The following is a 57,671-nucleotide window of genomic DNA, read 5'->3' on the forward strand; positions in this document are numbered from 1 at the left end:
AAAAATTTAGACGGGATAGATGTCCGTGTGGCGTTTTGTTTTCCGGATGTCTAGGACACGATTTTTTTACTTACTCCCTTTTAAAATCACTTAGTTCTATTTGATGTTATTTCCTACCTTTTTATCTGTATCATTTTGTATTATTTTGTGTTATTTAAGCTTAAAAGGGATTTAATAACACAAAATAAGCCTTTGACAAAAGGCCATTTTTGACCACCTTTTGCAATCACTTTCCCGTTTCAGACTTCGTATCATGCCTCTTTTATGTGACAAAATTTGATATTTTTGTAAAAAACAAGTTTTTATGCAATCTATCAGTTATCTAATAATACTTCTTATGGTTACAGTTCGCTTTCCAGACGGCTATTGCTGGTATTTTCTATTGCATCTGTTCACTCATCATAAAAAGTATCTTGTAAAGGAATTCCATTAATGTTAAGATAGAATCAGATAAAAGTACTTTTACATTCATCAATCGAAAATGCCAGGAGGTGATTGCTGTAAATGGCTGATGAAAACACCCTATTGAACAGTGATTTAGAGTCACGCTACGAAAAATACAAAGGCATTATTAAGAATTTTACACTCATGAGTGATATATTTATGCGAAACGTGTTCAAGAAAAGAGAATGTCTGGAATATGTTTTGCAGGTCATTATGAAGAAAAAAGATTTACACGTGATTGATCAGATAATCCAAAAAGATTATAAAAATTTGCAGGGACACTCCGCAGTAATGGACTGCGTTGCCAGGGATTCCACAGGCAAACAATTTGATGTGGAAATCCAGCAGGATAATGAAGGAGCTTCCCCCAAAAGAGCCCGGTACCATAGTGGACTGATGGATATGAATACCTTAAATCCCGGACAGGATTTTGAGAAACTGCCGGAAAGCTATGTAATTTTTATTACCAGGGACGATATTCTTGGATATGGACTTCCCATTTACCACATTGACCGGCAGATCAAAGAACTGAACGAAGCTTTTCAAGATGAAGCACATATCATATATGTAAATTCCCGGAAACAGGATGACACAGAACTGGGAAGACTGATGCATGATCTACACTGTAAAAAGGCAGATGAGATGCACAGTCCGATTCTTGCAAAACGAATGTATGAATTGAAAGAGACACAGAAAGGGGTTGAGCTTATGTGCCATGAAATGGAGAAAATCTATAGTGAAGGAATGGAAAGCGGAGAGAAACGTGGCGAGCTAAAGGCAAAAAAAGAAACCGCTCTTTCTATGGCAGAAGAAGGCATGAATATCCAAAAGATCGCCCGTCTGGTTAAGGTAAGCGAAAAAGATGTCCAGAAATGGATTGATGAGAATTTGTGTGCAATGAAATAAGTAGGATAATATTGTTGATGGGCAGGTCTGTTTTGGGCTTGCCCATTTTTCAAAGAACTTATTAATCTTTCACAATATGAAGATTTTTATAATGTACCCTATAAGGTGGACACAACAAGCCAAAGGGATTACTTGAAATGTTAATTACCGCTAGGGAAAATAATATATGGGCGCCACGCCAGAAGAAAAAAAGAAGCGGTTACATGAAGATTTTGATATTGCCATGACAGAAGAATTTGAAAGTGAGGTGAGAGACATGTGTAATCTAAGTAGAGCTCTTGTAGACCAGGGAATTGAACAAGGAATGAAACAGGGAGTTGAAAAAGAAAAAATGTCCCTGGCCCAAATGATGATCAAGGAAAAGGAACCTGTCGATAAGATTTCAAAATATACAGGCTATGCTATCGACAAGTTAAAGGAAATTGCATCGGCAATGGGACAGACACTTGTGTAACATATGATTTTATAGGAAGGGGCTGTCCTGAAAACGTAGTTCAGCGATAACCTATAAACAAGCATTCTAAATAAGCTCGCCTTTTGGCGGGCTTATTTCCTTCTCTTAATTATACAGTTAAAGAGATTCATTTCGGCTGAATCATTACATTTACCCCTAACTTTTCTAATGTACGAATATTCCTATTGATTATCTTTTCTTGATTGATAACGGAGTAGTAGTCCGCTCCAAGGTCATGATAAGGAACTTTCTCTTTTAGTATATGATAAATCGCGATTAACATGGTATGGGCTACTGCAATTAAAGCCCTTTTCCCACCTCTGCGCGCGGCAATTCTTTGATAACGGGAGTAGAGATAACTTTGCTTGTTTCGTATTCCAGCACGAGCACATTCCACCAACGTTGCTTTCAAATATTTATTTCCTTTCCGTATTCGTGTACTCATCTTTTTTCCGGCGCTTTCCTTACACTCAGGCACAAGCCCCGCCCATGAGCTGAAACGGGATTCATTTTGAAAGTGCTCCATTTCCACACCAGTTTCCGCTAAAATTTGTTCTGCACTTTTTCTTCCAATCCCAGGCATATCATCCAAAGCTTCGATTGCCCAATTTATGGATTCTGTTTTTTTTAATATCTGCATCTAACTCCATAATTAAAGCGGTCAGGCTTTCAATATGCCCAAGTTGATGTTTCAACATTTTTTGCTGATGTTCTGATATCCGTCCTTGTAGGGATTTCTGCATTTCTGGAATTTTATCTCTGGCTCTTCCTTCGGCAAGTTCACTTAAAACAACCGGATCTGTTTCTCCAGATACAATTGCCTTTAAAATTGTCATACCGCTTTTTCCGCTGATATCGGTAATTACACTGCTCAATTTAACATTGCAGCCTTCTAACACAGCCTGGATTCGATTTAATTCACGAGCACGTTCTTCAATTACCTCCTGGCGGTAACGGGTTATTTCTCGCAGTTCTCTTTGATCCCTATTTGGTATGTAACTTGCTTTTACTAATCCATGGCGTACCAGATCGGCAATCCACTCTGCATCTTTTACATCCGTCTTACGTCCGGGAACTCCTTTGATATGCTGCGCATTCACAACCATGATCGGTATCTGTTCTTCTTCAAATATATTATATACAGGTTTCCAATAAGAGCCCGTACTTTCCATGGCAGCCATCTCACAATCTGTTTCTTTCAGCCACGAAACTAATTGGAGAATATCTTCCGTTATTGTTGAAAACTGACGGATTTCTTTTTTTCTGACACTCGTAAAAATACAGGCTACCATCATATTTTTATGAATGTCAATCCCACAACACCGCTTATACAATACTTCCATAAAGCAAACCTCCTTCGCATAAGCCGATGCAGCTCCTTGCTTAATTGTTGGCTGTCCTGCGTCCTCATCAAAAACCGATGGAAACAAAAAGTGGTACACCTAAGGAGCTGAAAATCAGTCTGTCGGACGGGCTTGTAAGCACCAATCCCCTTCCGATCTTATTCGGCACCTTAAGTATACCACTACATAACGTATAGCTAGTATCCAGTTTTCATTTATTGTGGTGAGATTTTCTCATGATTGTCTGTCGGGAAATAGACAGTTCTAAGAGAGGGAGGGTGTGACTCATATAAACACAATTAACAAAATGAAATCAAAAATGTAGTGGGATTTGAGGAATCAAAACGACTTCCAGATGGATCGTTCTTGATTCCTTTTTCTTTACAAATCGGTTACGTTCGCAGTACTGAAATTAGTGTATAATTGTAATAGTAAAAATCACGCACAATAAAGAAATAATCGGGTTTGTGTAAAATGAAAGGAACATTATTATGAAAGCAAGAATACTGGTGATAGAAGATGAAATGGCAATCAATGATCTGCTTTGTATGAATCTGGAAGCTGCTGGTTATGAAACAGTAGGTTATCTGGATGGAAATGATGCAAGTGAAGGCGTCGCACAGGGCCATGAATTTCAGTGCGCACTTGTGGATATTATGCTTCCGGGAAAGGATGGTTATACCCTTTTACCGGAATTAAAAAAGTTTGGTATTCCGGTTATATTTCTTACGGCAAAGGCTGATGTTACAAGTAAAGTAAAAGGGTTAAAAGACGGAGCCGAGGATTACATAGTAAAACCTTTTGAAATGCTGGAGGTAATGGTGCGTTTGGAAAAAGTATTAGATCGTTATGGAACGGCACCGAAACAGATTCAGATAGACGATGTCATAATTGATACCGTAAGTCACATAGTTACGAAAAATGGAGAAGAGATATATTTAAAACCTATGGAATATAACTGCCTTATGGTGTTCGTAAAAAACCCAAATAAAGCACTTACCAGAAGCCAGATCTTGCAGGAACTGTGGAAGGAGGAATTCTGCGGAGAAACAAGAACTGTGGATGCACACGTTGGACGCATCAGAAAAAAACTAGGCTGGCAGGATAAAATCAAAACCATTCCCAGAATTGGTTATCGACTTGAGGTGGATTTATGAAGCTATTTACAAAAATTTTTTTACAGGTAATCTGCGTGGTGCTTCTGCTGTCATCTGGAATTTTTTTCTATACAACTTACAGGTGGAAAAATCAGAGCATACAGAATATCAACAGTTATGAAAATAGCAGGTTTCAAACAAATATTTCTAAGTTTGAAAACATGCTAATGCGGATTAAAAGTAAAACACAGGACACTGATGATAAAATCCGGGAAAAAATGATTATTTATGCTTTTCGTCAGGTATTCCACGACAGCGCCGTTTTATATCAGGATGGAAAAGAACAATATAATGGGACAAAATATGAGTTTGATCTGCAAAATATCAGAAACCTAACAAAAAACAAACATGATGGATTCGAAAATGACATCTATTGTGATAAACCACTGATCAGCAAAACAAATGGCAACGTATTTTTGCTCTTTTATTTTTCCAGTTACAGTTCTACAGACATGAACTATCAGATTGTCACCTACAAAGATATTACCAGTGTACAAAAACAGAGTCAGACACTGTTTTATCAGGCAGGAGGGTTTACCCTGTTTCTGGTTCTGTTTGTTGGCTTTTTCCTGTTTTTGACTTTGCGGAAAATTATGGAACCGCTCACAAGGCTAAAAGAAGCGGCTGTTTCTGTGGCAAATGGAAATTATGAGATAAAAGTGCCATCAGAAGGAAAAACGGAACTGGCACAGGTTGGGAAAAGCTTTAATCTTATGACAGGTAAAGTGAGGGAGCAGATTGAAAAGCTTTCTTCCGTAAACCAGGCACAGAGACAGCTGCTTGGAAGTTTGGCCCATGAATTAAAGACACCGATGACTGCAATCATAGGATATGCAGATACACTTCTAACGGTACGCCTATCTCCCAAGAGGCAGGAGATAGCGCTTGATTATATTAGAAATGAATGCCAAAGGCTTTCCAGGCTTTCAGTGAAAATGCTGGAACTTACCGGATTATATGAAACAGGTGAAGCAGAATTTGTTCCAGTGGAAGTTCAGATGAATCAATTTCTGGAAGATGTAAAAAAACTTGTTACTTACAGGCTTCAGGAGAAAAAAATTTGTCTTGAAATACATTGTAATCCAGAGGAGCTTAGAAAAACTTTTGATCCGGACCTTATGATGAGTGCAGTGACAAATTTTATTGATAATGCAGTCAAGGCTTCCGATGAGAATTCAAAAATCGTACTGGAGGCAACCCAAAATCATTTATCTGTTCAGGATTATGGGAAGGGAATTCCAAAGGAGGATCTGAAAAGAGTAACAGAAGCTTTTTATATGGTCGATAAATCTCGTTCCAGAGTAAAGGGAAGTGTTGGGCTTGGTCTTGCGCTATGCCAGAAAATTGCAGATATACATGGATTCCAGCTGGAAATTACAAGTCATCTGGGAAAAGGAACGATCATATCTGTTTTATGGTAAATAATTTGAATTTACAGAACAGTTACAACTTGCGGAAGATTTGGTGTAATGAAAGATGCTATACTTGTGGACATAAACAGGAAGGAGAATTTATTCAACATGAGAAAAAACATAAATAAAATTGTAGGATTAACACTTTGTATAGGAATGCTCACTGGATGTGCCCATACCCCGGAATCTTCCCTTGTAAAACCAAAAGGAAGCAAGGCAGAAGATGCTTATACAGAAGCTGAAGGCGTAGATATGGTGAAGGAGGACTCTTCTGAAAATACAAAGGATAAGAACACAGCGGTAAGAACAACTATTCGAGACCTGCTCAATGCTCCGGAAACTTATAAAAGTCAGACTACAGATGACAGTGCAAAACTTGTAGTGAACACGGATGCCACCGTAGAAATACCGGATGTAGAAAAGATATCCGCAATTTCTGTCACGCCTGCAGAAGTTACACAGGATCTTCTTGACCGTATTACAGATGCCTTTTTCTCAGAGGCAAAGCTGTATACATCGGATAGCTATTATACCCAGACAAAGGATGAAATCAAAAAAACGTTGGATGAACTAAAAGAAGATGTAGCAAACGGAAATCTGGATCCCTATAACTATGGAACAGATGAAGATGGAAATTATATTTATGACATTTATGGAGAAATTGAGATGTATGAGCAGGAATATGAGTCTGCTCCGGAAACGAAGACTCTGGTAGAAGGAAGACCTGTTGCAGGCTCCCAGGAGACAGAAAATGGTACTGCGGAAAATGAATTCTCCGGTGTTGCACAGATGCCGGATGGATCGGAATATTTTTACAAGACATCTTCCTCCGGATCCGATACCTTATCTGTCAAAATCCGAAAAACGGCAAAATCTGGCGGGGAAAAGCTGCCTGCGGATACGACCTGGTCTGAGTATACTTCTTTCAGTGAAGGAGAAAAACCTACTGAGGAGTCCATTGGGATTTCATTAGATGAAGCAAAAAAAATGGTACAGGAAAAAGTAGATAAAATGGGGATTACAGATCTGCAGTTTTCAGACTGGAGTTATGCATTGTGCAATAATCTTGAAGAGGATAATAGTTTAAGTAATCTTGGAAGCGGATATGCGATTTATTACACACGTACTATAAACGGTGTTCCGATTACTCAGACAATGGCAGATGGCGGTGCTTTGGAAGATATGGACAGCACTATGGAAACCTGGTCTTATGAAAGTCTTTATTTCTTTGTCGATAAAGATGGAATTGAAAGCATGTCTTATTCAAACCCTTATACCATAGGAGAGACAAAAACAGAAAATTTAAACCTTCTTCCATTTTCTGAGATTATGAAAACATATGAAAAAATGATGGTAGTAACCAATGCAGATAATATGGAATATGAAAAATCAAGAGTTTATGACATTGACCGGATTGTTCTGGGCTATGCCAGAATTTATGAACCATCCACAGATCCGCATACAGGTCTTCTGGTTCCCGTTTGGGATTTCTTTGGAAGCAGAAAAGTGGAAGGTGACTATGATGGGAATAGTTACTCGGACATCACAGACTATCCAAGCTGGAGCTTCCTTACCATTAACGCCGTGGATGGCAGTATTATAGACAGGGATCTGGGCTACTGATATGAAGCAGGTACTTGGAATTGTACATTACAATTTCTTTGGCTATTTTCGAAATCCAAAAGTCATTTTTACCTTCCTTCTGGAATTTGTACTTAGCTTTCTTCTCACTGGAAGAATCATGGTTGTTATGGAAAACTATGATACACCGGTACAGGCCGTAGAGCCATTTCTTTGGACCTTTGGGGATGGAACAGCAGTACTGCTCAGTTCTCTTCTGTTGCTTCTGCTGTTCTCAGACCTTCCAAAGATGACACCAGTTACTCCATATCAGTTAATTCGAACAACAAAGAAAAAATGGCTTTTGGGACAGTTTATTTATATTATTCTTGTGACTGCTCTTTATACAGTATTGATGCTGCTATTTACATCTGTACTGTGTATGAAGGACAGTTATCCGGGCAACCTGTGGAGCGAGACTGCTGCCATGCTCGGATATTCTGAACTGGGGAAAAACTTGCAGGTCCCCTCTACAGTAAGAGTCATGGAGAGTATCTCTCCGTATGGCTGTATGCTGCAGGTTTTTCTCCTGTTATTCTGCTATTCCCTGACACTTGGTTTTGTGATCCTTGTTGGAAATCTTTATAAAGGAAAAACAAAAGGCATGGTGTTTGGACTACTTTATAGTGTATTTGGATTTTTACTGGAACCCAATGTGGTAGCCTCAATTTTGCATAAGGAAAAATATGAAATGTATCAGGTGAATGTACTGATCTGCTGGATCAGTCCTTTGAACCAGGCTGTATATGGAAAACATAACTTTGGCTATGATCCATTACTTCCGACCATCTGGCAGTCCTGTATGTTCTTCGCAGGTATTTTATTTGTTCTTATGGTTCTGGCACTTCGCAGGATGAAAAAATATCCCTTTGAATTTCTGGGAGAAAAAACATAATCAGAAGGGGAAATATCTATGCGGGTAGAAACAAAACGTATGCTTCTTGGCAGGAGTTTCCTGGCGGCATGGCTGATTGCCTGCTTTTCTATCGCAGCAGGTCAGACTTATCCAAGTTTGAAAAAAGCATTAACATGTGGAACTTTTATCAGCCTGCTGGATGGTTCATTGAAAAGTCAGATGGTATCTTTTGCCATCCCTGTAGCTGCGGTACTGCCGTGGAGTGATTCTTTTTTACAGGAGTATAAAAGTGGATTTTTAAAAGCTGCATTTCCCAGGACAAACCGCAGGCTATATGTGGAAGGAAAAGTCTTTTCTGTTATGACATCTGGATTTTTAGTCTGGATATTTGCTATAAGCATTATACTTCTTGTTAATTTTGTTATATTTTATCCTATGGAAATAAAAGGCAGCTTTCCAAAGGAACAGTTTCTGGAGCTGCTTATGAAAGCTCTTAGGATGGGACTGATCGGAAGTATTCTAAGCACTTTTGGTGGAATCTGTGGTACCTTATGGAATTCAGCTTATATGGCATATGGGATTCCTTTTGTCAGCTATTATTTTGGAATTATACTTCATGACCGCTATTTCAAAGACCAGATCTGGTTTTACCCAGTGGAATGGATTCTGGCAGATGGAAACTGGGGAACGGATAAAGCGGGATTGTGGTTATTTCTGCTATTATTTTTATTGGTGTTAATGGGAATTTTGGGAGGTGTTTTAAATGGAAAAGTGGAAGAAATCTGAATTTCAAAATACCTGTGTGAAAATAGAACACGTAACCAAAAGGTTCGGGGAAGATCTGGTATTAAAAGAAGTAAATCTTACCTTAAAGGTGGGACAGGTTTACGGCGTTGTAGGAAATAATGGCTCTGGCAAAACAGTACTTATGAAATGTATCTGCGGATTCCTTCCTGTTACCACAGGCACCATCCGTGTTTTCGGAAAAGAAATTGGTCGTGATGTAGATTTTCCAGAAAGCCTTGGTGTCATCATTGAGACGCCTGGATTTCTTACCCAGTATACCGGTGTAAAGAACCTGGAAATACTGGCAGATATGAAAAGAATGATTTCAAAGGCAGATATCCGCCTGATCCTAAAAAAAGTAGGACTGGATCCGGATATGAAAAAGCCGGTTGGAAAGTACTCTCTTGGAATGCGGCAACGCCTTGGGATTGCACAGGCCATTATGGAAGATCCTCGCTTCCTGATTCTGGATGAACCATTTAACGGTCTGGATAAACACGGCGTGGCAGAGATCAGGGAACTTTTGCTTGATTTAAAGGCAGCTGGAAAAACCATTTTATTGGCAAGCCATAATGATGAGGATATCCGGATTTTATGTGATCACGTATATGAGATGGATGGCGGAGTTTTAAGAGAAAGGACAGCCTGAAAATGGGAAAAAAATTTGTGAAAACCACATTCGCAATATTAAGTTTCATGATGCTTCTGCCGACATCTGTTTTTGCAGAAGATGCAGGGAATATGGAAGCTGCTTTTGTGGGAGAGTCTGTTCTGGAAGCAGATCAGTCAGCTTCTTATAGTGATGCAGACAGTACATTGCCTTTTGAAGAGGAAAAAAACAATCCTACAGATGAGAAGATTCCGGAAACTGAGGAACAGACTCCTGAAAAAACGGATTCGGAAAATCAAAATTCTGACCTGGATGGATTTATATCAGGAGACGCTTCTGCTGAGGACGAAAAGAAGACAATCCATGTCATAATAGAAAATGGAAATACTGATACAGATAATGGAACACAGATTACAGATCCTGTTATAGATAGTGGGGATTATTCTGCTGGAGAGTATAGTGGAGGCGGTTCTTCTGCCAGCTCGTCTGGTGAGAAAATACTACATAAACCGCAGGTTCTTTTAGAGGATAACAATCTTTCCGGACAAAATCTAAAAGCAGGCTCTGTCACAGAAATGTCACTGACATTCCGGAATAAAAGCCGTAGCCAGAATGTATTTGGTCTAAAGATTTCTATTTCTGCGGATACAAAGGGAATTGAATTTGAGAGAAACTCTTTTTATGTTCAGAGACTGACTCCAGGAGAAGCAATTACCCTGAAGCAAAAGGTCACAATAGCAGAGGACTGTACTCCAGGTCAGGCAACAGTTTCTTTTTCTCTGGATTACGAAGATTCAAAGGCGACGGGAGCGACAGGTACAGAAACGCTGTCCTTTCAGATCACTCAGCCGGCGCGTGCAAAACTGGAAGCTTCTGATATTCCTTCCGTTTTATATACCATGGATACGGTAGAAATTCCGGTGAAAGCAATGAATCTTGGAAGGGATAAGATATATAATGCAAGTGTCCGGCTGGAAGCAGACGGATTGAACCCAAAAGAGTCCGCTTTTTTAGGAACATTAGAAGCTGGAACCGCAGTACAGGGAAGTCTCCGTGTGTATGTAAAAGGAAAATCAGAAGAAGATGACGGTTCTTTTCCTGGCAGGATTACCGGAAAACTGATTCTTACTTATGAGGATGCAGCCGGCAATTCCTATGAGGAAAGTACAGAGTTTGAGTCTGAGATTAAAGAAGCTAAAATCCAGTCTTTAAAAATAGAGGATGACCAGGAAGAAACAAACAGCTGGTGGTATTCCGTTATTGCAGTTATTGCAGTACTGCTTGTTTCTGTGATTCTACTTCTTTTGGGTAAGCTTCATAAGAAAAACATACTTCTGGAAGAAACCAGAAAGGTGGATGCCCATTGAAAAAGAATAGAATAGATAGTTTTACCTGTTTTGTAGGTTTTCTTCTGATATTGGCATTATTTTTCTCTATAAAGCTTTTTGCAGGAATACAGGATGGGAAAAAACAATACTTGGCACTGGTTTCCCTTGGAGACCTTACTTATGATGATGATTTTTTGAAAAAGGCAAAAAAAATAGAAGGGATAAAAGAGATATGGCCCGTTGTGGAAATTCCAGTAACCATCAAGATTGAAGATTATACGGAAACAGCCACCTTTTTAGGAATAGATCTGAATGCGTTTGGAGAAAATCCAGAGCAGAATGATTTAGGAAATACACCGGTGTTGTTGCTTGGAAGTAAAGCATTGCAAAACATGAAAGACTCAAATAATCATTCCATTTCAAAAAAACAACAGGAAAAATTCCTGCAAATGGGAGAAAATCTAACCATTTCTTATGCACTTGCTGGAAATACAAAAGAGCTTTCTGGCGCGGCAGATCATCTGGTATCCTTGACTGGGCACGAAGAAAATGAACAGCAAACTGTTTATCTTCCATGTAAAATAACTGCCGTAACGGAAAATGAAGATATCTATATTCCTTTATCACAGGCGCAGGAGCTTTGCAGTGAGATGGGTGAGCCGCTTAAAATTACAAAAATTTATTTGAAAGTGAATGGAAAAATGAATCTGGAGAAGGCAAAAAAAATATTTGAATAAGGTATTTTTGGAAAATTAATTGTATCAATCTATGGTATTCATTTGACTAACTATTGTATTTTGTGCATGTTTTATGTAATTTTATCCATGTACTTATTTAAAAGAAAAGTATATACTTTATTCTTGTAAATAAAAGTATTTTATTCCCCTAAGGCTTGTTCCATTGTCTGCATGACAGGCAATGGAGGCCTTCTTCCAACGTATTAATCATAATAAATTGGTATTTTTGTAAATTGTACCATATAATGGAAAACTGTTAGATTGTGATCTTTTAGATACAATTTAGCAGTTTTTTATATGATGGAAATCCAATACAAAAAACCACTTTTTCATGCTATACTTCATTTATGAATTATAGCAAGATCAACACCAATAAAAAGGTCTGGGCAATCTTGCTTAATTTGATATTGTAGGGAAGTCAAATGCAATGCGGTACTTCCGTATTTGCCACTCTGAAAACCTTTGAGCCCTCGCTCCGTCATATAATTAAACAATTCGCCTTGCTGTATTTTCTGCAAAGTTCGTTGTAGGTAATGCGATTTTTTTATTCAAAAACAATACCCACTCTTGTTTCCGTTTTGGGAAAGAATGTAATTTATAGTAAATGAGTAGAAATTGCGATTGTTTTTTGGTACAATATATTGATTAGTAGTGAAATAGCTGGCGGGATTTATGCGTAAGAGTGAAACTTTTATCCTGCCTTAGCCGAAGATATCCCAGACTTTGTTCGGGAAAAGAGTGTGAATATATGGTAAAAATTATTTCAGACAGTACCTGCGACCTTTCACAGGAATTATTGCGAAAATATGAGATTGACATTCTTCCGCTTCATATTCTTCTGGGTGATAAAGAATATGAAGATGGAAAAAACATTACTCCGGATCAGATCTATGCCTGGTCTGATGCAAACAAGACAACACCTAAAACTTCTGCACCTGCCCTGGCAGATGCCATGGAGCTTTTTCGCCCCTATGCAGAGGCTGGAAGGGAAATTGTCTGCTTTTCTATTTCAGCAGGTATGTCCACTTCTGGAAATGTGATGCGCCTTGCTGCTGAAGAACTGGGGGCTTCTGACCGAATAAAAGTAATCGATTCTGCAAACCTTTCTACCGGTATCGGCCTTCTTGTAGTAGAAGCTGCAATTATGGCAAAGAATAACCGGACAGCTTCCCAGATTGTTTCTGAGATAGAGAAGTTAAAACCAAATGTGAGAGCAAGCTTTGTGGTAGATACCCTTACTTATTTATACCGTGGCGGACGCTGCAATGCAGTAGCGGCTATGGCCGGAGGTGTTTTAAAACTGCATCCCAGGATTGTAGTGGAAGATGGTGCAATGAATGCATCTAAGAAATACCGTGGAAAAATTGCTTCTGTTGTCATGAACTATGTAAAAGATATGGAAAAAGATTTAAAAAAGCGAGACCTGAACGCGTATTTATAACACATCCTGGCTGTGAACAGGAAACTGTAGAAAAAGTGAGGGCTTATCTGAAAGAACTTGACATTTTTGATGAGATACTGGAAACCAGGGCTGGCGGTGTTGTATCAAGTCATTGCGGACCTGGTACGCTAAGTGTTTTGTATATTGCAAAATAAAGAATGCATTGCGATATCTGCTATATGCTTCATTACTATAAACCCGCAGTAACACGAATATATTTCGTATTTACAGAAGCACTGGAAGAAAATGGTATTCTGACTCCGAAATAATAAAAAACAGGACAGCAAAGGAGAACAAGCCTATGCCAACATTAACAATCATTATATCACTCATTATTTTAGCCGTTTACATTTTCTTACTGGTTGCTAATAAAAGTAATCCAAAAACAAATGGAATGCTGATGGTTGTACAGGGAGCTTTATGGACTGTGATCGCAGTAAGCAACTGGGCTGAGAATACGGTTGTAAACCGGAGTTGTTACATTATAGTAATTGTTTTATCGTTTATCTGTGGAATCCGGGAGCTTATTAAGCAGCATTAAAAAATGAGAATGGCTAAAACTGTTCCTTTAGGTGGAGATGTTAAAAATGATTCATGATTTAATGTACATTGAACTTAAAACGGGATATTCAGATGATGGTCCGGCATGGATCGGATATGTGAAAACTTCAAAGAGTAAGAAAACAATCTATTTTAATAACCATGCTTTTCAAAAATATAATGGCAATTATTCCAATTATATAGATATTGAGAATGGCGACGAATATTGGATTTCCGGGTTGAAGAAGAAAGAGAGTAATCGTCATTGGGATGGGCATGGAAAAATCATGATCGACCGCAGAGCTGTTAAGGAATATCTTTCTCTGATTGGGGAAAAATCGCTACCGTTAAATTTATTTGAAGTGACTGATATTGAAGATAAATTCCCGATTGAAAGGGTAAATCGGATGTTGAACCCAAAGATTGATAATTTTCAATGTCCATAAAGCAACTTTTGATGTTGAAAGTATCTTTGAATATCGTAGACATACAATGTCTGGTTGAAAATTCGTGGATTCTCATTTTATGTCGTGGTAATTTTGTTACATATTGGTAAACTGTAAGTGGAAGAGAGGTAGAGACATGGACACAAAAAAGATCGGAGCCTTTTTAAAGCAATGTCGTAAGGAAAAAAATCTGACACAAGAGCAGCTTGCTGAGAAATTCAGAGTGTCTGCAAGAACAGTTTCCAGATGGGAAACAGGAACAAATATGCCAGATCTTAGCATACTTGTTGAGCTTGCTGAATATTACGATGTTGAAATGAGAGAACTCTTGGATGGAGAAAGGAGCCAGGCTATGAATAAAGAGATGAGAGAAACTTTGGACAAAGTTGCAATGTATGAAGAATGGACAAAACGAAAAGCACTACAGGCTGGAAATCTTGCCTTTGCATCAATGTTTGTGATTGGTGTAATGGCAATTATTATTCAAATGTTATTGACAATAAATATTCGTTTTATTTTAGGAGAGACAGTAAGTGTTTTAGCCGGAGGAATCCTGTATGCAGCTATTATGATATACAATGGAATATGGGATAAATGTTTGCCCCAAAATACTACTGTATGGAGGGATTTTCTTACCAGCGTATTATGTTCAGGAATTTTTGCTTTCCTCTATGGCGTATGCTTGTTAAGAATGGGAGCTACAGAAACACAGATAACACGATTAGCTTTTGAATTTTGGATTGGTATTACTATTGTCGCATTTATTATTCTTAGAATTCTGACATTTATCAATCGAAAAAAGAAACAAAATCCAACAAATACTCAAAATATAAAAGAAATTTCACCATTATCTAAGATGGAATATATCAAGATTTACAATGCACAAAATATGATAGAAACGGAACAACTCATGGAAATGTTAAGACAAAATGGAATAATGGCTTTTTCACAGGAGGCAAGTGCGAATGTTGCGATGCATGGGGCACCTGGCTTTGGAATATATGGAATGGATATATTCGTAAAAACTGATGATGCAGAAAATGCAGTAGAGCTGATTAAGGAGATTCGAAATCAAGAAAAGCAGTAGAAAATTGGTATTCTTGATAAAAAAAATTGGATTCAGATGACAAAAGGAGAATGGCTAAAGCTGTTCTCTTTTTTCTATGCTATAATTCAAAAAAAATATAAATTTTTTGAGACGCTCATCAAAAAAAGACGACTTTATAATTGAGAACATTTTTGAGGAGGGGAATATCATAGACGATAAAAAAATCATAGAACTCTATTTTGAAAGAAACGAGCAGGCAATTAAGGAAACAGATATAAAATATGGAAAACTTTGTCATAAAATTGCCTATAATATCCTAAATAACCTCCAGGATTCGGAAGAGTGTGTGAATGACACATATTTAGGAGTGTGGAACAAAATTCCACCTACAAGGCCGGATAACTTTAAGGCTTATATTTCCAAAATTGTCAGAAGTATTTCCATAGATAAATTTAGAAAACAAAAAGCTAAAAAACGATCCGCTGATATGGTTATGGCATTGGATGAACTTGCAGATATACTGCCAGATGAAAGGTATGCTCCGAGCAGGAATGACGAAGAGATTGGAAAATCAATCAGTATTTTTCTTAATAAACAAAAAGAAGTGGTCCGGAGAGTGTTTCATCTAAAATATTTTTATTTTGAATCTAACATAGCTATTGCAGAGAGATGTGGTTTTACTGAACGCAAAGTAACACATATGCTAGCTCACACCAGAGCCCAATTAAAAGAATATCTGATCAAGGAGGAAATCTATCTATGAACATACCCAAAATTGCAGATGCCATTGGTTATATTGATAATGAGCTTATCACTGCTACACTGGAAGCACCGCCAAAGAAAAGGCATAATCCTGTAATGAAATGGATGACGGCTGCGGCTTGTCTTACCCTATTTGTAATCGCAGGTATTTTGATTCCGCATCTTTTAAAGAATGACGCAACAGCTGAAAGCAAATATAAATATCATGTTTCTAAAACAGAACGAGCCATAGAATGGCCATGGAAATACAAGACTGCAGCTGAAAAGTATCCTGCTATTAAGTTTAATGGAAAACAGTTTACCGTAAAAAGCCAGAATCCAATCCACACAGATGCACTAGGGGATGAGATTGGCTCCTGTATAGCAGAAGGCCTTGATCCTGATACCGAAAAAAAATATACGGAAACATTTGAGGTGCGGAAGATTCATGGAATATCAGAAGAACTGATGATTGCTGCAGGGAATGAAGACGGATTTTATGTTTATGCAGCTGATGAAAGCACTGCTCCAGATACTTTAGGGAAGTTGCTGGAACTGTATGGTCTTTCTCAAAATATAGAATTAAACTACGTGACAAAATGTGAAAATTATGAGGAAAAAGAGGAACTTTTGCTGGATAATGATGATGAGATCTGGCAGATCCTTGCGGGCCGCAGTGATGCAAAACTTGATAATACAAGTGATTTCTTTGAAAGAGAGAACCGTATTTATCTCGCTTTCACTGCAACCTCGGAAACGCTGGGTGTTTATAACCGGGTGATCTACATTTCTGAAGACGGCTATTTCGCAACCAATATTTTAGACTATGAATACAGCTATTTCATTGGAAAAGAAGCAGCAGGACAAATCATCCGTTACGTACAAAAGCATTCCACGGAAACAAAATCCAGCAGCAGTGCGCCAACCATATCCGGAACTGTCACGGAAATTGGAAATGGATATATGATAGTTGATAATACAGCTTTATGTAGGAACCCCAAAGCCGGAAAAGAATATAAGGTATATACAGATGACATAAGGGTAAAAAGATGGAGTGAAAGTGGGGAGATCAAGACAGGAGATCTTGTAGCGGTTGAATATGAAGGGAAAATTTCCGACAGCTGCGAGATAACGGGAGCATATTCCATATTTACAGGAACGCTTGAAGAAAATGATATTCTAACTCAGTAATAATAAAAACAGGAAAAGGAAGGATACTGGCTTGAATGCGAAACGAATTTATTTGATAAAGATTGCCCCGGTTGTTTTATTGGCAGGCACTGCTTACTGGCTCCCGGGTTCTGATTTCTTTACATTTTTAACCTAGTGGGAGATGCTGTTTCTGTTGGGACTGGTATTTATGCCGGTAACATCCAGGATGTTTCGAGGATTTGATGATAATGGCTGGATGTTTTCCAAGGTACTGGCGGTTGCGGTATGCGGATATGCGCAATGGCTGCTGGCTTGTCTGAAGATCACTCCATTTACAGGAATCACCTGTGTGATTCTCACGGTTATCTGCTGCCTTGGAAGTCTTTTATATGGAATCAAATGTAAGAACAGGTTCCCGGATTCACTTCCCTGGAAACAGGCAGCTCTGGTCTACCGGAAAGAGATTCTTTTGATGAATACAAAAACAGAGGGGAACACATTTACAAAGAAAATCGGTCAGACGGTCTATGTTGTCCGTTATCATTTTAATGAAGATTCAAAGGAAACAATGCAGGAGAAGATTAACCGGATGCTGGTTACAGAAGTAAGCCGAATGGCAATGTATTAAAATTAGGTGGATGTAATTGAAGAAAAAATATGATATCCTATAAGTAACAAAACAGAATTTAAGGAGGAGTCTGTAAATGAAATTATCAGATTTAGCAACAGGTTCTGATTGGATAGTGTGGATTGTCTTTGTGATATTTGCCGTACTTTCTATTATTTTACTTTCTGGACACGGAAGCTGGTTCATTTCTGGATATAATACAGCTTCAAAAGAAGAAAAGGAAAAATATGATGAAAAGAAGTTATGCAGAACAATGGGAATTGGAATGTCTATTATAGCAATTCTTGCATTAACTATGGGCTTGTTTGAAAATATTTTACCTGCATTTTTTGTATATATTGCATTGGGAATTATTTTGGTTGATGTCGTGGTAATTATCATTTTAGGAAACACGCTATGTAGAAAGTAACAATTTCCAGCTTGTATGTAAAAAACAGAAAAAATCGAGAATATATGAATAAATTTTGGGGGGATTACCGAGAAAATAGTATGAAAAAATGCAAATATTGTGGCAAAAAACTAAATGACAATTTTGAATTTTGTAATAGTAATTGTGAAAATTGTTATGAAAAGATGGTGGATAAAGACAACCATAAAATTAAGTATTTTATATTAGGCATTATTTTGGGATTCTTAGTTATGTTTTATGGCATTATTTCTAACAATAATGTCTTCATAATAGGAATTGGAATTATAGTAATGGGTATAGATGTTGTTTTATTGCCATTTACAACTCCCGAAACAATATATTTTCTAGGATATCAAAAGTCAAAATTTGCAGGAAGAATATCAGATATATTGCTCATAGTAGTTGGAGTATGGATGTGTTTTATTCAATGATAGATTCCAGCCTGCAAAATTGAAAATAAATTGAAAGTCACGAAATCGGAGGAGTTAATGATTATGTGGAATGAATTAGGCATAAGCGGAGGAACTGCAATTGTTATTTTGATTGCGCTGTATTTCGTTATCAAATGGGCAGTGAAAAATGGAATCAAAGAAGCCTACAGTGCCATCACTGGAAAGAAAACGGATGAAGATGTCAGAAACGAAAAAGAACTGAAAGAACTCGGATTTGGTCAGAAGATAAATAAAAGTTTTCAGGAGATGTTTTATGAAGAAAAAAGTACTTGCAATTATGTTAGTTACGGTATCAATAATGTTGATTTCGGCGTGCGGAAAAAAAGAAAAATTGTACGAAATTCCTGACCTGTCGCAGTATAAGACAGATTATGTAGGAGATTCTTCGAACGTTATAAATATTGTAAGTGGGCAAGAGTATCCGGAGGGATACTCATATGACAGTATAGAGATACAGTCTGAAACAGAGCCTTATGGATTAACCGTTTTTCTAAAAGATGAACCGTCTGCATCCAGGATTGAAGATGAATTGCAGGTCAATGCAGATATGACATTTGACTTGATTGGTAATTTGGAAACACTTGATTATAGAATTGCAGACAGCAAAGAAATCATTGCATCGTATGAACGGTAGAGCTATTGCTCTTCAACTTCAGGTTTGTAGAATTCAAAAAATTTAATATGAAATGTGAGATAGAGCGTATGGAAATAATCTATACGTTCTATTTTTTTTGCCTTTTTGAAAAAAGTGATTAAAAAACTATTGACATTTTATTACTGGAGGTGCGAAATGGACTATATGACATTGAAAGAGACCGCCGAAAAGTGGGGCGTGGCACCTCGTAGGGTAAATTATTATTGTGCTGGTGAGCGTGTCCCCGGCGCTGTGAAAATGGCCGGTGTTTGGCTGATACCAAGAGAAGCACAAAAACCACTCGATAAGAGATACAAAGGAAACAAGAAATAGTTTCTTGTGAGGTTTCTGTGACATTTGAATGCTACACTAAGAATGAAGGAGTGTGATACAATGCGAATTTTAGTAGTCGAGGATGACCGACTTTTGAATAATACCTTGTGCTATAACTTGGATGCTGCGGGCTATGTCGTGGACTCTGCATTGACAAAATCAGCAGCCAGTAATTTTCTAACTAAGCAGGACTATGACCTGATCGTGCTGGATGTAAACCTGCCAGATGGGAATGGCTTTGATTTCTGCGGTGAGGTAAAAGAGCGCCGGTCAGATACAGCGGTGATCTTCCTGACCGCAAATGATATGGAGAGTGATATGCTCAAAGGATATGAGCTGGGAGCTGAGGACTATGTGACCAAGCCTTTTCCCATGAGCGTCTTTCAAAAAAAGCTGTCCGTGGTATTGGGGTGGCTGGCGAAACAGAGTGGCGGAGATTGCTATGAGGATGGCGCACTATCCATCAATTTCTCAGAGATGACTGCTTCCCTGTCCGGTAAGCCGCTGGTGTTCACTCCGTTGGAATATCGGATGTTGAAAATCCTGACCAAAAATCCGCAGATTGTTTTGACTAGGCAGATGCTACTTGAAAAACTGTGGGATGCCGATGGAAACTTTGTGGATGAACACGCCCTGACCGCAGCCATCAGCCGGGTGAGAAACAAAATTGAAACGGAAGGCCGCCAGTACATTAAGACGGTGTACGGCATGGGCTATATGTGGATTGGAGGGACGCTGAAATGAATATACGAAAATTCTCCATCAACAAAGCCTGTATCCTTTTGGGAATACTCTTGCTGCTGGCAGTTGGTGTGGTTTCTGCCGCTATTTATCTGCTGACCGAGAATATAACCGCTGTCGGGTATGTGTTCTTGTTCAGTGTCTTTGTGTTGCTTTGCGTCATCTGCTTTGTGACCCTGATCCGTCGGAAACTGGTCATGTTCTCCGATTCCTTTTGTGGTCAAATGGATGATATGCTCTCCGGGGATATTATGCAGCCGAAGCAGACGATTGAGGAAGAAAGCCTATTTTATAAAATCAACTACCGACTGGGGCGGTTGTACGAAGTCATGCAGGAAAATAAAAACAACATCGCAAAGGAACGAGCTGACCTGCAAGAGCTGATCTCTGATATTTCCCATCAAGTCAAGACCCCGATTGCCAACTTGAAGATAATCAACAACACGCTGCTTGAAAACGAGGTTCCTCCGCAGAAGCAAAAGGAATTTCTGACAGCCCAGGCTAGTCAGCTTGATAAGCTGGACTTTCTCATGCAGGCCATGATTAAAACTTCCCGCTTGGAAACGGGAGTCATTTCGTTGGATCAAAAACAGCAGCCGGTTTATGATACCCTTGCCACAGCCCTGGGCTGGATTTTGTTCAATGCTGAAAAGAAACAAATAGATGTACAGGTGGAATGTCCAGAGCATCTGGATGCGCGACACGATAGAAAATGGACAAGCGAAGCTCTGTTCAACATTCTGGATAACGCAGTGAAGTACACCCCGGCAGGCGGACAGATCCGTGTGTCTGTGGAAGGCTGGGAAATGTATGTAAAGATCAACATTGCCGACACCGGCATCGGCATCTCGGAGCAGCATCAGGGGACGATTTTCAAACGATTTTACCGGGAAGATGCGGTACATGATGTGGAGGGGATTGGGATTGGTCTGTATCTGGCCCGTGAGATCGTGACCTTGCAGGAAGGCTATATCCGGGTGGCATCAGAGATTGGGCAAGGCTCAACCTTTTCTGTTTTCCTGCTCCGAAAGTAGTACCGACATTCCCTCAAAATTGAAATGTCACAGACTTATGACATTTGGAACCGAATTTCTTATAAATTCTTTGTAGCTCGTGACATTTCTGTGAGGTTCGGTCTTTATGATAAAACCATCACAAAAAAAGGATGGTGTTCTATATGAGCATATTGCAGACAACAGATTTAAAAAAATATTACGGCACTGAGCCGAACATCACAAAAGCATTGGATGGCGTAACCCTCTCCATTGAGGAGGGAGAGTTTGTTGCCATCGTTGGTACTTCCGGCAGTGGTGATTATGTTAAAATAAGACTAAGTTAGCAGATTCCTTATAAAATAAGGGCTCACGCCAATTTAGTCTTTTTTCTATTATACCATAAAAGGTAGAAAATTCATAGACCGGGAATGAATTTTTCATAGTAAAAATCAAATGGCAGGGGCTCTTAAAGATAGAAACCTATTGCTACTGGTCCTGTCAAAATTATATCCATTCTCACAGGCGGTCAAGTTTGTGAAAAACCATTCGGTTACAATATATTGAAAAAAATATGTTAAGGACTAGGTTAGTTAAAAGATTCTGTTAGCTGGCTTAGTCCTTTTTTTCTTGGGAGGACAGAGCAATGATAAAGGTGATTATGATTGTTGGAATAATTTTTTTCCTCGTTTCGTTGTATGCGTGTCTGGTGGCAGGCAAAAGAGCAGATGAAGAAATAAGTGCTTTATTTGAAAAAGAAAAGAAGCAGGGGAGTGAGGAATAAACGTATGAATGGAGGTATTTATAGCACTGGAAATGAAATTGTAGATGAAAATGCAAAACTGAATATATCTGGAAATATCATTCCGCAGGTGTGGTATCGGACAATCATCAGAGAAAGTGGAAAGCCAAATCTAACAGCTATTATTATACTGGCAGATATTGTGTACTGGTATAAGCCTACAGAAATCAGAGATGAAGGAACCGGACAGGTCATTGGGGTAAGAAAGAAATTTAAGTCAGACCTTCTTCAGAGAAGTTACCAGCAGATCAGCGAACAGTTTGGGATTTCCAAAAAAGAAGCGACAAATGCAGTGGTATTTTTAGAGAAGCTGGGTGTGGTAAAACGGGTATTTAGAACCATTTCCATGAATGGGATTGTTGTAAATAATGTTCTGTATCTGGAATTGATCGTAGACCGGTTAAAAGAATTGACTTATCCAGAAGAAACAGGAGCAGATCCGGTTTCCTTTGAAAAAAGAAGAGAGAAATCCAAAGCAGAGAAAATCAGTTCCCATACAGCCATAGAGGAAGAGATACATTTTGTAGAAGAGAGGGCTGTCCCTTTCCAAAGGAAGAGGGTGTCACCATTCAAAGAGGGAGCATACCCCGACAGGGAAACAGAGCCCTGGATACCCAAAGAGGTACCTCAGACTGATAGCGGGCAGACAAATACAGAGATTACTACAAAGACTACAGCAGAAAGTACCCAAAAGAATACAACAGAAATAGGGAATGGGTATAGAGATAATCCTATCTTATCCTATCAGGCAGCAGAAGAACAGTTCAAAGATCAGATTGATTATGATGCGATATGGATAGACAGACCTTTTGACAGAAAACTGCTCAATGAGATTGTAGGGCTTGCAGTAGATGTTTTGACGTCCAATGCAAAGACCATAAGGGTAAATCAGGAAGAACGACCTCTTGGCATTGTACAGGGAATGTATAAAAAGCTGGATAAGTTTACCGTAGAGTATGTGATAGACTCAATTAAGCAGTGTACAAGGAAAGCCAATAATATCCGGGCAGTGCTGCTTACCGCTTTATACAATGCCACATTGACAGCAAACAGCTATATATCCAATCTGTTTGCTTATCAGGAAGCTATCCCTCAGACGTAAGGAGCGTGATAGAAAGTAACAAAATTAAGAAAATTCAGGACAGCTCATGGATATACACAGATAGAACTTGCGGCTGTCTTGGGTATCAGTCTTCGGACGTATCAGAGGATTGAATACGGACAGCAAAAGCCCAATGTCTATGTAGTTGTCCGACTTCAGCGGTTATTTCAAAAAGATATTAGTGAGATTATGGAGGAATATACAGAATGAGGGAAGAAAGGTTTCGTATTCAGTGCCCCAAACATTTTCTGGTTGGAGATTCAGGGCGTTTTGAAAAATCTCCACAGGGTAAGGATTCGGATTTTGTAGTAGATTATGCTCCACCGGAAATGTTTGAAGCCGGGATTGTCTTACAGGAGATGGGGACGGAGGGAGATACCTATTGCACAATGTATGTCTATTTTGCACCAGAGGAACACCTTCCGGTTTATATGGACAGCATGAAATACGACCTACAAAAAGTATCCATTCGGAAAATTTTTGTTGATACCGAGGAATACCTCATAAAAGTAAATGAGAAGACAAAAAAGTTTTATGCGGGTGAGGACGGTTGTTGGGGTTCCTATACGGAACTTTACCGGAAAGAGAATGGGGAACGTCTGACTGATGCAGTGATTGTTTTTCTGTGTATGCCAGATGAAATGAAGTTTCAGGAAATGGAAGCTGTGATGGGGGAACTGTTTGAAAAACTTCCTGTGATAGACAAAGAAAAGAAAGAAACAGGTCAAGAACCAAAGAGAACAAGATAAAATACAAACTATAACTTTCAGGAGGATAAGAACGTGGAAACTAAAATGATTATTGGAATTGATCATGGAAACCGTAACATGAAAACTGCAAATACGGTATTCTCAGCAGCAATCCAGCCTTTGCAGGCAAGGCCGGACAGCCTGGAGCACATTTTGGAATACCAGAACCAGTTTTATTATGTGGGAGGGAAAGTGCCGGAAAAGGAGTGTGTGGATAAGACAGAGAATGAAAATTATTATCTTCTTACCCTTGCAGCACTGGCGCAGGAAATGCGTTTCCGGGGATTGACAGACGCTTCCGTAAAAATGGGAGCTGCCCTGCCGCCCAGAAGATTTCAGCAGCAGAAAGAAAGTTTCAAGAAATATCTGTTAAAGACAAAGGAACTGCATTTCCGTTATGAAGGGGTACATTATCATGTGTCGTTGGAAAATGTGTTTGTTTTTATGCAGGGGCATGTGGTGATCCATACGCTTTTAGAAGCGGTTCCCGGTTACTGCCTTTTAGTAGATATTGGTGGAGGAACTACCGACCTGGTAGAGTTTGTTGACGGAATGCCGGACGGGAAGTATTCGATTTCAGATAAGGCAGCTTTGTACTGTATCGGAAAAGTCAATGAGGAAGCCATTGCCAAAACAGGGGCAGGGGTACCGGCATATATTACAGAAGCATTTATGAGGACAGGAAGCTATGACTGCCCGAAGCAGTATCAGGACGTCATAAAAAACTGTTTGAAGTCCTACGCAGAGGAAATTTATGGTATCATACAGGCAAACCATTATAATCTGGATCTGACCAAAATGGTGTTTATGGGCGGCGGTTCTTCCATTGTGGAGCATTTTGGAGCCAATGAGGGAAAAGATGTACAGTTTGTAACAGATATACATGCCAATGCAAGGGGCTGTGAAGAAGCAGTGAAAAGTATTATCCGGGCAAAACAGAGGAAAATGCGGACAGCATGATAGGAAGTGAAAACTTATGGATACGGAAAAAGTATATACAACTTCACTGCGGCTGTATAAAAGCAGACCGGTACATCATCAGGCTTATCGGTATCTGAAGGAGTATAACAAAGATATTTTCAAGACAAAAGACGACTTTATAGCAGAAGCAATCGTTTATTTTGCCAAGTATCTACAGCAGGAAGAAGAAGTACAGCAGATGAAACTATTAAATACCCTTCTGGAGAACCAGAAAGAACAATTTTGTAAAATCGTAAAAGAAGCGGTTTCAATGGCACAGGAAGAAGCCTTTGAGAAGCTAGGTGTGCTGGAAAAGGCAGTTCAGGGAGAACTTTCTGACGGTGGAGCGATAGCAGAGGACAGGGAAAAGGAAGAAGCCTGTATGGAAAAAGATTTACGGTTTGCGGAATTTTATGGGGCATTTGAAGAATAAGGAGGAAAAAGATATGGCAGTAGGAAGAAGTGTATGGGAAGTTGTAAAAGGGATTTTCATTGCAGTGGGGAAACTGCTGTATCTGACAGGGAAACTGGTAATATGTTTGTTTCTGCTGGTTCTGCAGCTTGTTTTGGCAGTGTTCCATGCAGGGAGCAGGGAATAGAAAGGGGATTGACAGGTGCATTGGATACGGGACAGACCGTATACAAATGATAGAAAAAAGAAGATAGAAAATGGAAAGCAGGCTTGTGTGGCCTGCTTTTTTTGACGAAAAAATGAAAAGGAGCAAAGCTATGATGAAAGGAAAAAAGAAAAGGCTGCTGGCTGGGACGCTGGCACTTCTTCTTAGTTGTTCTACGTTACTCAATACAGGGATCACCGCACTGGCTTCTGAACAGTCTGAGGAACATGCACAGATACAGGAAGTAAAACAGGAGGAGGCTGCTTCGGAAACATTACCGGAGTTGGAAGAGGTAAAGGAGCAACTGACAGAAGAAGAACTGGTGTATGCAGAGGACCTTACCATAAAAGCAGGAGAGCCCTTTGACCTGGAAACAGATTACAGGGGTTTTCAGAAAAATGATGAAAAAGTAAAGGTAACGTTTCTGAAAGCAGAAGGGGACTCCGGCAATTCTTTTGATTTCAATACCCCAGGTTCTTACCAGGCATTTTATTGTGTTGATCCGTTAAGCGGAAGCCCTTCCTATCAGATTATGAGAAGAATTGTGGTAGAAGCAAGGGAAAACAGCACACAGGAACCCCAGGGAGAAGTAAGCCAGCATACCGAAGATGACTCCGGTGAGGACGGTGAGGCGGACCCTGACCCGGAGATACCGGAGGTACTGACGGAAGAACCGGAAATGCCAGATGCAGGGGCAGAGTTGATTGATCTGACACCAAAAGAGGATAAGGGAATGTTCTTATCGGTTGTTCCGGCAGCAATGGAGCAGCAAAAAGGAAGCAATGTACATCTGGTACAGGGAGAAAAAATCCCATACCCTTCTAACGTGGGGAACTATTCTACTTCCTATTTCACTGTAAATGGCCATGTAGCATATTGTCTGGAGTCTATGAAGGCTTCCCCGCCGACCTCGGATTATGTAGCAAATGAATTTGAAAGCAACCCGGAATTGCAGAAAGTCCTTTATTATGGATATGGCGGTCCTGGGGACATTACCGGGGAGTATATGCCCTCTTTTGACTGGAAGACAAAGTATATTTTTACGCATTTAGCTGCCGCTTATTCTTATTGTGGCATGGACGGTTTTTATGGCTGTACCTTTGAAGATATTAAGGCAAGCGGTGTGTGGGGATATATCCAGCATATTTACAGCCTGGAAGCACCTCCGACAGCAGCAATCACGTTGTCCCCAAAGGAAGCAAAGGCTTATGAAAGTGGAAAGGAACAGCGTACCGGGGAGTTTACTTTAAAAGGTGACCATAGAAACTATATTACTTTAAAAATGCCAGAGAATGTGACTTATCACAGTGGAAGTACAAAACAGACAGGAACCGTAAAGATCAATGGGAATACCACATTCTATTTCAGCGCTCCCAAAACTGTAACGGGTACATGGAACAGCGGTAAGCTGAAAGGACAAATGGGAACCCAGTGGAAGACCTTAGTATTGTCTACGGGTTCTGGTTCCCAGGACATTGGGTATGGGGCATTTTTTGAAGAAGAAAGTGCTTCTGTGGAATTTACGGTGAAGTGGCTGGACCTGGCAAGGGTAAAGGTAACAAAAAAAGATAAGAACAGTAAAGTAAATCTGTCCGGCGCTGTTTTTGGTATTTATTCAGACAGTGCATGTAAAAATCTTCTTGTGCAGATGCCGGCCACAGACAGCAACGGTACTTCTGAGGTGGAGCTTCCGAAAACCCAGGATACGGTATATTTAAAAGAAATTTCTGTTCCAGAAGGATATAAGCTGAATACAGAGTCTTTTAATGTGAAGCTGGAAACAGGAAAAACAACTTCTGTTGCAGTGACGAATGAGGAACAGAAAGGAAAAATCACAATCCGTAAAAAAGGTGAGGTTCTGACTGGAGTAACCGGAGAAGAGGGGAACCTGACTTTTGTATATGGAAATGCGGACTTTGCAGGGGCAGAATATAACATTTATGCGGCAGAGGATATTTACAGCCAGGATAAAGTGACGAAGGTGCATAAAGCAGGGGATCTGGTAGAAAGTCTGACAACCGGGGAAGATGGAAGTGCTGTTTCCAAAGAATTGTATCTTGGAAAATATAAGGTTGTAGAACAGAAAGCACCGGAAAATCTGGTGATTGGAAAAACAGAACAGGAACGTACCCAGTTTGTAACCTTGTCCTATGCAGGACAGAATGTAGAGTTATCCCAGGGGGAAACCACTTTTACCAATGCAAGACCGGAGATTTCCGTAAATGTAGTGAAAAAATCGAAACATGATGACGTTACCCTGGAGGGTGCGACGTTTGGATTGTATGCAGAAGAAGACCTGACAGCGGCAGACGGAAAGGTTCTTGTAGAAAAGGGAAGCCTGGTGGAACGTGCTGTTTCCGACAGGGAAGGAATGGCTGTGTTCCATGCGGATATTCCTTTGAATTTCCATTACAGCGTAAAAGAAATCCAGGCACCGGATAAGTATTATATGACAGATGAGGTGTATCGTTTCTTCTATGAATATAAAGACGACAGCACCTACACATATACTTTTTCTCATGATTTTAAAAATGAGGAAGTACGGGGAGAAGTTCATGTAAGTAAGATTGATCAGGATTCCCAGGGATTTATTTCCCAGGGTGACGCAACCTTAGTAGGGGCAAAATACGGATTATATGCTGCAGAAGATATTGAACACCCCAATAAGAAAGATGGGATTGTCCATAAAAAAGGGGAACTTGTAGCGCAGGGTACGATTTCCAGTGAAGGAACTGTAGATTTCAAAAACCTGTATCTTGGAAATTATTTCGTGAAAGAAATAGAGCCGGCAGAAGGGTATCTGTTAGATGAAACAGAGTATCCCGTAGAGGTTTCGTATGAAGGACAGGAGGTACAGATTGTACACCGGGAAGTAACTGTAAAGGAAACTGTAAAGAAACAGGCCTTTCAGCTTATCAAGATCTCAGAAGACGGGGAGCAGACAGAAACAGAACTGGTAGAAGGAGCTGGATTTAAGGTATTCCTCATCAGTGAGCTGTCTGGTGTAAAAGATGGAAGTTTGAAGCCGGGAAATGGTTCTTATTATACCCCGGAAGATTTTATCACCTATGATTACAGCAAAGACGAAACCGCTTCTTATTGGGAGAATGGTAAAAAGATTACGGTACCAGAGCTGTTTACAGATAAGAAAGGATATTTAAAGAGTCCAGAACTTCCTTATGGAACCTATGTGGTGTTTGAGTCTACAGTTCCGGAAAATTTAAAAGGGATTCGTCCATTTATCGTACAGATTTCAGAAGACAGCCGGGAACCCCAGGTATGGCGTGTGTTTGATGACCGTCCTTTGCAGTATTACTTCAAGATTGTGAAAAAAGATGCCCAGACGCAGAAGCCGGTGCTGGATAACAGTGCAGCTTATAAGATTTATGATGTGGAAGCAGAAAAATATGTGGAAATGATCGTAAGATATCCGAAAAAAGAAGTGGTATCTGTGTTCAGGACCAACGAAGAGGGATACCTGATTACACCGGAGCAGTTAAAATGTGGCACTTACCGGATTGAAGAAGTGGAAGCGCCGGAAAATTATGTACAGGTAGGATTTGAAAATGCCCTCTTAAAAGACGGAAAGGAAGTTCCACTGAATGAAGTTGCAGACGGAGGCACATACCAGGAGGCAAAGAAAGCGCCGATCACTATTACCGTAAATTCTGATACTGTACACCAGGTAGAAGAGGAAACCGGTAAATTTATTGTTGTCATTGAACAGTATAATGATGAAGCAGTAGGAAGCCTTACAATCCATAAAAAGGGAGAAAAACTTTCTGGTGCTTCTAAAGTAGAAGAAAAGATCCTGACGAAGATGAAAAACGGTGTAGTAGGTTTCGTAAATCAGGTAAGCAGTTTCTTCACCGGGGAAGAAGTCATGGAAAAAGAGAAAGGTTATAAATTTGACTATGAAGAAGGGAATATGGAAGGTGCAGAATTTGCCATTCATGCAAAGAAAACCATTTATACCCCGGACGGACAGAAAGACGAAGCAGGAAACCGCATTGTAAAATATGAAAAAGATGCCCTGGTAGCCCGTATGGTAACAGATAAAGAAGGAAAGGCAGTCCTGAATAATCTTCCTATCGGAAAATACTATGTAGTGGAAGAAAAGGCAGGTCAGAACTGTGTGCTTGACCCGGAAGCAAAAGAATTTGAAATTGCATATAAGGGACAGGAAGTAGCAGTGGATTATGTAACAATGGAACTTACCAATCAGCGACAGAAAGTTTCCCTGAGTCTTCTGAAGAAAGACGCAGAAACCGGAAAACCGCTGGAAGGAGTGGTATTCGGGTTGTATGCGCAGGAGGATATCAAAAATGCTGCCGGGGAAGTAGTTGTAGAAAAAGATGCCTTGATTGAACTGGGAACAACAGATGAAGAGGGCAAGCTGGTATTTCAGGCAGATCTTCCTCATGGAAAATACTATATTCAGGAAGTAGAGCATAAGCCGGGATACCTGCCAAATGATGAGGTGTGTTCCTTTGATGCGTCTTATACAGACCAGACCCTTGAACTGCTCGCTTTTTCAGAAGAAATTTCTAATCAGCCTACTATTACGGAGTTTACGAAAGTAGATTTAACCGGTGGACAGGAAATTGAAGGGGCCAAAATGCAGATCCTGGATCAGGAAGGAAAAGTGGTAGAAGAGTGGGTGTCAAAAAAAGAAGCTCATGTAGTCTACGCACTGGCACCAGGGGAATATATACTGCATGAAGAGCAGGCGCCTACGGAACAGGGATATGTCCGGGCAGAAGATGTGAAATTTGTTGTGGAAGAAACAGGGGACGTACAAAAAGTGAAAATGGAGGACGACCATACAAAGGTTTCTATCTCTAAAACAGATATTACAGATGGTAAGGAGATTGAAGGGGCGAAGCTGCAGATCCTGGATCAGGACGGGGAAGTGGTAGAGTCCTGGACCACAGGAGAAGAACACCTGATTGAGTATCTTCCGGTAGGCACTTATACCCTGCACGAAGAGGCGGCAGTTGACGGATATATTGTGGCCAATGACGTGGAGTTTACAGTAGAAGAAACGGGAGAAATTCAGAAAGTGAAGATGGAAGATGAGCGTGCTATGGGACAACTGGTTATCGTAAAAACGGATACAGACAGTAAAGCAGCTTTAGAGGGAGTAGAATTTGTTCTGCTGGAAAAGGAAACCGGAAAAGAAGTAGGACGTTTGAAGACTGGAAAAGATGGAAAAGCAGTTTCAGAACTACTTCCAATTGGAACTTATGAAAATGGTGTTTTCAAAGAACCGATCACCTATGTGCTGAAAGAAACTGCCACCTTAAAGGGATATGAGAAGACGGAAGAAGAGTGGGAAATCGTATTTACCTATCAGAATGATAAAACACCAGTCATTGAAGTGGTAAAAGAGATCCAGAATAAAAAAATACCAGAAACACCAGGTACCGTAAAACCAGGACCAAAAACGGGTGATGATACAAACTGGTTCCTGCCTTTGCTGGCTCTTGGTGTAAGTGCAGGTATGGTAGCAGGCCTACTTTATTACAGAAAAAGACATAAAAAGGCATAGAAAATAAAAATCAGTTTTTAAACTTGGGAAAGGGCGGCTGCGGCTGTCCTTTCTTTGGCAATATGAGGTGAGAAGCATGGAAGAGAAAAAAAGAATACGGTTTATTGACAGCCATTATCATACCCTGTTCAGCATAGCAGACGGGGACTCCATAGAGATTGTATATCCAGATGGAAAAAGGGAAGAACGGGTTTGTACCTATATTGATGAATACCACACACAGGTAGGGGCAAGGGTGTTCCATATTTGTGAATTTGCAGAAATCATGGAAGCAAATGGAAAATCATATTGCCCGGCAGAATGCAAGGAAAAGGAAGAAAGAAAAGAGGCAGTCAAAGGGGAGAAGAAAACCGGAACTACCCGTATGGAAAGGAGCAGGCGTTGAGGATAGGGATTATAGATGCAGATCTTTTATACCGGAAAAGACACCGGTTTCCTAACTTGGCATGTATGAAACTTTCCGCTTATTGGAAGGAGCAGGGATTTGAAACAGAGCTTCTTTTGGATTATAGCCAGGCAGGGGAATATGACTGGCTCTATGTATCAAAAGTGTTTACGGATACCTTTGTGCCGGAACATATTTTGACGAGGGAAACAACCGTTTATGGAGGGACTGGATTTTTTTACGATAAAGCACCGGTACTTCCAGAAGCGATTGAACACCATACACCGGACTATCATTTGTATGACCAGATGGTAAAAGAACATAGCGAAGGAGAGAAAAAGAAGAAAGAGTTCCAATTTTATACGGAGTATTCCATTGGTTTCCTCACCAGGGGGTGTTTTCGGAAGTGCAGTTTCTGTGTAAACAAAAACAGCACCGGTGCAGCACCAGCAAGCCCATTGGAAGAATTTTATGACCCGTCCAGAAAGAAGTTATGCTTTTTGGACGATAACTTTTTTGCCTGTGCAGGGTGGGAAAAAATCTTTTCCAGTGTCCTGGAAACAGGCAGGCGGTTTCAATTCCGGCAGGGGCTGGATCTGAGGATTATGCAGAAAAGGCAGATGGAACTTCTGGCATCTGGAAAATTGGATAACGGTATGATTTTTGCCTTTGACCATATCAAAGATCAGGAACTTATTGTAAGAAAATTGGAACTTTTGCGGGAAGTGATCCCAGTTCCTTATCAGAAAATTAAGCTGTATGTACTGTGCGGCTATGACTGGGAAGGGACCTGGAAAGCAGATTTTTGGGCAAAGGATATTCGGGACGTTTTCATACGGATTGAGATTTTGATGCGGTATAAGTGTCTGACTTATTTGATGCGCTATGCCGCATGGGAACGGGCACCGGAAATTTATAAGGGAATGTATATCAACCTAAGTCGTTGGTGCAATCAGCCCGCCCAGTATTCAAAAAAGAGCCTGCGGGAATTTTGTACCGGACAGGGAGAGTATAGTTCCTGTTTCCGCTACCTGACTGCTTTTGAAGCTCTGCACCCGGAAATGGCACATTATCTGGATATGAAATATGAAGAGGTGCAGTATGGGAAAATTTACGGCTGAAGAAATTCAGATTGCAAAGGCAGTGGATTTAGTGGATTTGGCGGAGCAGATAGGGATTCCATTGAAAAGGAAAGGCAGGTTCTATCAGGCAGTGGGTATGGACTCTGTGATGATCTTCAACCGGTCTTCTTGGTGCCGGTTTAGCCAGGGGGTAGGTGGCAGCACCATTGACTTTCTGGAATATTTCAGAAACATGGATTTTGTGGAGGCAGTCAAATATCTGCTGGAGTTTGCCGGATATATCCGTACTGAAACCATGCAAAAATTTCAACCGGAAAGACAGACTGAAAAAATAGAAGAAACAAAACAGAGAAAAGACATACCGAAAGACCCTTTTGTACTTCCTTCAAAATCAGAAACCAGCCGCCGGTTATATGGCTATCTGATAAAACAGCGGAAGCTGTCAAAGCAGATGATTGATTTTTGGGTAAAAAAGGGGATTTTGTATGAGAGCGGAACGTACCATAACCTGGTTTTTGTGGGAAAAGATACGGAAGGTATCCCACGTTTTGCCAGCCAGAGGGGAACCCTGGATAAATATGGAAAACCCTTTAAAGGAGATGTTACGGGGAATGACAAAACTTATGGGGTTAATCTGGTAGACCAAAACAGTGATACGCTCTATGTATATGAGGCGGCCATTGATGCCATGTCCGATATGGAACTGCGGGAAGATTATCAGAACAATATCCTGGTACTTGGAATGCTTTCCGATGGTCCTTTGGAAAAGTTCTTAAAAGATTATCCTCATATCAGGAAGATACAGTTCTGTTTGGATAATGACCTGCCGGGAAGACAAGCGGCAAAAAAATTGGCAAGAAAATATACCCTTATGGAGTATGAGGTTTTTGTACGTCTTCCACCTATGGGAAAAGACTATAATGCTTTTTTGCAGTATAAAAAGGAAAACCAAGAGCTTTCCAGCCTGGTAGAAAAGGAAAGGTCGCTTTTTACTGAAACAAAAGGGACAAACATACAAAAGATAGAAAAAATGGTAGGACACAGGAACATAGTACCATACCAGATAGCACAGGCAAGATAGGAGGGTATTCTTTTGGAAAATAGCTATGATGAGGAATGTTTCAAAAAATGGGAGATCGACGAATGCGAAGCGGAGATGGAAAAAGTAGTGCAGTGGATAGGAAAGAGGAAACTGCATGGACGTGTACGGGTTGCGTTTATCGAAGAGAGCTATGAGCGGCAGGGATACCGCATGGGGATACCCAAGCAGGCGTATGTGTCCAGGGTGCTGGCAAACATCAGGAAAGAAGAGCGGTGAGAAAGAAATAACCAATCCGAAAGTGGGAGTGTTAGGAAAGGAGGTGGTGCAGACCAACAGAATTTTTGACAGAAGGATAAACTCTGGATACGGGAAGGGGTGATTCTATGATTGTAAGGTAATGCCAGATGGATATTTCGTTTGTAGCTGTGGATTTCTCATGAAGACTATAAAAAATTTAGGAGACAGGAGGAAATAAGTGAGTAATCCTAGGTAAAATGTGTAGCTACACCTCATGAAATATGAGGAATGAAATATAGTTTGGTGAATTTTTGTGAGTTTGATAAATATGCAGCAAAGAGTTATTGTGCGATTCATGGTACAAGTGAAACATTGAATCTGGGAGATATTACAAAAGTGGACGAAAGGGAGATTGAACCGTTTAACATGATCTGTGGCGGAAGCCCCTGTCAGGATTTTTCCCTGGCAGGCAAGCAGGCAGGCGCAGTTTGGAAATGCCGAAGCTGCGGGTATGAGTATAACCCTCTGCAGGTACATTATTCCAAAAGGGACGCCTGCGGCATGTGTGGTTCCCATGATATTGATAAAACACGTTCTTCCCTTCTGGTGGAGTGGCTCCGTATGATACGGGGTGTCAAACCAGTATGGGGAATTTATGAAAATGTAAAAAATATTGTAGGAAAAAAATTCCGGGATACCACATTCCGGTTGTTTGAAGAAGAACTGCATGAATACGGATACCACACCTATTGGAGTGTTCTTAATGCAAAGCATTATGGAATACCACAGAACAGGGAACGGGTATATCTGATTTTGATACAGAAGGAAATGGATAATGGAACATTCCAGTTTCCGGAACCGCTGGAGTCCTTCCAGTGCCTTATGGATATTCTGGAGGATACGGTAGAGGAAAAATACTACTTATCCCAGGAAAAAGTACGCCGCTTGATTGAAGATATGAAAGAGAGAAAAGCGCTTTTGTTTGAGCCGGACGAAAAAAGCCTGAAGGCTTTTCGGGAAAACCGGGTAAAACGGGCCGGAAATATCAAAGGGGTGTTTGAACAGACTGGACGGGTTTATCTGCCAGACGGGTGCTGCCCTACGGTAACTGCCTGTGGTGGTGGCGGACAGCAGCCCAAAATTCTTCAAGTGGGAGATATTCATACCGGCTATGGTTCAAGCGGGGTTATTTATTCCCCTTTAGGAAGCAGCGGTGCGGTTTTAGCAGGGCATGACCAGCCAAAGATTGTAGAAAAATATCCAGGAGCAATCCGGGGCAGGTATGATCGGGAAGGCCGGATTGTGCAGACTTTGGAACTGGGAGAAAAAGAAGTCTGCCATACCCTTACTTCTGTGCAAAAAGATAATATCATTCTGGTACGTCAAAAGACACAGAAAGGTTATGAGGAATGTTTGGAAAATGGTGTTGTAAATCTTAGTTATCCGTCTGTGGAAAAACGGGGAAGGGTACAGGAGCATGGGGAACTCTGCCCTACGCTTACGACATCAAATGGAATACACCGCTTAGAGTCTTTGTTCCGTATCCGGAGGCTGACACCTTTAGAATGCTTCCGGCTTATGGGCTTTTCCGATGCGGATTTTTGGAAAGCAAAAGAAACAGGTATAAGCAAAAGCCAGCTTTACAAACAGGCAGGAAATTCCATTGTTGTTGATGTGCTGTACTATATTTTTCTGGAACTATACAAAGCCATGCCATATCTGTTTGAGGATATCCGGCTTTCTTCCTTTTTCAGTGGGATTGGAGCTTTTGAAAAGGCATTGGAGCGTTTGGAAGAACAGGTAAACCAATAATTTCATAAGAGAAACCCAAAGCGGCAAATGGTCCATAGAGAGTCTTCCCATACTTGTTGGAAAGAGAGAAATTGCGGAAGAAGAAGCAGCCTGCAAGGAGTCTGTGCAAAAGGCGTTGATAGCAGAATGGAAGAACTGCTGTCACATCAGACACAGGAGGCTGGCAGATTTGCTAACAGAACTGGGGTTTTGTTAGCAGAAATAGAAGTAGGAAGTGGAAAAACCGATAGCAGATGTTTTGAACTGCTATCGGTTTTTCCCTATATGGAACGCAGGTCTGCTATCAGTATCTGCGTTGTGCTATCTATTTTATCCGGGGTATTAGGGGGTGCCCCCTAACAAGATGGGATTTTGTACGGTAAAATCCGTATCTTGCAGAGGACTGGCATAGCCAGTCCGGACACCGGGAAGTTATATGGTGACCGATAGCAGGTCTTAGGAGTTGACAGCAGATAGCGTTGGAGTAGAAATCGGTAGATGAAATATGTGATAAAGATAAGGAAAGGGGGAGCATGAAAAAAGAAACAATGAAATGCAGAAAAGAAATCCGGCTGTACTCATGGGAGTTGGAAGAGTTACAAAAACAGGCAGAAAAGATGGGGCTTTCCGATTCCCAGTACCTTCGTATGCTGATTACCAACCGTCCCAGGGATTACCCGGAAATCCGTCAGGAACTGGAACGCATGAACCAGGAAATCAACCGGATTGGCGTAAACATCAACCAGATTACCCATAACAATAACAGCGCCCTTTATTCCAGGGAAGATAAACACCGTCTGTATGTGTTTTTGAAGCAGATAAAAACACTGGTAAGCCAGGTGCAGGAAAGGCTGTAGGTTATGGCAATTACAAAGTGCCTGCACATGAAACAGGCAAAAACGGGTTATCCAGCAAAACATCTGGCAAACGGTCTTCGCTATATTATGAACCCGGAGAAAACAGAACATGGCCGCTATGTCTGTGGACATAACTGTATTCCTGAACAGGCATTATCCCAGATGGTAGATACCAAACGTCATTTTGGAAAGCTGGATAAAAGGCAGGGCTACCATTTCATTCTTTCGTTTGAGGAAGATGAGGTTTCGGAAGAAGAAGCCTTCCAAGTGGTAGGAGAGTTTGTGACAGAATTTCTTGGGAAGGATTTTGAAGCGGTTTATGCAGTCCATAATGATACGGACCATATTCATGGGCACATTATTTTTAATTCAGTACGCTGTACTACGGGATATAAATACGATTATAAAAACGGGGATTGGGAAAACATCATTCAGCCTCTGACCAACCGGATATGCAGGGAGCATGGTTTATCTGTGCTGGATCTGGAAGAAGCAAAGGAAAAACGCAAACAAAAAGGACAGGAAGAAAAATCTCTTGCTGAACGGGACAGGCGGATCAGAAGAGATGTGGACCAGGCATTACAGGACGCAGGTTCTTATGAGGAATTTCTTGAAAATCTTTCCAGCATGGGATATGAGTTGCGGGGGAGAAAGCGCCTTTCTGTTCGGGAACCCGGAGCAGGAAGGGCAAGGCGGCTTGACCAGCTAGGGGAAGAATATACAGAGGAAAGGCTTCGGCAGCGTTTTGGACGCCTTCCAGTCCCGGAAATGACCGGAGAGGAGATACCGGTAGAATGGACGTATGTGTTTATCCCATACCGGGAGCGGCATTTGACCAGATACCAGAAGGAATGTTTTCTTCGCAGGTACCGGCAGGGGAAACCAATGGCAGACTCTAAAACCTGGAAATACAGGGCAGCAATCCATGAATTGAAAAAATTGCAGGAGGAATTTGATTTTCTGGCAGCTTATCGCATACAGGATAAGGCGCAGTTGAAAGCCATTTCTGATGCAACAAAGGAACAGCTTTGGGAAAACAGCAGGGCAAGAAAGCAGCTACGAAAAGAAATGGTTCCTTATGAGGAAATGCTTCTGCTTCTCAATAAGCTGCAGGAAAAACAGATGGAAGCAAAACTTTATCAGGAAGGGTATCAGGAATTTTTTCAAGACCACCAGACATACCAAAACCTTCTTGGGCAGTTAAAAGAAATGGGATATTCCTTGTCTGAGGCAGAACAGACAGACGCTTATTTCTTTGAGAAAGAGGAGCGTTTGCGGATTGAACGGAAAAAAATCTTAAAAGAAAAAAGGATTGCAGAGCGTCTGCATGAAAAAGCAGAAGAAAAAGAAAAGTTGGAAGCACAGCAGAAGGAAAAGAATAGGAAACCGTCTGCGAGGGGCAGAGGAAAAGGAGGGTAAATGACAGTAGAAGGACAACGGTATCTGGAAGAATGCCGGAAAGTTTTAAAAGAAGAACAGATGGACGCAGTTTCTATGGGGCTGGATTTTGGTCTTCCTGTTTCGGATATCCAGAAGGTAGTTAAGAGTAACCAGGAAGCCCCGGTGATGAAAGCAATCATCATAGGGCTTATGGAAGGGATTGGGGAAATCGACTTTTTATGTGAAGGAAATTATAACCAGTTCCAGGTACGGGAAATCGTAGAGGGCTTAAAAAACGGGCTGGATCTGGAAGAGGTGAAAACCTATGCCGGAAATGAACTGCCGGCCAGCCGTATGCGGACCATGCGGATACAACTGGAAGAGTCAAAGGCAAAAAAAGAAGTTCCGAAAGATGAAGAAATGCGTTCTTATATGAAAAATCTTATGGGGATCATGGAACAATCCATTCAGCAGTTTCGGGAAAGCAATGACCGTTTTACAGCCTTGTCCTCTCTGGTAAAGGAGCATGTTGTTGAAGAGAAAAACCAGGAGATTAAAGACCTGTATGAGAACCTGCAATATAAAGATAAAAACATACAGGAATTAAAAGAAAAGCTGGCAAAGAAAGAGCAGGAAATTCAGGATCTGAAAAAAGAAGCAGAAAAATACAGGGAAAAAACAGAAGCTGCTTCCAGGGAAACAAAAGTGGTATTGGAAGAAAAAAGCATACAAACAGCGGAAGGGCTACAAAAAAGTAAGCACCGGCTGCTTGGGATTGCCATGCTTGGGAAAAAAGTACCCAAAAGTGTTGTGGAGAAAATTCTGGAATATAACCTGTCCGCAGAACAGTTGGAAGAAATCCGCCAGTGCGTAGAAAGTGGGCTGGCAGATGCAGAAATTCTTCAGGTGATGGAGAACAGCCCTTCACCAGAGAGAATGAAAAAAATGCGGGAAATTATCCTTTTGATGCGGAAACGGAAGGCGGGTGTGTAAATGGCAGAACTTGAACATGTGGTAAAAACATTTTCCCTTTTGGAAACTGCCGAAAAGGAACAGCCCTTTCTTACCAGGGAGCAGAAACAGGATTTGTACCGTATTGCTTTTCATAAGGAGTCTATGGAAGAGGTAGAAAAAATTATTTTGCAGTTACAGGCGCCTCATGCAGGAAAGGAAGAAAAAGAGCGTATTCTTTATCATTACCTTGAACCGTTTTTTCAGGTTCCGGAAAATATTTTGCAGATTGAGAATTATATTTTTCAGCTTCAGTATATGACCTATGAAAAGGAAAAAGCAAACCACATGCTGGAGGCTCTCTTAAAACAGGAAAATATCCAGTATGACCTGGAAGCCATGCTTACAGAAGGAAAAATAAAGGCGGCTGTTCCAGTAAAAAAGGACAGGGCAATGGGATAGGAGGGAGAGCATGAGTGAAATACAAGATGCGGCGCAGATTATTAAAGTTTCCTTTGAAGGCGCAGAAATCATTCTGAAAATGGGAAATACAGGCTGGCAGTTTGTAAAAGATATTTGTGCGGTATTTAAAAAAGTTCTGGATCAGGAAAAACTGTCAGGGAAAACTTCTGTACAAAAGCTCCTGAAAATGGGAGGCGATTTACAGGTTTTCCGTTTTGAAACAAAAGACCTGGAGCGGGTAAAAGCCCTGGCAAATAAGTATGGGATTTTATATTCCATTTTGCCGGATTTAAATGAGAAGGACGGTATGAGTGAAATTTTGTTCCATTCCCAGGCAGCGCCCCGTATTCAGTCCATGATGGCAAAAATTGAACATTCCAATATTGGGACGTTAGATGAATACTATGAAAATGCAGAGCCGGATAAGGTAGAGCAGTTGGTAGAAGAAGTAAAAAAGCCTGCCCTGCCGGAGTCGAAGGAGTGTGAACTGGTTGCGCGGGAGCTGGCGAAAAACCAGGTGGAGAAGATCAGTGATGTCCGTTCCCGTCTGAATATGACCTGGCTTCAGATCTGGCCGATTATCTGCTACATGGAAGAACAGGGGATTTTGGAGAAAGGGAAGGAAGGTACGGTGACACTGACCAGGACACCGGAACAGGTTGAAGAATTGGTAGATTCCCAGCAGTGGAAACAGTTGTTTGGGGAAGAGGAAGCCAAAAGACGCAGCACTGGAAGCAGCCAGGAAACAGAAGAAAAGATGCAGGTCATTCGGCGTATCCAAAAGGAGAAACGGAACAATCCAGGTGTGAATGCCATTACCATAGACCAGAAGCTGGTATATGAAGAAACAGAGCATCATATCAAAACCAGGATTCCGTACCGTAAGAATGAATTTATCTGGCTGGATAAATCGGAAATTAGCTGGATTAATGACCATAAGACGATTTTTGCAGGATTGGAAAAGAAGAAGGAGTATGCAATTTTAGACCTGGAGGACCGTTTTCTTAGAAAAACTTCGGGGGAAGATTTATATAGGGAAAGCTATGACCCGGTACACAGGGAACGCGCCAGACAGGAGCAGGAAAAGATACGCAGAAGAAGGGAGCAGAATTACAGGAAGGCACAACAGAACCTGGAAGCAGGGAGAAGAACCATACAGGGGCAAAGGAGGTAGAGAACCGGAGCAATTCAGAAAAAGAAGAAACAGTCCTGGGGCATGTATCTTATTGGTGGCATAGCTTCCGGCTATGGAGGTTATCTCTTGAACGTGTGTTATCAGCCCGGAAAGGATATCAATTATTTTTTAAACCGTCTGGATCAGGTGATGGTAGCCCCGTTTGCCAATTATTGGAACGAAACTTCCTTAAAAGCAATCATTTTGGGGATTTTTGTATATGTGATTGGTATGGTCATGTATGTCACCAGCCGGAAAAACTATATGCCGGGACAGGAATTTGGTACCGCTGTTTTTGCAGATCCGAAAAAAGTGGCAAAGCAGTTTGCGGATAAAGATGAACACAATAACCTGATCTTATCCCAGAATGTCAGGCTGTCCATGAATACCAGAAAGACCAGGAGAAACCTAAATGTCCTGGTAATCGGAGGAAGCGGCGCTGGAAAAACCTTGTTCATGGTGAAACCCAATCTCCTTCAGTTAAGCAGGGCTTCCCAGATCATTACAGATCCCAAAGGGGAGATTTTAAGATGCTGCGGAGGTATGCTGAAAGCGCATGGATACCGGATACGGGTGCTGAACCTGGTGGAAATGGAGCAGTCTAACGGATATAATCCATTCCGCTATATCCGCTCTGAAACAGATATTGTAAAACTGGTTACCAACCTGATCAATAATACCACACCGAAAAACGCACAGCCCAGTGATCCATTCTGGGAGAAAGCCGAGTCTTTGTACTTGCAGGCCATTTTTCTTTATGTGTGGCAGGAGTGTGAAATGGAGAAAAGGAATTTCCGTATGGTTCTGCAGCTTTTGAATGAGGCGGAAGTCCATGCAGACGGTTCCCCTTCTGATTTAGACCGGCGTTTCCGCAGACTGGAGAGAAAAAAGGGAAGCAATCACCCTGCTTTAATCCAGTATAATAAAGTGGTCCGGGGTGCCGGAGATACGGTAAGGAGTATCATCATTTCCGCAAATGCAAGGCTGGGATTGTTACAGAACCCACAAATTTTGCGGATTCTGGATCATGATGAAATGGAGATTGAGGAGATTGGGCTTGGTGTTGACGGGGACAGAAACCGGAAGACTGCACTTTTTTGTGTAACGCCGGATTCGGATAAGAGTTATGCCTTTTTAATTGGTATGCTTTATTCCCAGATTTTCCAGGAATTGTATTACCAGGCAGACTTCCATTACAATGGAAAACTTCCCATTAACGTCAATTTTATGCTGGACGAATTTGCCAACGTGCCATTGCCAGATGACTACTGCAGCCTCCTTAGTACCATGCGTTCCAGGAATATTTCATGTACCATTTTTATCCAAAACCTTGCCCAGATCAAGGCTTTGTTTGAGAAAACCTGGGAAACCATACCGGGTAATTGTGATTCTCTGGTATATCTTGGTGGGAATGAACAGTCCACGCATAAGTATATCAGTGAGTCCCTGGGAAAAGGAACCATTGATAAAAAAAGCAGTGGGGAAACCAAAGGCCGGCAAGGGAGCAGTTCCCGGAATTATGATGTGCTGGGGCGTGAGCTTTTGACACCGGACGAAACCCGAAAGCTGGATAACTCAGAGTGTATTTTGTTAATCAGGGGTTGTGATCCTATTATTGATAAGAAATACAATACTTTTGCACACTCCAGATTTTCGGAAACAGAAGATGGCGGGGCTGCGCCTTATATCCATGACAGAATGGCTGCCCAAAAACAGGCGGTACAGATTTTAAGTGAAGAATCCCTGGATTATTATAAGAAGAAAAAGGAACAGGGAGAAGATGTTCAGATTGTGGAACTGTCTTTTGATGAAATTTTTTCTTATGAGCCTATTCCTAAGAAGATTTTTTCGGAGGAAGAGCTGAAAGAGAACCAGAAGAAGAGAACGGTAGAGGAGGTGAGGCCGCCGAAGAAAACGGAAAAACCGGTACAGACAGAGGAAGAAAAACTTTCTGAATTATTGGAAAGCCATGTTTATAATGAGGAACAGTTGGGAGAAATCATGCTTGCCATTGGTGCTGGAATTTCGTATGATAAAATCCTTCAAATGGCAGATACAAAAAACAGTGCTGAAAAGATGAAGGAAATCCGTAAAAAATTTACAAAAGAAACAGCCTCGGATTAAAGAAGGCAGATTTTTGGAAACCTGTAGTTTTTGCATTACGCAGGGCAGGTTTTCAAAAATCTGTCTTTTTGCGTAATGCGGTATTAATCACATGAAAAGGAGTAAAAAGATATGAAGATCAAAGAGGTTATCAGAAAGAAACAGAACCGCTTGAAAAAATCTCTACTGGGAGTCCTGGCAGTAAGCGCTGCCACTGTTTCCCTGTTCCCCCAGACTGTCATGGCTTCCGGGGTAAGTGACGTAACACAGCCGCTTATGAATTTAAAGACACTGGTGATCAGTATTATCGGTGCGGTGGGTGTGATTATCCTGGCAAAAAACGTGATGGAATTTGCACAGGCTTACCAACAGCAGGACAGTTCTTCTATGAACAGTGCCATTAAAGGAATTGTTGCAGGGCTTATTATGGCAGCCATTTCCTCCGTTCTTACTTTCCTGGGAATTAGCTAAAACCATTCTTCTTTTTGAGATAAGCAGATAAGAAGAGAGGTGAAGTGATGTTTAATTTAGGAGAGGCGATCCTTGCACTTTTGGAAATCGTGTTTGGATTTTGGAATAACCAGGTCAGCCTCGTATTTGAACTTTTAGGACAGTCCCCTACCGGGTTCAAAGGAGGCGGGCCCTGGGGGATCATTGAAGGGATTGAACCCCTTTTTGTTGGGATAGGCTCTGCCCTGGTAGTCCTTTTTTTCGTCATTGGGTTTTGTGCAGAGTCGGTAGATATCCGGGAAGAAATCCGGTTTGAAGCAATCCTCCGTATGTTTATCCGGGTTGCCATTGCACAGTGGCTGGTATCTTATAACATTACCATTATGAAAGCCCTGTTTACTTCCTGTGGAAACCTGGTGGGGCATTTGGGGCAAAACCAGAGTGTGGAGTTATCCATTGACCCGGCGCAGGCAGAAGTGATCAAAGATTTGGGATTTGGAACCAGTATCGTGTTCCTGATACTTGCTGTTTTCCTGTCTTTAATCGTTATTATCTGTGGTTTCTTCCTGCTGTACAATGTTTATTTCCGCTTTTTGAAAATTATGGTAATTGTACCTTTTGGGGCGATTGCCAGCAGTACCCTGGCTGGAAACCGGGGGCTTAGCAATACCTTTGTAGCCTATATGAAATATTTTATCAGTGTCGTTTTTGAGGCAGTCACAATGGCGCTGGCAATTCTTTTGTGTAACCAGTTTATTTCCTCCGGACTTCCGACCTTTACCGGAGATTATGAGGACTGGGCCAAAACCCTGATTTATTTGGGGGAAATGACCTTTACGGTTGCGCTGACGGTAGGCACTGTAAAAGGAGCGCAGAACCTGACTTCCAGGGCACTGGGATTGTAGGAGGAAAGGATTGTGCAGGAAAAAGGGATACAGATGACACTATTTGAATATTTTCAGGACGCAGAATGCTTCAGCCTTAAAGAAGCAGTGGCTTGTGTAGAACAGGTAAAAGAGGTAAAAGAACCCAGTATCCGGGCAAGAATTTATGAGGGAATAGAAAAGGGGCTTTTTTCCAGGATAGCCAAAGGAGTCTATACGGTTACCAAAGAACAGGACGGAGAAGAGGTAACTTGTATGCTGGTTCAGGGAAATGGCAGGGATTTGAGCTTTTTAAAAGATAACAGTATAGATGCCATTATTACAGACCATGCTTATGACCTGAAAAAAAGCCTGAAAGGGGGAAACCGGGATTTTGCCGCCTATGAATGTTTTCAATATACGCAGGAAGACTTTGATGAAAAATACCGGGTGTTGAAAAAAGGGTGTTTTCTGGTAGAGTTCATGCCGGAAGAAAATGGGGAAAATTATGAATACCTCTATCAGATGAAAAAAATGGCGAAAGAAGCAGGACTTGAATATTATGCAAAAGTCGCCTGGAAAAAAGGAAATTTCGTTGCCAATACGGGAAGAAAATCTAAAAATACGGAAGAGATTGCATTTTTTACGAAAGGAAAAGCCAGGAATTTACGCCCAGATGCGAAAAAGGATAAGGCGGAGCCAGGAATATCCCACTATATGTCAGGCGCCAGGGGAATGCTTCCAACGGTCTTTGACATTGAACCGCCAGGGAAAAACTCCCGTATTCATCAGGCAGAAAAACCAGTGCAACTTTTGCAGCAGATCCTTGGATTTGTAACAGAAGAAAAGGAGTGGGTACTGGATCAGTTTGCAGGTTCGTTTTCCCTGGGGGAAGCAGCACTTTTAAATGAACGGAATGCAATCTGCATTGAAATTAATGAAGAATATTTTGAAAAGGGAAAAGAAAGGCTTCTGTCTGCAAAGAGCAGGAGCCGGTAAGAAGGGAGGATATGTAAATGGAACAGGAAGAAAAACTCAGCCTGGATTTTGGCAATGGGGAGATCTATGAGGTCTGGCTGGAAGTTGCAACTTATCCGGCTGATAAAAACATCAAAGTTTGTGTGTTTACGGAAAAAGAGGAAGAGATATGGAAACTTTTTGAATTGACCACAGATATGGGAATTCCGCTGGAAAAGAACCAGACCTTTTTGCTCCCAGGCTATGATCTGGAGCAGATCGTAGAATTTATCAAAAAAAACGGGCTTGGACAGTTAAAAGAAGAAATTTGCTGTTCTGGTTGTATGGAATATCCACTGTTTGAATTTCAGGAAGAAACTTTAAAGAAATTGGACCCGGAGGGATATGCAGCCTATGAGCAGGCATACCAGGAACGGGGAGAAGTAAAAAATCCAGAATTTCAAAAGGAAATCAAAACAGCAGATTTTCAATGGGCGTATGAAACCGAAGAACTGGCATTGCGGGTAGATTATTACGCAATGAACCAGAACCTTTATGTGGAACTGTATAGTAAGGAAGATGGGGCGTGGGAACCGTTTTCAGATTTGACCGTAAACCTTCCCGGATATTGCCTGGAACCTGGAACTGCCTGTATCAGCGGTGATTTTAGTAAGGAAAATATCCAATTTATTCAGGAGCATGGACTGGGAACTTTGCTTCCCTGGAAGGCACAATCCGGTATGGGGCAGTACGCGGTGGTGAAATTTCATCTGGAGGAGCTGCGTAAGTTTGACCAGGCTGGGGTTGCCGCCTTTTGCAATCAACATGGATTACAGAAAACCATGCAGGAAGAGCGAAGACAGAGCAGATAAAAAACAGATACAGGAGGTTATGTATGGAGATTGAATTAAGTGAGGACCTACAGCATTATAAAGAATCCCTGGTTCTAGGACTTACAGCAAAACAGTTTTTGTTTTCGGCATTGGCATTGGGCGTAGGAACTGGGATTGTCCTGCTTTTGTATGAAAAAATCGGGATTACTTTGAGCTGTTATGTGGCAACCCCTTTTGTTGTACCTCTGGCACTGACTGGGTTTTATAACTATCATGGGCTGACATTCTGGCAGTTTGCAGGGAAGATGATTTATTTTTCCTTTTTTAACCGCCCTTTGGTGTATGGCTCTACGGAATCGGTGCAGGAACTGAAACAGATTTATATGGAAACCCGTCAGGAAGAAGAACGGGAAGTACAGCAAAGGAAAAAGGAACAGAAAAAAGAGAAGAAAGGTGGTGATGTCAACGTGGTGAAAAAGAAGGCAATCCGTATGGGAATTGTAACGGTAGTGATGATTGTACTTGGTGCGGCAGCAGCGGTGTGGTATAAGATGTACCGTTGACCAGAATATTCAATCAAGGCGTGAAATAGCGCCTGCTCTCCATTTCAGGAGAGGGATACACAGACATGTAGCGGCAGATGGAAGCTGCTGTGTTTGTGGTCCCATCTGCCTGAAAGGAGGAAATTAGAGATTGTCAATTTTTTCAGATAAGTTTGACCAGTTAAAAAAAGCAGATAAAGCAGTAAAATCCCCGAAATATCTTCAGGAAGTCATGGGGATTGGGAGAATTGCAGAAAATGGCATTTTTGAAGTAGGGAAGGGGATATATTCCAGGACATACCGTTTTTTGGATATTAACTATGTAACCGCAGGTGCAGAAGAACAGATGCGGATTTTAAAGCAGTATTGTAAGACGGTAAATGCCATTGATATATATTTTCTTATTACCATTTTTAATCGGAATAAAAATATGCAGGATTTCCGGGAGCATGTACTTTTCCAGGAAAAAGGAGATGGTTTTAACTGGCTGCGTGGAAGTTATAATCAGATTATTGAAAAGCGCATTGTAGATGGAAGGCAGGGGATTGAGCAGGAAAAACTGCTGACTGTATGTGTAGAACGGAAATCCTACGAACAGGCAAAAGCATTTTTTGCCACTTTTGAAGCTACCTTAAAACAGAACTTTGGAGAACTTGGTTCCTGCATTGAAGAATTAAATGCAGAAGAGCGGCTGCGGGTACTTTTCAATTTTTACCGTATAGGGGAAGAAGAACAATTCTCCTTTGATTTCAGACAGGCGTTAAAAAAGGGCGGTGATCCTAAAAATGATATTTCACCAGGGTATATGCAGTTTTACCCAGGTTATTTTGAAACGGAACGGAAAAAATGCAGGGCATTATTCATTAAAAAATATCCGTCTTCTTTATCGGATACCTTTTTAAATGAGATTACCAGTCTTCCGGTTCATAGCATCACTACAATCTGCATTGTACCAGTACCAAAAGAACTGGCAAATAAGGTTCTTCAGAAGAAATATCTGGGCATTGAAAATGATATTTTAAAGCAGCAGAGAGTCCGTAATAAAAATAACGACTTTTCCAGTGACATTTCTCATATCAAGAAAGTCCAGAAGGAGAAGATTGTAAATCTTATGGACGACGTGCGGGAAAATGACCAGAACCTGTTTTATACAGGGGTTAATTTCTTGATCATGGCAGAGGACAAGAAGGAGTTAGACAGTGTAACCGAAACCATTAAAAATATCGGCAATGGACGCATGTGCCAGATTGAAACCCACTATTATCAGCAGAGGGAAGCTATGAATACCATACTTCCAGTGGGAAACCGGCAGATCAGCACAATGCGGACCATGCTCACCAGGGATATTGCAGCCCTTCTTCCCTTTAATGTACAGGAATTAAACGAAAAGTCCGGCGTCTGCTATGGCATTAACCAGGTTTCTCATAACCTTTGCATTGGAAACCGGAAAAAACTGGCAAATGGAAATGGAATGGTATTCGGTGTCCCCGGCTCCGGAAAATCCTATTTCAGTAAGTCGGAAATGCTGCAGGTGTTCTTAGGAACAGATGATGATATTATCTGTATCGATCCGACACTGGAATATTTTGATATTGCAGAAGCCCTGGGAAACCAGGCGGCAATCATTAACCTGTCTACCTATACAAAGAATTACATCAATCCTTTGGAGATGGATGTCTGGGCGCTGGATTTAAACGATTCCCAGGGATATATCCGAGATAAAGGGGAATTTATGCTGGGGCTGTGTGAACAATGTTACGGGGATAATCTAAACAGCCGCCATAAATCCATTATAGACCGTTGTGTACGAAAGCTGTATATCGACATTGCAAAGGCAAGGGAAAAGCATATCCCTACCATGTCAGAATTTTATGAGTTATTGTTGGAGCAGCCAGAAGAAGAGGCAAAGGACATTGCTTTATCGTTGGAGCTGTTTGTAAATGGCTCTTTAAATATTTTCAATAACCATACCAATGTGAATGTACAGGCAAGGTTCATTGTCTATGGTACCAGGGACCTGGGGAAAGAGCTGGGAGCCATTTCCACTCTGGTCATGCTGGAAAATATCAGTGCCAGGATTGCAGAAAACGCAAAGAAAGGAAGGGCAACCTGGCTTTATATAGATGAGTTCCATACGGTTCTTGACCGGGAGTATAGTGCGAAATTTTTGTTCAGCCTCTGGAAAAAAGTGAGGAAGCAAGGGGGACTATGCACAGGAATCACCCAAAATTTGGTTGATATGCTGCAGAACTATACAGCCATGACCATGCTGGGGAACAGTGAGTTTATTGCCCTGTTAAAGCAGTCCAATGTAGACAGTCAGGAATTATCCACTGCAGCAGGAATTCCAGAAGCACAATTAAAATATGTAGATAATTCTCCTTCCGGTACGGGGATCATTAAGTATGGAAATACCTGTATTCCATTTGATAACCGTATGGAAAAAGAAGCCAATCCGCTGTATGCGCTTTTCAATACCAACCTTCACGAAAAGGCGTTGCAGACAAAGCAGGAGTAATGTAATCTGAAAGGAACTTTTTCTTTTATCTGTAAAGGAAAAGGTATGACAGACGAGAAAAAATTAGGCAACAGCAAAAATTATAAGTCGGTAAAGTAGAAAAAGGATAGGACAAAAAGAGTGCAGTTCTTTTATCAGGCACTCTTTTTGTATATCATGGGAAAGGTGGCAGAATGGCTGAAACATATCAAATAGAAATGAATTTAGAACAGTTGGAAAGACTTTTAAAAAATCTGCCGGAGGGAATTATGCTGGAGATTTGTTTTGGAAAGGAAGAACATGGAGAAGACACATAAAATAGATGTGGTAAGTATACGCCTGGTGGAAGAACCTCCTCTATACAGTAGTAAAGAATTAAAAAATCCCTGTGATGTGGCAGAACTCTTTCAGGATTTTTTAAAAGATTGTGACCGGGAAATGTTCTGTATTTTAAACCTTCGGACAAAAAACCAGGTTATTAATGTCAACGTAGTAGGTATGGGAACGTTAAATAGTGTACTGGTTCACCCAAGAGAAGTATTCAAATCTGCGATTTTATCCAATGCCAGCAGTATCATTTTGGCACATAACCACCCTTCCGGTGATCCAGAACCAAGCAGGCATGATATAGAAGTGACAAAGCGATTGGCAGAAGCCGGCAATCTTATGGGGATTGAGGTGTTGGATCATATCGTGGTGGCTGAGAACCGGTATTTTAGTTTCAGGGAAGAAAACATACTGCCAGAATACTTTCAAATGGAAGAAGTAGCAGCAGAGCAATCTCTTCCTTATGTAAAGAGTGAGAAAGAGAAGGTACATTAATTATTGCAACAGTGAAATACATTGACTGGTTTTGACAGAACATGTATAATAAAATAAGAAACAGAAAATAAAAGTAGCTAAATAGACAAATATCGTCAAAGTGTAAACATAAAATTCTTGACGAACAGGTTGTATTATGCTATAATCCCAAATCTTGAAGGAGTATACATGGCAAAGAAAAAAGTTTATGCTGTAAAAAAGGGTAAGCAAACCGGTTTGTTTTATTCATGGAATGAGTGTAAAGAGTCGGTAAGTGGATATCCGGGAGCAGAGTATAAAGGTTTTGAAACAGAAGAGGAAGCGAAAAACTATTTAGAGAATAGGATACAAGAAATTAAAAAAGTAGATATAGAAGAGAACACAACAAACCAGTTAGTTGTATATGTAGATGGTAGTTTTGATGAGAAAATAGGAAAATATGCTTTTGGGTGTATTATTCTTACACCAAGAGGAGAAACTATTAGAGAATCAGGAAATGGAAATGAACCGGACTCTTTAGCAATTAGAAATGTTGCTGGTGAAATGCTTGGTGCTATGTATGCAGTACAATGGGCAATTAAGAATGGTTATCATAACTTAGAACTTCGTTATGATTATGAAGGAATTGAAAAGTGGGCTCAAGGAGAATGGAAGGCAAAGAATACACTTACTCAGAAATATGCAAATTTTATGAAGAGTAAATCAGATATTCTAAAAATTTCTTATCAAAAGGTAAAAGCTCATTCTGGAGATCATTATAATGAAGAAGCAGATAAATTAGCCAAAGCTGCTTTAACAGAAGGTAATGGGATTCCTAAAGTTAAAAGAGGCGATTTTTGGTTTACAGTTGAGGGAATTTCAGATGAAGATTTGTCAACAGTTATAGCACTTGCTGTTGATGAAATTGGAAAAGACAATCTAATTATAGATGAAAAAAAGATTGCTCATGGAAAAGCAGTTTCTTTAAAATGTAACAAAAGTAAAGATAGAGTAGTTGTGACACATTATCAAAAGCATAATAAAGTAGTAATGCAAGGAAGACCAGAAGTGTTATTTTCTACTATTATTGGATATATTACTGAATTAATAGAAGTAGAAGAAATTCCTAAAATTTTTAATGACACATATAATCTTAACATAGATAAAGACGAGGTTCGCTCTGAATTTCAGTTTTATATGCCAAATGCTTATGATAAGCTACCGTCTAAGAAAATGGAAAGATCTCTTCATCAGGCTGTGTATAATTTAAAGGTCACAGATGATATGTTTGATGGAACATATTTGGCTCAGCCGGCAATTCGTGTTGTAGAAGCACAATTAAAAATAGCATTAATAGAATGTGGTATTATACCAAATGCGCAGTACATCAAAGAAAATCATTTTGATATGTTTGATAAAATAGGTGTAAAATATAAGCTGAAACCAGAGAGATATGGAAATGCAAAGCCTGAGCAGGTAAAGTATATTGGAAATATTTATACGTTTTATAACAGCAATCGCCATCCAATAGAACATTGGGATGACCCTACAGCACCAATTGATACTACAAAGATGCTGGATATAAAAGGTGCTCATGATTTGATTAAAAGAGCATTGGCGATTATTGATGAATATTATGAAGTGATTTAGAAATTAGGAGAAAGGAGTAAGTTAGATGAATAACTTTGATATGATTGTGATAAGTGAAGAAAAAGAAAATATTCTTGTGGTTATGAAGACTAGCGAGCCTCCTTTTGATTACCTTGCAGAGATTGAGGCTTCGCTAAGGGAAAAACACTATATCGGTGTAGTAATGATTGATGAATTGCTACATAGTGGGAATACGGAAGAACGGTTTATTCAGGGATACTTTGATGGTGCCCGGTTTGACAGTGGGCAATTTGCCTTTGAGCTTGTTCCGAAAAAGAGCAAATTAAGGGAACCTGTTTGTTTTTACTTGCATCAAGACAGGGAAAGCCTTGAATATTCTATTTTAACGACCAGACAGCAGAAGCTGATTGAGCATGGCTGTATCATTTAAAAAGAAAATAAGAAGTAACACAAAGAGCATTATCGCTAAAAACGGTAGTGCTTTTTTTGTGCATAAAAAGGAGGTATTGCTACGTGGAAAAAGGTGAGATGGGCGAGAATGCCACCGGACGTTTGACAACGTATTATGTGGCAGAATGTATGGAATTTAACCGCTATGGAGAATACAGGGAGGATATCCACAGTGCAGAAGAGGCAGTAAAGATCTATCAGAGTATTCCTTCTGAAAGGTTGAATGCAGGAAAAGGAATTGGGCTTCATGTGGAGGAAGAAGATGGTATTCCATTGGAATTTTCCCTGGTTTATAACGGGGAGTTGGATGTGGATCTTTTGAGAGATATCTATGATCAAAACCAATACCCAGAGGTTTTTATAGCTGCCAGGGAACTGAGTGCTTATCTTCCGGAAACAAAAGTCATTGATACCAAAGGGCTTTTAACAGAGAAAACCTTGGAGGCTACTGTTTTTGCAGATGAAATGATTAAACTGGAAAAAAATCTTGACCCTGATTTTTACCATACCTTTTATCCGAAAGAAGCAGAACATAAGGAAGCTATTATATGGAAAGCCTTATGTCAAGACGGAAAAGAGGAATACAGCAGGTGGCTGGGAAGCAAGATATTTGAGCAGAAATCAGAGTTGAAAGAACAGGCAGACAAGCTAAAGACAACACTGGAACAGGTAAAACTTATTCCGCCGGTGGACTTGAAACCCTTTGTGTATGTGCGGATCAGTGAACACCCGGACATTCCATTGGAAGAAGCCATGCCATTAAATCAAGCGGTAGAATTGTTCGGAAAGCTGGATCGGCAGGCAGTGGAAGAGAAAGATATGGCAGGTTATTACAAAACACATTTTGAAATCTGTTTTCTCTCAGAGGGGGAAGTCATGTCTTATACCGGGCGCCAGGATTTTGGTGACGGGGAAGGAAATCTGCTGGATCATGTAAAAGCATTTGCAGATTATTATCTCCATACAGAAGAAGGGCAGCAGCTTATGAAACAGACCGCCAGGACAACAGAAGAATGGGAACATGAACAACAGCAAATGAGATGGGTACTGGAGGAGATGCTTCCTACCCTTCAGTATTTCTGCAACCTGGAAAAACTGGAAACAGCGGTTCTGGAAGAACAGGAAATAGAAAAGAAAGTCCCTTTACTGACGCAGGGGGACGCATCACGAAAAGCATATCAGGAAGCCATGCTTGCCTATATCCGGGAAAGCAGGATTGCATTAAATACAGGGAAGGAGCTGCCTTGTATGCCGGATATCCGGGATTTTGCAACTGCCTGTCCGGATAAATCATACAAAGAACAGGTTATGGAAGAGATACGACAGGAAGCAGAGTCATACGGTATGACCGTAGAAGCGTATGCAGCAAATGGATATGAGCCGCCAAAAAGGGGCGGCAGATAAAATTAGGAAAGGAGGCGGAGTTTTGGCCATGTAAAAGATATCTTCCCTCCTGAAAAAAATTGGATTTAGAAAAAACAGCAATAGAACGTATCCGCACTGCCAGCCAGATGTCCCTGCAACATTATGGGCTTCCTTTGGTAGTGACGGACAGTGGAGGAAAAGACAGCGCCGTATGCAGGGAACTGGTACGGCGTTCCGGCGTGCCATTTGAACTGATGCACAACCTGACTACTGCAGATGCCCCACAGACTATTTATTATGTGAGGGAACAGTTTCAGAAGGCAGAACAGGCCGGTATAACTTGTAGTATCAATAAACCTTACTATAAAGGGCAGCGGATAACTATGTGGAGCCTGATCCCCATGAAAATGATCCCTCCTACCAGGACTATCCGGTATTGTTGTGAGGTTCTAAAAGAAAATGGTGGGGCTGGGCGTTTTATCACCACAGGTGTCCGGTGGGCAGAAAGCCGAAAGCGGAGGAAAAACAGGGGGATTTATGAAAACTTTGTCCCAAATGGAAAAAAACGTGCCATTATTTTAAATAATGATAATGATGATACCAGGCGACTCTTTGAATCATGCCTGTCAAGGGGCAAACACGTATGCAATCCCATTGTTGACTGGAGTGACCAGCAGGTCTGGGAGTATATCCAGGCAGAGAAAATACCCATGAACCCTCTTTACGAAATGGGATTTCACTGGGTTGGCTGTGTAGGCTGTCCTATGGCAGGAAAACAAAGATACCGGGAGTTCCGCATCTTCCCGACCTATGAGAGGGCTTACCGGCGGGCTTTTGCTAAAATGCTGGAGTTAAGGAAAGCTGCAGGAAGGCAGTGCAATTCCCGCTTATGGTCAGATGTAGATGCTTTTTTCCGTTGGTGGATGGAGGATCCTGGTATCCCCGGACAGTATGAATTGTCCTTTCATGAAGATACCAATGAGATTTATTATGACTATTTGTAGTGGAAGGGAGGAGGAATTATCGCAAAATATCAATTATCTTTTGGACTGCAGTATGAAGCCTGGATGCTGGAAATCCGTATTCCGGACTGGCTGGAGTTTCCTTCTAAGGAGCAGGCACTAAAATATGGTGAGCAAGCTGAGGTTTCCGTTTTCTTAAAAGCGGAAGCTATTTTTTTGCTCTTTGATGGCAGTAAGGAGAAGATTTTACCGCAGCAGACGGAACTTTATCAGTTTTCCTACCTGAAAGAAAAGACTTATGACAGACTGGGACCGCCACTTTCCCCGGAAGACATAGACCATTTGGTAGAAGTGGGGGAATTGGAGCAGGTACTGTTCAGTGAAAAATATATCCTGACAGAAGATGATTACCAGGAATTTTCCGGAAACCTTATGGAAGCCTTTCAGGAATTGGAAAAGGAGTACGGTCCACCACCCAGAGAAAAGGAACAGGGGTATCTGTTTCAGGCGCTCTGGTATCAGGCAGAAGAATTAAACCCCGGAGAGGGGGACTGCTTTGGAGATTAAGGTAAAAAAAGAAAAAGAGCCGGAGCTGAAATTAAAAAAAGAAGCCCAGGTGACGGTGCATAAGAAAAATCCTATTTTATCTGCAAAGGAAAAGAAAGCTGCTTTTACCTCTAAGCCGGTGGCCGATCTTTTAGGGCAGAGAAAGAAAAAAGAAGGGGCAGAAAAAGGGAAACAGCCGGAGCAGGGCAGAGAAGCGCTGTTTGAAAAACAAAAGGAAAAGAAAAAGCAAGCCGGGAAAGAGGCAGCAATCCGGGGAGCAGCAGAAGATAGAAAACAAAATGGAAAGGCCAAAAGCACCGTATCTGTACCGGGAACCTTACAGCCGGATCAGATGAAACAGGGGGTAGCACCAAACAGTCAGCCCTCTGCTGGTTTCCAGGCGAAGGAACAGTATCGGAGGGAACAGGCTGCAAAGCTGGCGGAAACAAAAAAATCTTCCCTGGCGAAGCAGACTGCCATAAAAGGGGTACGCCGGGGAGAGGCTGCTATATTGACCCAGTTAGAGGGCGGGGAGGAAGTCAATGATTCCCTTTATGTCATGGGGACAGCAACAAAACCGGCAGAAAAGCTGTGGAAGGATCGGAATTATAGAAAGGCAGAGCAGGAATTAAAGGTAAAACAGGCAGATGGGAAGATCACCAATAAGCAGTTTTACAGACAAACAAGAGCAGTGAAAAAGAAACAGATGGAGAAACAGAAAAAACAGGCAGTCCGGCAGAGAAAAATCCAGTATATGATCAATAAGCTCACCGGAAATGGGCAGCAGGACAGTTTGGCACAGGTGGCAAAAGATATTGTAAAGATGAAAGCCTCTGTGTTTATGCTGAAGGTGGTCCAGTTTGCCGGGGCGCTTTTGGCTCCGCTGTTCAGTATTCTTCTTGTGGTGGCAATCCCTGTAGTGATTATCTTTTTCCTCTTATACTGTTCGCCACTTGGTGCGTTCATGCCAAATCCGTCTGAGGAGAACCCTACCGTCCGAGAAGTTTTAAGCGGTTACTACATGGACTTTAATACAAAACTTGGACAAAATGGGGAAGATGGGGCAGTTACCTATCTCCATGAGAAAAACGGGAATTATGTGAGTAATTACTATGATACTTTAATGGTTTATATGGTGAAGTATGGAACCGGGGATATAGGTGTGGATATGGATCAGCGGCATAAGGACAAGCTGAAGGAAATCTTTGATGAAATGAACAGTTTTGAAAACACGACCATAACCACCACCATAAAGGCAGGGGAAAGCCTGGGAAATGTTGTCACCAGCGGTTATTGCCAGTGCAGTATCTGTTGTGGACAGTGGGCAGGAGGACCTACAGCCTCCGGTGTCATGCCAAAACCGGACCATACCATTGCAGTAGATGCACAAAACCCCTTTGTCCCTATGGGAACCAGGATCATTATGAACGGGATTGAATATACCGTAGAAGATACCGGAGCATTTGACCGGTATGGGGTACAATTTGATGTTTTCTGTGCAGATCATGCAACTGCGTCTGCCTGGGGACATCAGACTTTTGAAGCGTTTCTGGCAGATGGGGACGAAAATGAGATTACGGTAACAAAGAAGGGCTGCTACGTCAAGAACCTGAATTATGAGGACTATATTGCACTTGGAAAGCTGACCGAAAAAGAAGAAGAACTTTTAAGGGAAGTCATGAGTGAGGAATTCCGAAATGAGATCCCTTCCTTTGGCGTAGGAAGTGACGTTGCAAATCTGGCACTGACGAAGGTAGGCTGCAAATACAGTCAGGAACACCGGTATGAGGAAGGATATTATGATTGCAGTTCCCTGGTACAGCGGTTGTATCAGGAGGTAGGCATTTCCCTTCCGGCGATTGCCTCTACCCAGGGAGAATTTATGGTAACACATGGGTTGGAAGTTACAGAAGGCGAACTGGAGCCGGGAGATCTGATTTTTTACTCTTATGAGCAGAATGGGCAGTTCCGCAATATTTCCCATGTGGCAATTTATGTTGGTAATGGCAGAATGGTACATGCAGCCAACAGCAGACGTGGAGTAGTGAATGACCCGTTCAATCCGTCGAACATTGGGCTGTATGGAAGACCCAGCCGCTTGCAGTAAGAAAGGAGAAGCATGGACGAAAAAGAATATGAAGTGACCATAACAGAAGTCCTGGAGAAAAAAGTAAGATACCGGGGCAGGAATGAACTGGAGGCAACTGCAAAAGCAGAAGCAGATTATTATGCAGAAAAAATCGTGCTGGGGGCAGATGATTTTTCCTATCGTGATATTTCTGCAAAAGAACTGGTACCTGTAAAAGAAAGAAGGAACAGCAGATGAAGCATATCACAAAAGTACGGGAACTGTATGAGGAAACCATACACTGGATTTCAGAGTCGGAGTATTCCTGGAAAAATTTCCTTTCCTGCATGGGGCGCTTGTATCAGTTGGACTTCTTAAATACCTGTATGGTATATGCCCAGCGCCCAGATGCGTCCGTTCTTGCAGGATATGATGCCTGGCTGGAAATGGATTTGCCGGTTGCCAGAGGAAGTAAAGGAATTGCAGTATTTCCTTCCAAAATTTTCGGGGAAGGAGTTACCCATGTTTATGATATTCAAGATGTAAAGGGACAGGGAATCCGGCCCTGGAACTGGCAGGTGAATGGGACAAACCGCAGACTGCTGGCAAGGGAGCTGTTCCCGGAAATCTACGAACAGGAAAAAAAGTTTAAAAATTCTTTAGACGCCTTTACAAGAACAAATGTTTGGTTTATGATAGAAGAGGAAGATGAAATTTTAAAATCCTTGCAGAAGCTGGCTGTCCTTATCGGAGAGGGACAGGAGGTAAAAGAAAACCAGATTACAGAGTTTCTTGTAAACAGTGTCTGTTATGCGGTGAAAAGCCGCTGCGGTATCCGAGATGACACCCTGGATTTTTCTTTTATCTGCGGTTTTTCAGAGAATGAGGAGGTTCTGTACCGGACAGGACGGTTAGTATCCCATTTATCTGGGCGGATTGTGTTACAGATTGCAAGGACCATGAAGAACATAGACCTTGAAAGGAGGCAGTATTATGGAAGGGATCGCAGGAATCCAGTACAGGGAAATGAATGGCGTACAGATACCAGTCTTAGAGGGCGTGATGAGCGAGGAGAAGATGCTGGCGTCCCTGAACCGTTACGGCAGGATCGCAGCACAGGAAATGAAGAGAACGGACCAGGCACAATACGAAATGATGCTCCTGTCCGGGAAACTGATGGAGCGGCTTATGAAAATCCAGACAGAAGCGGAGGAATACCACGAGAAACTGGCAGAAAGTTTTCTGAAGACCTGGACCAGGGAGGACAGGATAGACCCTTACAACACGTTGGA

At 41.1% G+C, this 57,671-nt stretch carries 60 protein-coding genes and 2 pseudogenes (1 of these 62 running past the window's edge); 60 read left to right on the forward strand and 2 right to left on the reverse strand.

Annotated features, from left to right (window positions below):
• Window positions 1–504 precede the first annotated feature (504 nt).
• Window positions 505–1,350: an Rpn family recombination-promoting nuclease/putative transposase gene (locus tag DWZ38_RS18180; RefSeq protein WP_117854449.1), complete on the forward strand. Its 846-nt coding sequence runs from the start codon at window positions 505–507 to the stop codon at window positions 1,348–1,350.
• 223 nt (window positions 1,351–1,573) lie between these two features.
• Window positions 1,574–1,804, forward strand: coding sequence for a hypothetical protein (locus tag DWZ38_RS18185; protein WP_178105373.1), 231 nt, complete (start codon window positions 1,574–1,576; stop codon window positions 1,802–1,804).
• A gap of 127 nt (window positions 1,805–1,931) precedes the next feature.
• Here the strand turns inward: DWZ38_RS18185 and DWZ38_RS22970 are convergent, their stop codons facing one another.
• Window positions 1,932–2,444 (reverse strand): transposase, encoded by a 513-nt coding sequence (locus DWZ38_RS22970; protein ID WP_243000360.1) that lies wholly within the window; start codon window positions 2,442–2,444, stop codon window positions 1,932–1,934.
• Complete coding sequence (locus tag DWZ38_RS22975) at window positions 2,389–3,147, reverse strand: IS110 family transposase (RefSeq protein ID WP_243000363.1); 759 nt, start codon at window positions 3,145–3,147, stop codon at window positions 2,389–2,391. Before DWZ38_RS22975 ends, DWZ38_RS22970 begins: the two co-directional genes overlap by 56 nt.
• A 491-nt stretch (window positions 3,148–3,638) precedes the next feature.
• Between DWZ38_RS22975 and DWZ38_RS18195 the strand changes: the two genes are divergently transcribed.
• The 58 genes and pseudogenes from DWZ38_RS18195 to DWZ38_RS18475 all read left to right on the forward strand — a co-directional run.
• Complete coding sequence (locus DWZ38_RS18195; RefSeq protein WP_117854454.1) at window positions 3,639–4,304, forward strand: response regulator transcription factor; 666 nt, start codon at window positions 3,639–3,641, stop codon at window positions 4,302–4,304.
• Between the two features lie 167 nt (window positions 4,305–4,471).
• A complete protein-coding gene (locus DWZ38_RS18200; RefSeq protein WP_243000365.1) occupies window positions 4,472–5,725 on the forward strand; it encodes a HAMP domain-containing sensor histidine kinase in 1,254 nt (417 codons plus the stop codon).
• A 99-nt stretch (window positions 5,726–5,824) separates the two neighbouring features.
• Entirely contained in the window at window positions 5,825–7,339 is a 1,515-nt protein-coding gene (locus DWZ38_RS18205) for a DUF6034 family protein (RefSeq protein WP_117854548.1), read from the forward strand.
• Between the two features lies 1 nt (window position 7,340).
• Window positions 7,341–8,231: a hypothetical protein gene (locus DWZ38_RS18210; protein ID WP_117854460.1), complete on the forward strand. Its 891-nt coding sequence runs from the start codon at window positions 7,341–7,343 to the stop codon at window positions 8,229–8,231.
• 18 nt (window positions 8,232–8,249) lie between these two features.
• The gene (locus DWZ38_RS18215) at window positions 8,250–8,978 is read left to right on the forward strand and encodes an ABC transporter permease (protein ID WP_243000367.1); all 729 of its coding nucleotides are present in this window, start codon (window positions 8,250–8,252) and stop codon (window positions 8,976–8,978) included.
• Entirely contained in the window at window positions 8,956–9,627 is a 672-nt protein-coding gene (locus tag DWZ38_RS18220) for an ATP-binding cassette domain-containing protein (RefSeq protein ID WP_117854462.1), read from the forward strand. Before DWZ38_RS18215 ends, DWZ38_RS18220 begins: the two co-directional genes overlap by 23 nt.
• A 2-nt stretch (window positions 9,628–9,629) precedes the next feature.
• Window positions 9,630–10,955: a hypothetical protein gene (locus DWZ38_RS18225; RefSeq protein WP_117854465.1), complete on the forward strand. Its 1,326-nt coding sequence runs from the start codon at window positions 9,630–9,632 to the stop codon at window positions 10,953–10,955.
• Window positions 10,952–11,653 carry a hypothetical protein gene (locus DWZ38_RS18230; protein ID WP_243000368.1) on the forward strand — a complete coding sequence of 234 codons (702 nt, stop codon included), beginning with the start codon at window positions 10,952–10,954 and terminating at the stop codon, window positions 11,651–11,653. The genes DWZ38_RS18225 and DWZ38_RS18230 overlap by 4 nt, the downstream gene beginning before the upstream one ends.
• 748 nt (window positions 11,654–12,401) lie before the next feature.
• Window positions 12,402–13,094, forward strand: coding sequence for a DegV family protein (locus tag DWZ38_RS18235; protein ID WP_347520122.1), 693 nt, complete (start codon window positions 12,402–12,404; stop codon window positions 13,092–13,094).
• Window positions 13,095–13,395: 301 nt separating this feature from the next.
• Window positions 13,396–13,635: a hypothetical protein gene (locus DWZ38_RS18240; protein ID WP_117854469.1), complete on the forward strand. Its 240-nt coding sequence runs from the start codon at window positions 13,396–13,398 to the stop codon at window positions 13,633–13,635.
• A gap of 46 nt (window positions 13,636–13,681) precedes the next feature.
• Window positions 13,682–14,080 carry a mannose-1-phosphate guanylyltransferase gene (locus tag DWZ38_RS18245; RefSeq protein ID WP_117854472.1) on the forward strand — a complete coding sequence of 133 codons (399 nt, stop codon included), beginning with the start codon at window positions 13,682–13,684 and terminating at the stop codon, window positions 14,078–14,080.
• Between the two features lie 136 nt (window positions 14,081–14,216).
• Complete coding sequence (locus tag DWZ38_RS18250) at window positions 14,217–15,167, forward strand: helix-turn-helix domain-containing protein (RefSeq protein WP_117854475.1); 951 nt, start codon at window positions 14,217–14,219, stop codon at window positions 15,165–15,167.
• Window positions 15,168–15,273: 106 nt separating this feature from the next.
• Window positions 15,274–15,891 carry a sigma-70 family RNA polymerase sigma factor gene (locus DWZ38_RS18255; RefSeq protein WP_207743338.1) on the forward strand — a complete coding sequence of 206 codons (618 nt, stop codon included), beginning with the start codon at window positions 15,274–15,276 and terminating at the stop codon, window positions 15,889–15,891.
• The gene (locus tag DWZ38_RS18260) at window positions 15,888–17,060 is read left to right on the forward strand and encodes a hypothetical protein (RefSeq protein WP_117854477.1); all 1,173 of its coding nucleotides are present in this window, start codon (window positions 15,888–15,890) and stop codon (window positions 17,058–17,060) included. The genes DWZ38_RS18255 and DWZ38_RS18260 overlap by 4 nt, the downstream gene beginning before the upstream one ends.
• Before the next feature lie 154 nt (window positions 17,061–17,214).
• Window positions 17,215–17,649, forward strand: a complete 435-nt coding sequence (locus DWZ38_RS22980) for a transposon-encoded TnpW family protein (RefSeq protein WP_243000370.1) — start codon at window positions 17,215–17,217, stop codon at window positions 17,647–17,649.
• 76 nt (window positions 17,650–17,725) lie between these two features.
• Window positions 17,726–18,058, forward strand: a complete 333-nt coding sequence (locus DWZ38_RS18270) for a DUF3784 domain-containing protein (RefSeq protein ID WP_117854480.1) — start codon at window positions 17,726–17,728, stop codon at window positions 18,056–18,058.
• A gap of 44 nt (window positions 18,059–18,102) precedes the next feature.
• Complete coding sequence (locus DWZ38_RS18275) at window positions 18,103–18,489, forward strand: hypothetical protein (protein WP_243000372.1); 387 nt, start codon at window positions 18,103–18,105, stop codon at window positions 18,487–18,489.
• A gap of 63 nt (window positions 18,490–18,552) precedes the next feature.
• A complete protein-coding gene (locus tag DWZ38_RS18280; protein WP_117854483.1) occupies window positions 18,553–18,858 on the forward strand; it encodes a DUF6019 family protein in 306 nt (101 codons plus the stop codon).
• On the forward strand, window positions 18,764–19,144 hold the full coding sequence (locus DWZ38_RS18285; RefSeq protein WP_117854485.1) for a DUF4825 domain-containing protein: 381 nt from the start codon (window positions 18,764–18,766) through the stop codon (window positions 19,142–19,144). The genes DWZ38_RS18280 and DWZ38_RS18285 overlap by 95 nt, the downstream gene beginning before the upstream one ends.
• Window positions 19,145–19,300: 156 nt before the next feature.
• Window positions 19,301–19,477 (forward strand): helix-turn-helix domain-containing protein, encoded by a 177-nt coding sequence (locus DWZ38_RS18290; RefSeq protein WP_117854488.1) that lies wholly within the window; start codon window positions 19,301–19,303, stop codon window positions 19,475–19,477.
• Between the two features lie 60 nt (window positions 19,478–19,537).
• Entirely contained in the window at window positions 19,538–20,221 is a 684-nt protein-coding gene (locus tag DWZ38_RS18295; protein WP_117854491.1) for a response regulator transcription factor, read from the forward strand.
• The gene (locus tag DWZ38_RS18300) at window positions 20,218–21,252 is read left to right on the forward strand and encodes a HAMP domain-containing sensor histidine kinase (RefSeq protein ID WP_117854494.1); all 1,035 of its coding nucleotides are present in this window, start codon (window positions 20,218–20,220) and stop codon (window positions 21,250–21,252) included. The genes DWZ38_RS18295 and DWZ38_RS18300 overlap by 4 nt, the downstream gene beginning before the upstream one ends.
• 143 nt (window positions 21,253–21,395) lie before the next feature.
• Window positions 21,396–21,530 (forward strand): annotated as a pseudogene (locus tag DWZ38_RS18305) (ABC transporter ATP-binding protein); the annotation flags it as partial.
• Between the two features lie 326 nt (window positions 21,531–21,856).
• Window positions 21,857–21,994 (forward strand): hypothetical protein, encoded by a 138-nt coding sequence (locus DWZ38_RS22345; RefSeq protein ID WP_155512674.1) that lies wholly within the window; start codon window positions 21,857–21,859, stop codon window positions 21,992–21,994.
• 4 nt (window positions 21,995–21,998) lie between these two features.
• Entirely contained in the window at window positions 21,999–23,114 is a 1,116-nt protein-coding gene (locus DWZ38_RS18310; protein ID WP_055056112.1) for a DUF6017 domain-containing protein, read from the forward strand.
• Window positions 23,115–23,147: 33 nt separating this feature from the next.
• Window positions 23,148–23,324, forward strand: a pseudogene (locus DWZ38_RS18315) (helix-turn-helix transcriptional regulator); the annotation flags it as partial.
• On the forward strand, window positions 23,321–23,863 hold the full coding sequence (locus tag DWZ38_RS18320; protein WP_117689839.1) for a hypothetical protein: 543 nt from the start codon (window positions 23,321–23,323) through the stop codon (window positions 23,861–23,863). The pseudogene DWZ38_RS18315 and the gene DWZ38_RS18320, both read left to right, overlap by 4 nt.
• Window positions 23,864–23,896: 33 nt before the next feature.
• Window positions 23,897–24,823 (forward strand): ParM/StbA family protein, encoded by a 927-nt coding sequence (locus DWZ38_RS18325; RefSeq protein WP_117688059.1) that lies wholly within the window; start codon window positions 23,897–23,899, stop codon window positions 24,821–24,823.
• A 16-nt stretch (window positions 24,824–24,839) separates the two neighbouring features.
• A complete protein-coding gene (locus DWZ38_RS18330) occupies window positions 24,840–25,256 on the forward strand; it encodes a hypothetical protein (RefSeq protein WP_117688060.1) in 417 nt (138 codons plus the stop codon).
• A 13-nt stretch (window positions 25,257–25,269) separates the two neighbouring features.
• Window positions 25,270–25,422 (forward strand): hypothetical protein, encoded by a 153-nt coding sequence (locus tag DWZ38_RS22350; protein WP_155512673.1) that lies wholly within the window; start codon window positions 25,270–25,272, stop codon window positions 25,420–25,422.
• 130 nt (window positions 25,423–25,552) lie between these two features.
• The gene (locus DWZ38_RS18335) at window positions 25,553–30,991 is read left to right on the forward strand and encodes a SpaA isopeptide-forming pilin-related protein (protein ID WP_178105374.1); all 5,439 of its coding nucleotides are present in this window, start codon (window positions 25,553–25,555) and stop codon (window positions 30,989–30,991) included.
• Window positions 30,992–31,067: 76 nt separating this feature from the next.
• The gene (locus DWZ38_RS18340; RefSeq protein WP_116441961.1) at window positions 31,068–31,376 is read left to right on the forward strand and encodes a hypothetical protein; all 309 of its coding nucleotides are present in this window, start codon (window positions 31,068–31,070) and stop codon (window positions 31,374–31,376) included.
• A gap of 65 nt (window positions 31,377–31,441) precedes the next feature.
• Window positions 31,442–32,497: a hypothetical protein gene (locus DWZ38_RS18345; RefSeq protein ID WP_243000380.1), complete on the forward strand. Its 1,056-nt coding sequence runs from the start codon at window positions 31,442–31,444 to the stop codon at window positions 32,495–32,497.
• The gene (locus DWZ38_RS18350; protein ID WP_178105375.1) at window positions 32,478–33,539 is read left to right on the forward strand and encodes a DUF3991 domain-containing protein; all 1,062 of its coding nucleotides are present in this window, start codon (window positions 32,478–32,480) and stop codon (window positions 33,537–33,539) included. Before DWZ38_RS18345 ends, DWZ38_RS18350 begins: the two co-directional genes overlap by 20 nt.
• Before the next feature lie 12 nt (window positions 33,540–33,551).
• Window positions 33,552–33,776: a hypothetical protein gene (locus DWZ38_RS18355; protein ID WP_025577443.1), complete on the forward strand. Its 225-nt coding sequence runs from the start codon at window positions 33,552–33,554 to the stop codon at window positions 33,774–33,776.
• A gap of 264 nt (window positions 33,777–34,040) precedes the next feature.
• Entirely contained in the window at window positions 34,041–35,549 is a 1,509-nt protein-coding gene (gene dcm / locus DWZ38_RS18360; protein WP_243000374.1) for a DNA (cytosine-5-)-methyltransferase, read from the forward strand.
• Between the two features lie 512 nt (window positions 35,550–36,061).
• On the forward strand, window positions 36,062–36,385 hold the full coding sequence (gene mobC / locus DWZ38_RS18370; RefSeq protein WP_025577448.1) for a plasmid mobilization relaxosome protein MobC: 324 nt from the start codon (window positions 36,062–36,064) through the stop codon (window positions 36,383–36,385).
• Window positions 36,386–36,388: 3 nt separating this feature from the next.
• Window positions 36,389–37,804: a relaxase/mobilization nuclease domain-containing protein gene (locus DWZ38_RS18375; protein WP_117854508.1), complete on the forward strand. Its 1,416-nt coding sequence runs from the start codon at window positions 36,389–36,391 to the stop codon at window positions 37,802–37,804.
• Entirely contained in the window at window positions 37,805–38,758 is a 954-nt protein-coding gene (locus DWZ38_RS18380; protein ID WP_116441969.1) for a hypothetical protein, read from the forward strand. It abuts the gene before it with no gap.
• On the forward strand, window positions 38,759–39,178 hold the full coding sequence (locus tag DWZ38_RS18385) for a hypothetical protein (RefSeq protein ID WP_117854510.1): 420 nt from the start codon (window positions 38,759–38,761) through the stop codon (window positions 39,176–39,178).
• 10 nt (window positions 39,179–39,188) lie between these two features.
• Entirely contained in the window at window positions 39,189–40,352 is a 1,164-nt protein-coding gene (locus tag DWZ38_RS18390; RefSeq protein WP_117689844.1) for a PcfB family protein, read from the forward strand.
• Between the two features lie 42 nt (window positions 40,353–40,394).
• Window positions 40,395–42,476, forward strand: a complete 2,082-nt coding sequence (locus DWZ38_RS18395; protein WP_178105376.1) for a VirD4-like conjugal transfer protein, CD1115 family — start codon at window positions 40,395–40,397, stop codon at window positions 42,474–42,476.
• 111 nt (window positions 42,477–42,587) lie between these two features.
• Entirely contained in the window at window positions 42,588–42,926 is a 339-nt protein-coding gene (locus tag DWZ38_RS18400) for a hypothetical protein (RefSeq protein WP_021651237.1), read from the forward strand.
• Between the two features lie 47 nt (window positions 42,927–42,973).
• A complete protein-coding gene (locus DWZ38_RS18405) occupies window positions 42,974–43,810 on the forward strand; it encodes a hypothetical protein (RefSeq protein WP_025577460.1) in 837 nt (278 codons plus the stop codon).
• Between the two features lie 12 nt (window positions 43,811–43,822).
• A complete protein-coding gene (locus tag DWZ38_RS18410) occupies window positions 43,823–44,767 on the forward strand; it encodes a site-specific DNA-methyltransferase (RefSeq protein WP_233435077.1) in 945 nt (314 codons plus the stop codon).
• Between the two features lie 17 nt (window positions 44,768–44,784).
• Complete coding sequence (locus tag DWZ38_RS18415) at window positions 44,785–45,597, forward strand: DUF4313 domain-containing protein (protein WP_117689846.1); 813 nt, start codon at window positions 44,785–44,787, stop codon at window positions 45,595–45,597.
• A gap of 23 nt (window positions 45,598–45,620) precedes the next feature.
• On the forward strand, window positions 45,621–46,121 hold the full coding sequence (locus DWZ38_RS18420; RefSeq protein WP_055056111.1) for a PrgI family protein: 501 nt from the start codon (window positions 45,621–45,623) through the stop codon (window positions 46,119–46,121).
• 130 nt (window positions 46,122–46,251) lie between these two features.
• Window positions 46,252–48,618 carry a VirB4-like conjugal transfer ATPase, CD1110 family gene (locus DWZ38_RS18425; protein WP_055173279.1) on the forward strand — a complete coding sequence of 789 codons (2,367 nt, stop codon included), beginning with the start codon at window positions 46,252–46,254 and terminating at the stop codon, window positions 48,616–48,618.
• A gap of 173 nt (window positions 48,619–48,791) precedes the next feature.
• Window positions 48,792–48,914, forward strand: a complete 123-nt coding sequence (locus tag DWZ38_RS23180; RefSeq protein ID WP_255610470.1) for a hypothetical protein — start codon at window positions 48,792–48,794, stop codon at window positions 48,912–48,914.
• Window positions 48,898–49,419, forward strand: a complete 522-nt coding sequence (locus DWZ38_RS18430; protein WP_055173282.1) for a JAB domain-containing protein — start codon at window positions 48,898–48,900, stop codon at window positions 49,417–49,419. The genes DWZ38_RS23180 and DWZ38_RS18430 overlap by 17 nt, the downstream gene beginning before the upstream one ends.
• Before the next feature lie 168 nt (window positions 49,420–49,587).
• Window positions 49,588–51,027, forward strand: a complete 1,440-nt coding sequence (locus tag DWZ38_RS22355; RefSeq protein WP_021650937.1) for a viroplasmin family protein — start codon at window positions 49,588–49,590, stop codon at window positions 51,025–51,027.
• A 25-nt stretch (window positions 51,028–51,052) separates the two neighbouring features.
• Window positions 51,053–51,418: a type II toxin-antitoxin system RnlB family antitoxin gene (locus DWZ38_RS18440; RefSeq protein ID WP_021650936.1), complete on the forward strand. Its 366-nt coding sequence runs from the start codon at window positions 51,053–51,055 to the stop codon at window positions 51,416–51,418.
• 83 nt (window positions 51,419–51,501) lie between these two features.
• Window positions 51,502–52,842 carry an LPD25 domain-containing protein gene (locus DWZ38_RS18445; protein WP_117467690.1) on the forward strand — a complete coding sequence of 447 codons (1,341 nt, stop codon included), beginning with the start codon at window positions 51,502–51,504 and terminating at the stop codon, window positions 52,840–52,842.
• A 59-nt stretch (window positions 52,843–52,901) separates the two neighbouring features.
• Window positions 52,902–53,807, forward strand: coding sequence for a phosphoadenosine phosphosulfate reductase family protein (locus DWZ38_RS18450; RefSeq protein ID WP_330421669.1), 906 nt, complete (start codon window positions 52,902–52,904; stop codon window positions 53,805–53,807).
• Window positions 53,808–53,870: 63 nt separating this feature from the next.
• Window positions 53,871–54,332 (forward strand): hypothetical protein, encoded by a 462-nt coding sequence (locus DWZ38_RS18455; RefSeq protein WP_025577477.1) that lies wholly within the window; start codon window positions 53,871–53,873, stop codon window positions 54,330–54,332.
• On the forward strand, window positions 54,322–56,418 hold the full coding sequence (locus DWZ38_RS18460) for an NlpC/P60 family protein (protein WP_117854512.1): 2,097 nt from the start codon (window positions 54,322–54,324) through the stop codon (window positions 56,416–56,418). Before DWZ38_RS18455 ends, DWZ38_RS18460 begins: the two co-directional genes overlap by 11 nt.
• A gap of 12 nt (window positions 56,419–56,430) precedes the next feature.
• Window positions 56,431–56,637, forward strand: a complete 207-nt coding sequence (locus DWZ38_RS18465) for a DpnD/PcfM family protein (RefSeq protein WP_055056107.1) — start codon at window positions 56,431–56,433, stop codon at window positions 56,635–56,637.
• On the forward strand, window positions 56,634–57,671 hold the start of the coding sequence (locus tag DWZ38_RS18475; protein WP_243000376.1) for an N-6 DNA methylase. Its footprint extends 5,850 nt past the window's final position; the window shows 1,038 of its 6,888 coding nt (coding positions 1–1,038); the start codon lies at window positions 56,634–56,636; its stop codon lies off the right edge, out of view. Before DWZ38_RS18465 ends, DWZ38_RS18475 begins: the two co-directional genes overlap by 4 nt.

The sequence above is a fragment of the Ruminococcus sp. AF31-8BH genome, from assembly GCF_003460605.1.
Classification (GTDB): domain Bacteria; phylum Bacillota; class Clostridia; order Lachnospirales; family Lachnospiraceae; genus Blautia_A; species Blautia_A acetigignens.

Coding starts and splice junctions, on each gene's coding strand:
- DWZ38_RS18380 (WP_116441969.1), top strand. CDS start 37,805: ATGACAGTAGAAGGACAACGGTATCTGGAAGAATGCCGGAAAGTTTTA.
- DWZ38_RS18225 (WP_117854465.1), top strand. CDS start 9,630: ATGGGAAAAAAATTTGTGAAAACCACATTCGCAATATTAAGTTTCATG.
- DWZ38_RS18375 (WP_117854508.1), top strand. CDS start 36,389: ATGGCAATTACAAAGTGCCTGCACATGAAACAGGCAAAAACGGGTTAT.
- DWZ38_RS18430 (WP_055173282.1), top strand. CDS start 48,898: ATGGAGAAGACACATAAAATAGATGTGGTAAGTATACGCCTGGTGGAA.
- DWZ38_RS18185 (WP_178105373.1), top strand. CDS start 1,574: ATGACAGAAGAATTTGAAAGTGAGGTGAGAGACATGTGTAATCTAAGT.
- DWZ38_RS18250 (WP_117854475.1), top strand. CDS start 14,217: ATGGACACAAAAAAGATCGGAGCCTTTTTAAAGCAATGTCGTAAGGAA.
- DWZ38_RS18240 (WP_117854469.1), top strand. CDS start 13,396: ATGCCAACATTAACAATCATTATATCACTCATTATTTTAGCCGTTTAC.
- DWZ38_RS18400 (WP_021651237.1), top strand. CDS start 42,588: ATGAAGATCAAAGAGGTTATCAGAAAGAAACAGAACCGCTTGAAAAAA.
- DWZ38_RS18385 (WP_117854510.1), top strand. CDS start 38,759: ATGGCAGAACTTGAACATGTGGTAAAAACATTTTCCCTTTTGGAAACT.
- DWZ38_RS18270 (WP_117854480.1), top strand. CDS start 17,726: ATGAAATTATCAGATTTAGCAACAGGTTCTGATTGGATAGTGTGGATT.
- DWZ38_RS18215 (WP_243000367.1), top strand. CDS start 8,250: ATGCGGGTAGAAACAAAACGTATGCTTCTTGGCAGGAGTTTCCTGGCG.
- DWZ38_RS22975 (WP_243000363.1), bottom strand. CDS start 3,147: ATGGAAGTATTGTATAAGCGGTGTTGTGGGATTGACATTCATAAAAAT.
- DWZ38_RS18465 (WP_055056107.1), top strand. CDS start 56,431: ATGGACGAAAAAGAATATGAAGTGACCATAACAGAAGTCCTGGAGAAA.
- DWZ38_RS18320 (WP_117689839.1), top strand. CDS start 23,321: ATGAGGGAAGAAAGGTTTCGTATTCAGTGCCCCAAACATTTTCTGGTT.
- DWZ38_RS18195 (WP_117854454.1), top strand. CDS start 3,639: ATGAAAGCAAGAATACTGGTGATAGAAGATGAAATGGCAATCAATGAT.
- DWZ38_RS18295 (WP_117854491.1), top strand. CDS start 19,538: ATGCGAATTTTAGTAGTCGAGGATGACCGACTTTTGAATAATACCTTG.
- DWZ38_RS18335 (WP_178105374.1), top strand. CDS start 25,553: ATGATGAAAGGAAAAAAGAAAAGGCTGCTGGCTGGGACGCTGGCACTT.
- DWZ38_RS23180 (WP_255610470.1), top strand. CDS start 48,792: ATGGCTGAAACATATCAAATAGAAATGAATTTAGAACAGTTGGAAAGA.
- DWZ38_RS18310 (WP_055056112.1), top strand. CDS start 21,999: ATGAATGGAGGTATTTATAGCACTGGAAATGAAATTGTAGATGAAAAT.
- DWZ38_RS18405 (WP_025577460.1), top strand. CDS start 42,974: ATGTTTAATTTAGGAGAGGCGATCCTTGCACTTTTGGAAATCGTGTTT.
- DWZ38_RS18395 (WP_178105376.1), top strand. CDS start 40,395: ATGTATCTTATTGGTGGCATAGCTTCCGGCTATGGAGGTTATCTCTTG.
- DWZ38_RS18285 (WP_117854485.1), top strand. CDS start 18,764: ATGAAGAAAAAAGTACTTGCAATTATGTTAGTTACGGTATCAATAATG.
- DWZ38_RS22355 (WP_021650937.1), top strand. CDS start 49,588: ATGGCAAAGAAAAAAGTTTATGCTGTAAAAAAGGGTAAGCAAACCGGT.
- DWZ38_RS18245 (WP_117854472.1), top strand. CDS start 13,682: ATGATTCATGATTTAATGTACATTGAACTTAAAACGGGATATTCAGAT.
- DWZ38_RS18210 (WP_117854460.1), top strand. CDS start 7,341: ATGAAGCAGGTACTTGGAATTGTACATTACAATTTCTTTGGCTATTTT.
- DWZ38_RS18345 (WP_243000380.1), top strand. CDS start 31,442: ATGAAACTTTCCGCTTATTGGAAGGAGCAGGGATTTGAAACAGAGCTT.
- DWZ38_RS18330 (WP_117688060.1), top strand. CDS start 24,840: ATGGATACGGAAAAAGTATATACAACTTCACTGCGGCTGTATAAAAGC.
- DWZ38_RS18390 (WP_117689844.1), top strand. CDS start 39,189: ATGAGTGAAATACAAGATGCGGCGCAGATTATTAAAGTTTCCTTTGAA.
- DWZ38_RS18260 (WP_117854477.1), top strand. CDS start 15,888: ATGAACATACCCAAAATTGCAGATGCCATTGGTTATATTGATAATGAG.
- DWZ38_RS18440 (WP_021650936.1), top strand. CDS start 51,053: ATGAATAACTTTGATATGATTGTGATAAGTGAAGAAAAAGAAAATATT.
- DWZ38_RS18205 (WP_117854548.1), top strand. CDS start 5,825: ATGAGAAAAAACATAAATAAAATTGTAGGATTAACACTTTGTATAGGA.
- DWZ38_RS18455 (WP_025577477.1), top strand. CDS start 53,871: ATGCTGGAAATCCGTATTCCGGACTGGCTGGAGTTTCCTTCTAAGGAG.
- DWZ38_RS22345 (WP_155512674.1), top strand. CDS start 21,857: ATGATAAAGGTGATTATGATTGTTGGAATAATTTTTTTCCTCGTTTCG.
- DWZ38_RS22350 (WP_155512673.1), top strand. CDS start 25,270: ATGGCAGTAGGAAGAAGTGTATGGGAAGTTGTAAAAGGGATTTTCATT.
- DWZ38_RS18275 (WP_243000372.1), top strand. CDS start 18,103: ATGAATAAATTTTGGGGGGATTACCGAGAAAATAGTATGAAAAAATGC.
- DWZ38_RS18180 (WP_117854449.1), top strand. CDS start 505: ATGGCTGATGAAAACACCCTATTGAACAGTGATTTAGAGTCACGCTAC.
- DWZ38_RS18220 (WP_117854462.1), top strand. CDS start 8,956: ATGGAAAAGTGGAAGAAATCTGAATTTCAAAATACCTGTGTGAAAATA.
- DWZ38_RS18290 (WP_117854488.1), top strand. CDS start 19,301: ATGGACTATATGACATTGAAAGAGACCGCCGAAAAGTGGGGCGTGGCA.
- mobC (WP_025577448.1), top strand. CDS start 36,062: ATGAAAAAAGAAACAATGAAATGCAGAAAAGAAATCCGGCTGTACTCA.
- DWZ38_RS18420 (WP_055056111.1), top strand. CDS start 45,621: ATGGAGATTGAATTAAGTGAGGACCTACAGCATTATAAAGAATCCCTG.
- DWZ38_RS18200 (WP_243000365.1), top strand. CDS start 4,472: ATGCGGATTAAAAGTAAAACACAGGACACTGATGATAAAATCCGGGAA.
- DWZ38_RS18415 (WP_117689846.1), top strand. CDS start 44,785: ATGGAACAGGAAGAAAAACTCAGCCTGGATTTTGGCAATGGGGAGATC.
- DWZ38_RS18300 (WP_117854494.1), top strand. CDS start 20,218: ATGAATATACGAAAATTCTCCATCAACAAAGCCTGTATCCTTTTGGGA.
- DWZ38_RS18235 (WP_347520122.1), top strand. CDS start 12,402: ATGGTAAAAATTATTTCAGACAGTACCTGCGACCTTTCACAGGAATTA.
- DWZ38_RS22970 (WP_243000360.1), bottom strand. CDS start 2,444: ATGCAGATATTAAAAAAAACAGAATCCATAAATTGGGCAATCGAAGCT.
- DWZ38_RS18340 (WP_116441961.1), top strand. CDS start 31,068: ATGGAAGAGAAAAAAAGAATACGGTTTATTGACAGCCATTATCATACC.
- DWZ38_RS18280 (WP_117854483.1), top strand. CDS start 18,553: ATGTGGAATGAATTAGGCATAAGCGGAGGAACTGCAATTGTTATTTTG.
- DWZ38_RS18350 (WP_178105375.1), top strand. CDS start 32,478: ATGGGAAAATTTACGGCTGAAGAAATTCAGATTGCAAAGGCAGTGGAT.